General features: G+C 66.5%; 60 protein-coding genes (2 of these 60 running past the window's edge). 14 read left to right on the top strand and 46 right to left on the bottom strand.

The features are described from left to right. The 7 genes from LL236_RS07755 to rpsB all read right to left on the bottom strand — a co-directional run. Nucleotides 1-199, bottom strand: the 5' end (the start) of a protein-coding gene (locus LL236_RS07755; protein ID WP_228178167.1) for a transglycosylase SLT domain-containing protein. It extends 494 nt beyond the left edge of the window; the window shows 199 of its 693 coding nt (coding positions 1-199); it begins with the start codon at nt 197-199; its stop codon lies off the left edge, out of view. 56 nt (nt 200-255) lie between these two features. Beyond that, nucleotides 256-846: a DivIVA domain-containing protein gene (locus LL236_RS07750; RefSeq protein WP_228178166.1), complete on the bottom strand. Its 591-nt coding sequence runs from the start codon at nt 844-846 to the stop codon at nt 256-258. A gap of 37 nt (nt 847-883) precedes the next feature. Continuing rightward, a complete protein-coding gene (locus LL236_RS07745) occupies nt 884-1,891 on the bottom strand; it encodes a phosphatidate cytidylyltransferase (RefSeq protein WP_228178165.1) in 1,008 nt (335 codons plus the stop codon). A gap of 8 nt (nt 1,892-1,899) precedes the next feature. Further along, nucleotides 1,900-2,454 (bottom strand): ribosome recycling factor, encoded by a 555-nt coding sequence (gene frr, locus LL236_RS07740; RefSeq protein WP_228178164.1) that lies wholly within the window; start codon nt 2,452-2,454, stop codon nt 1,900-1,902. 47 nt (nt 2,455-2,501) lie between these two features. Further along, nucleotides 2,502-3,224 (bottom strand): UMP kinase, encoded by a 723-nt coding sequence (pyrH, locus tag LL236_RS07735; protein ID WP_228178163.1) that lies wholly within the window; start codon nt 3,222-3,224, stop codon nt 2,502-2,504. 86 nt (nt 3,225-3,310) lie between these two features. Next, nucleotides 3,311-4,138, bottom strand: a complete 828-nt coding sequence (gene tsf, locus LL236_RS07730) for a translation elongation factor Ts (protein ID WP_228178162.1) — start codon at nt 4,136-4,138, stop codon at nt 3,311-3,313. A gap of 81 nt (nt 4,139-4,219) precedes the next feature. Beyond that, entirely contained in the window at nt 4,220-5,137 is a 918-nt protein-coding gene (rpsB, locus tag LL236_RS07725) for a 30S ribosomal protein S2 (protein ID WP_228178161.1), read from the bottom strand. Nucleotides 5,138-5,466: 329 nt separating this feature from the next. Between rpsB and LL236_RS07720 the strand changes: the two genes are divergently transcribed. Then, nucleotides 5,467-6,018, top strand: coding sequence for a murein hydrolase activator EnvC family protein (locus tag LL236_RS07720; protein ID WP_228178160.1), 552 nt, complete (start codon nt 5,467-5,469; stop codon nt 6,016-6,018). 15 nt (nt 6,019-6,033) lie between these two features. Here LL236_RS07720 and LL236_RS07715 read toward each other — a convergent pair whose 3' ends face one another. The 10 genes from LL236_RS07715 to LL236_RS07670 form a co-directional block, all read right to left on the bottom strand. After that, on the bottom strand, nt 6,034-6,609 hold the full coding sequence (locus tag LL236_RS07715) for a hypothetical protein (protein ID WP_228178159.1): 576 nt from the start codon (nt 6,607-6,609) through the stop codon (nt 6,034-6,036). Between the two features lie 60 nt (nt 6,610-6,669). Next, entirely contained in the window at nt 6,670-7,569 is a 900-nt protein-coding gene (locus LL236_RS07710; RefSeq protein ID WP_228178158.1) for a tyrosine recombinase XerC, read from the bottom strand. A 118-nt stretch (nt 7,570-7,687) separates the two neighbouring features. Further along, nucleotides 7,688-8,857, bottom strand: coding sequence for a DNA-processing protein DprA (dprA, locus tag LL236_RS07705; protein WP_228178157.1), 1,170 nt, complete (start codon nt 8,855-8,857; stop codon nt 7,688-7,690). Continuing rightward, complete coding sequence (locus tag LL236_RS07700) at nt 8,854-10,374, bottom strand: YifB family Mg chelatase-like AAA ATPase (RefSeq protein WP_228178156.1); 1,521 nt, start codon at nt 10,372-10,374, stop codon at nt 8,854-8,856. The genes dprA and LL236_RS07700 overlap by 4 nt, the downstream gene beginning before the upstream one ends. Next, on the bottom strand, nt 10,371-10,733 hold the full coding sequence (locus LL236_RS07695; RefSeq protein ID WP_228178155.1) for a YraN family protein: 363 nt from the start codon (nt 10,731-10,733) through the stop codon (nt 10,371-10,373). The genes LL236_RS07700 and LL236_RS07695 overlap by 4 nt, the downstream gene beginning before the upstream one ends. Before the next feature lie 94 nt (nt 10,734-10,827). Continuing rightward, nucleotides 10,828-11,151, bottom strand: a complete 324-nt coding sequence (locus tag LL236_RS07690) for a DUF2469 family protein (protein ID WP_195691615.1) — start codon at nt 11,149-11,151, stop codon at nt 10,828-10,830. A 64-nt stretch (nt 11,152-11,215) separates the two neighbouring features. Further along, complete coding sequence (locus LL236_RS07685; protein ID WP_228178154.1) at nt 11,216-11,884, bottom strand: ribonuclease HII; 669 nt, start codon at nt 11,882-11,884, stop codon at nt 11,216-11,218. After that, nucleotides 11,881-12,648: a signal peptidase I gene (lepB, locus tag LL236_RS07680; RefSeq protein WP_228178153.1), complete on the bottom strand. Its 768-nt coding sequence runs from the start codon at nt 12,646-12,648 to the stop codon at nt 11,881-11,883. Before lepB ends, LL236_RS07685 begins: the two co-directional genes overlap by 4 nt. 145 nt (nt 12,649-12,793) lie before the next feature. After that, entirely contained in the window at nt 12,794-13,141 is a 348-nt protein-coding gene (rplS, locus tag LL236_RS07675; protein ID WP_228178152.1) for a 50S ribosomal protein L19, read from the bottom strand. A gap of 160 nt (nt 13,142-13,301) precedes the next feature. Next, a complete protein-coding gene (locus LL236_RS07670) occupies nt 13,302-13,793 on the bottom strand; it encodes an MFS transporter permease (RefSeq protein WP_228178151.1) in 492 nt (163 codons plus the stop codon). A gap of 113 nt (nt 13,794-13,906) precedes the next feature. Between LL236_RS07670 and map the strand changes: the two genes are divergently transcribed. Continuing rightward, nucleotides 13,907-14,689, top strand: coding sequence for a type I methionyl aminopeptidase (gene map, locus LL236_RS07665; protein ID WP_228178150.1), 783 nt, complete (start codon nt 13,907-13,909; stop codon nt 14,687-14,689). 19 nt (nt 14,690-14,708) lie between these two features. On the opposite strand, the gene pyk is transcribed toward map, so the two are convergent. The 5 genes from pyk to rpsP all read right to left on the bottom strand — a co-directional run bounded on the left by pyk (nt 14,709) and on the right by rpsP (nt 18,267). Beyond that, nucleotides 14,709-16,130 (bottom strand): pyruvate kinase, encoded by a 1,422-nt coding sequence (gene pyk / locus LL236_RS07660; protein ID WP_228178149.1) that lies wholly within the window; start codon nt 16,128-16,130, stop codon nt 14,709-14,711. Between the two features lie 125 nt (nt 16,131-16,255). Then, a complete protein-coding gene (gene trmD / locus LL236_RS07655; RefSeq protein ID WP_228178148.1) occupies nt 16,256-16,948 on the bottom strand; it encodes a tRNA (guanosine(37)-N1)-methyltransferase TrmD in 693 nt (230 codons plus the stop codon). A 1-nt stretch (nt 16,949) separates the two neighbouring features. Next, entirely contained in the window at nt 16,950-17,594 is a 645-nt protein-coding gene (gene rimM, locus LL236_RS07650) for a ribosome maturation factor RimM (RefSeq protein ID WP_228178147.1), read from the bottom strand. Nucleotide 17,595: 1 nt separating this feature from the next. Further along, nucleotides 17,596-17,826: an RNA-binding protein gene (locus LL236_RS07645; protein WP_228178146.1), complete on the bottom strand. Its 231-nt coding sequence runs from the start codon at nt 17,824-17,826 to the stop codon at nt 17,596-17,598. A gap of 3 nt (nt 17,827-17,829) precedes the next feature. Next, a complete protein-coding gene (rpsP, locus tag LL236_RS07640) occupies nt 17,830-18,267 on the bottom strand; it encodes a 30S ribosomal protein S16 (RefSeq protein WP_228178145.1) in 438 nt (145 codons plus the stop codon). 237 nt (nt 18,268-18,504) lie between these two features. On the opposite strand from rpsP, the gene LL236_RS07635 reads away from it, so the two are divergent. Genes LL236_RS07635 through LL236_RS07625 form a run of 3 tightly spaced genes read left to right on the top strand, consistent with a single transcriptional unit; the run spans nt 18,505 to nt 20,411 of the window. Then, nucleotides 18,505-18,873, top strand: a complete 369-nt coding sequence (locus LL236_RS07635) for a DMT family transporter (RefSeq protein ID WP_228178144.1) — start codon at nt 18,505-18,507, stop codon at nt 18,871-18,873. After that, a complete protein-coding gene (locus tag LL236_RS07630; RefSeq protein WP_267189664.1) occupies nt 18,873-19,190 on the top strand; it encodes a DMT family transporter in 318 nt (105 codons plus the stop codon). Before LL236_RS07635 ends, LL236_RS07630 begins: the two co-directional genes overlap by 1 nt. A 60-nt stretch (nt 19,191-19,250) precedes the next feature. Then, the gene (locus tag LL236_RS07625) at nt 19,251-20,411 is read left to right on the top strand and encodes a glutamate--cysteine ligase (RefSeq protein WP_228178142.1); all 1,161 of its coding nucleotides are present in this window, start codon (nt 19,251-19,253) and stop codon (nt 20,409-20,411) included. 9 nt (nt 20,412-20,420) lie between these two features. Here LL236_RS07625 and LL236_RS07620 read toward each other — a convergent pair whose 3' ends face one another. The 4 genes from LL236_RS07620 to LL236_RS07605 all read right to left on the bottom strand — a co-directional run bounded on the left by LL236_RS07620 (nt 20,421) and on the right by LL236_RS07605 (nt 25,640). Continuing rightward, nucleotides 20,421-22,193 (bottom strand): glycosyltransferase, encoded by a 1,773-nt coding sequence (locus tag LL236_RS07620; RefSeq protein ID WP_228178141.1) that lies wholly within the window; start codon nt 22,191-22,193, stop codon nt 20,421-20,423. Next, nucleotides 22,190-23,374, bottom strand: a complete 1,185-nt coding sequence (locus LL236_RS07615) for a hypothetical protein (protein WP_228178140.1) — start codon at nt 23,372-23,374, stop codon at nt 22,190-22,192. The genes LL236_RS07620 and LL236_RS07615 overlap by 4 nt, the downstream gene beginning before the upstream one ends. A gap of 101 nt (nt 23,375-23,475) precedes the next feature. Then, a complete protein-coding gene (gene ffh, locus LL236_RS07610) occupies nt 23,476-25,044 on the bottom strand; it encodes a signal recognition particle protein (RefSeq protein ID WP_228178139.1) in 1,569 nt (522 codons plus the stop codon). A 35-nt stretch (nt 25,045-25,079) separates the two neighbouring features. After that, nucleotides 25,080-25,640, bottom strand: a complete 561-nt coding sequence (locus LL236_RS07605) for a TetR/AcrR family transcriptional regulator (protein WP_228178138.1) — start codon at nt 25,638-25,640, stop codon at nt 25,080-25,082. Between the two features lie 75 nt (nt 25,641-25,715). On the opposite strand from LL236_RS07605, the gene lipB reads away from it, so the two are divergent. Both lipB and lipA read left to right on the top strand, forming a co-directional pair. Then, complete coding sequence (gene lipB / locus LL236_RS07600) at nt 25,716-26,354, top strand: lipoyl(octanoyl) transferase LipB (RefSeq protein ID WP_228178137.1); 639 nt, start codon at nt 25,716-25,718, stop codon at nt 26,352-26,354. Then, nucleotides 26,351-27,397, top strand: a complete 1,047-nt coding sequence (lipA, locus tag LL236_RS07595; RefSeq protein WP_228178136.1) for a lipoyl synthase — start codon at nt 26,351-26,353, stop codon at nt 27,395-27,397. The genes lipB and lipA overlap by 4 nt, the downstream gene beginning before the upstream one ends. 15 nt (nt 27,398-27,412) lie before the next feature. On the opposite strand, the gene LL236_RS07590 is transcribed toward lipA, so the two are convergent. Genes LL236_RS07590 through smc form a run of 3 tightly spaced genes read right to left on the bottom strand, consistent with a single transcriptional unit; the run spans nt 27,413 to nt 32,364 of the window. Then, nucleotides 27,413-27,913: a DUF2004 domain-containing protein gene (locus tag LL236_RS07590; RefSeq protein WP_228178135.1), complete on the bottom strand. Its 501-nt coding sequence runs from the start codon at nt 27,911-27,913 to the stop codon at nt 27,413-27,415. A gap of 56 nt (nt 27,914-27,969) precedes the next feature. After that, a complete protein-coding gene (ftsY, locus tag LL236_RS07585) occupies nt 27,970-28,842 on the bottom strand; it encodes a signal recognition particle-docking protein FtsY (protein WP_228178134.1) in 873 nt (290 codons plus the stop codon). Nucleotides 28,843-28,857: 15 nt separating this feature from the next. After that, on the bottom strand, nt 28,858-32,364 hold the full coding sequence (smc, locus tag LL236_RS07580; RefSeq protein ID WP_228178133.1) for a chromosome segregation protein SMC: 3,507 nt from the start codon (nt 32,362-32,364) through the stop codon (nt 28,858-28,860). A 462-nt stretch (nt 32,365-32,826) separates the two neighbouring features. Here smc and LL236_RS07575 point away from each other — a divergent pair, with 462 nt between their 5' ends. Together LL236_RS07575 and LL236_RS07570 are read left to right on the top strand one after the other, a co-directional pair. Next, nucleotides 32,827-33,069, top strand: a complete 243-nt coding sequence (locus LL236_RS07575; protein WP_228178132.1) for a hypothetical protein — start codon at nt 32,827-32,829, stop codon at nt 33,067-33,069. Between the two features lie 14 nt (nt 33,070-33,083). Next, nucleotides 33,084-34,196 (top strand): GNAT family N-acetyltransferase, encoded by a 1,113-nt coding sequence (locus tag LL236_RS07570; protein ID WP_228178131.1) that lies wholly within the window; start codon nt 33,084-33,086, stop codon nt 34,194-34,196. On the opposite strand, the gene LL236_RS07565 is transcribed toward LL236_RS07570, so the two are convergent. Both LL236_RS07565 and LL236_RS07560 read right to left on the bottom strand, forming a co-directional pair. Continuing rightward, nucleotides 34,186-34,833, bottom strand: coding sequence for a response regulator transcription factor (locus tag LL236_RS07565; protein WP_228178130.1), 648 nt, complete (start codon nt 34,831-34,833; stop codon nt 34,186-34,188). The genes LL236_RS07570 and LL236_RS07565 overlap by 11 nt on opposite strands. Continuing rightward, nucleotides 34,824-36,554: a sensor histidine kinase gene (locus LL236_RS07560; RefSeq protein ID WP_228178129.1), complete on the bottom strand. Its 1,731-nt coding sequence runs from the start codon at nt 36,552-36,554 to the stop codon at nt 34,824-34,826. The genes LL236_RS07565 and LL236_RS07560 overlap by 10 nt, the downstream gene beginning before the upstream one ends. A gap of 143 nt (nt 36,555-36,697) precedes the next feature. On the opposite strand from LL236_RS07560, the gene LL236_RS07555 reads away from it, so the two are divergent. Then, nucleotides 36,698-38,323 carry a serine hydrolase gene (locus LL236_RS07555; RefSeq protein WP_228178128.1) on the top strand — a complete coding sequence of 542 codons (1,626 nt, stop codon included), beginning with the start codon at nt 36,698-36,700 and terminating at the stop codon, nt 38,321-38,323. Here the strand turns inward: LL236_RS07555 and LL236_RS07550 are convergent. The 7 genes from LL236_RS07550 to LL236_RS07520 all read right to left on the bottom strand — a co-directional run bounded on the left by LL236_RS07550 (nt 38,309) and on the right by LL236_RS07520 (nt 44,099). Further along, nucleotides 38,309-38,869: an ATP-binding protein gene (locus tag LL236_RS07550; protein ID WP_228178127.1), complete on the bottom strand. Its 561-nt coding sequence runs from the start codon at nt 38,867-38,869 to the stop codon at nt 38,309-38,311. The two genes, LL236_RS07555 and LL236_RS07550, sit on opposite strands and share 15 nt — an antisense overlap. A gap of 10 nt (nt 38,870-38,879) precedes the next feature. Further along, complete coding sequence (gene mutM / locus LL236_RS07545) at nt 38,880-39,824, bottom strand: bifunctional DNA-formamidopyrimidine glycosylase/DNA-(apurinic or apyrimidinic site) lyase (RefSeq protein ID WP_228178126.1); 945 nt, start codon at nt 39,822-39,824, stop codon at nt 38,880-38,882. A gap of 18 nt (nt 39,825-39,842) precedes the next feature. Continuing rightward, complete coding sequence (gene rnc, locus LL236_RS07540; RefSeq protein WP_228178125.1) at nt 39,843-40,529, bottom strand: ribonuclease III; 687 nt, start codon at nt 40,527-40,529, stop codon at nt 39,843-39,845. A gap of 13 nt (nt 40,530-40,542) precedes the next feature. Further along, nucleotides 40,543-40,752 (bottom strand): 50S ribosomal protein L32, encoded by a 210-nt coding sequence (gene rpmF / locus LL236_RS07535; protein WP_195691641.1) that lies wholly within the window; start codon nt 40,750-40,752, stop codon nt 40,543-40,545. A 33-nt stretch (nt 40,753-40,785) separates the two neighbouring features. Beyond that, nucleotides 40,786-41,277, bottom strand: coding sequence for a YceD family protein (locus LL236_RS07530; RefSeq protein ID WP_228178234.1), 492 nt, complete (start codon nt 41,275-41,277; stop codon nt 40,786-40,788). Nucleotides 41,278-41,389: 112 nt separating this feature from the next. After that, complete coding sequence (gene coaD / locus LL236_RS07525; RefSeq protein ID WP_228178124.1) at nt 41,390-41,887, bottom strand: pantetheine-phosphate adenylyltransferase; 498 nt, start codon at nt 41,885-41,887, stop codon at nt 41,390-41,392. Between the two features lie 25 nt (nt 41,888-41,912). Next, nucleotides 41,913-44,099, bottom strand: a complete 2,187-nt coding sequence (locus LL236_RS07520; protein ID WP_228178123.1) for an ATP-dependent DNA helicase RecG — start codon at nt 44,097-44,099, stop codon at nt 41,913-41,915. Nucleotides 44,100-44,184: 85 nt separating this feature from the next. Between LL236_RS07520 and rsmD the strand changes: the two genes are divergently transcribed. Continuing rightward, complete coding sequence (rsmD, locus tag LL236_RS07515) at nt 44,185-44,790, top strand: 16S rRNA (guanine(966)-N(2))-methyltransferase RsmD (RefSeq protein ID WP_228178122.1); 606 nt, start codon at nt 44,185-44,187, stop codon at nt 44,788-44,790. On the opposite strand, the gene thiL is transcribed toward rsmD, so the two are convergent. Further along, on the bottom strand, nt 44,760-45,743 hold the full coding sequence (gene thiL / locus LL236_RS07510; RefSeq protein WP_228178121.1) for a thiamine-phosphate kinase: 984 nt from the start codon (nt 45,741-45,743) through the stop codon (nt 44,760-44,762). The genes rsmD and thiL overlap by 31 nt on opposite strands. Before the next feature lie 33 nt (nt 45,744-45,776). Here thiL and LL236_RS07505 point away from each other — a divergent pair, with 33 nt between their 5' ends. After that, a complete protein-coding gene (locus LL236_RS07505) occupies nt 45,777-46,280 on the top strand; it encodes a DUF3515 family protein (RefSeq protein ID WP_228178120.1) in 504 nt (167 codons plus the stop codon). 27 nt (nt 46,281-46,307) lie between these two features. On the opposite strand, the gene LL236_RS07500 is transcribed toward LL236_RS07505, so the two are convergent. The 7 genes from LL236_RS07500 to LL236_RS07470 form a co-directional block, all read right to left on the bottom strand. After that, nucleotides 46,308-47,396: a D-alanine--D-alanine ligase family protein gene (locus LL236_RS07500; RefSeq protein ID WP_228178119.1), complete on the bottom strand. Its 1,089-nt coding sequence runs from the start codon at nt 47,394-47,396 to the stop codon at nt 46,308-46,310. Next, a complete protein-coding gene (locus tag LL236_RS07495) occupies nt 47,296-48,432 on the bottom strand; it encodes an NAD(P)H-dependent glycerol-3-phosphate dehydrogenase (protein ID WP_228178118.1) in 1,137 nt (378 codons plus the stop codon). Before LL236_RS07495 ends, LL236_RS07500 begins: the two co-directional genes overlap by 101 nt. Further along, on the bottom strand, nt 48,422-49,186 hold the full coding sequence (locus tag LL236_RS07490; RefSeq protein ID WP_228178117.1) for a lysophospholipid acyltransferase family protein: 765 nt from the start codon (nt 49,184-49,186) through the stop codon (nt 48,422-48,424). The genes LL236_RS07495 and LL236_RS07490 overlap by 11 nt, the downstream gene beginning before the upstream one ends. 1 nt (nt 49,187) lies before the next feature. Continuing rightward, nucleotides 49,188-50,555, bottom strand: coding sequence for a UDP-N-acetylglucosamine 1-carboxyvinyltransferase (gene murA, locus LL236_RS07485; RefSeq protein ID WP_228178116.1), 1,368 nt, complete (start codon nt 50,553-50,555; stop codon nt 49,188-49,190). A gap of 69 nt (nt 50,556-50,624) precedes the next feature. After that, nucleotides 50,625-51,221 (bottom strand): 3-isopropylmalate dehydratase small subunit, encoded by a 597-nt coding sequence (leuD, locus tag LL236_RS07480; protein ID WP_228178115.1) that lies wholly within the window; start codon nt 51,219-51,221, stop codon nt 50,625-50,627. Nucleotide 51,222: 1 nt separating this feature from the next. Further along, complete coding sequence (gene leuC / locus LL236_RS07475) at nt 51,223-52,692, bottom strand: 3-isopropylmalate dehydratase large subunit (RefSeq protein ID WP_228178233.1); 1,470 nt, start codon at nt 52,690-52,692, stop codon at nt 51,223-51,225. 151 nt (nt 52,693-52,843) lie between these two features. Continuing rightward, on the bottom strand, nt 52,844-53,947 hold the full coding sequence (locus LL236_RS07470; protein ID WP_228178114.1) for a TerC family protein: 1,104 nt from the start codon (nt 53,945-53,947) through the stop codon (nt 52,844-52,846). A 222-nt stretch (nt 53,948-54,169) separates the two neighbouring features. Between LL236_RS07470 and LL236_RS07465 the strand changes: the two genes are divergently transcribed. Then, complete coding sequence (locus tag LL236_RS07465; RefSeq protein WP_228178113.1) at nt 54,170-54,727, top strand: RNA polymerase sigma factor; 558 nt, start codon at nt 54,170-54,172, stop codon at nt 54,725-54,727. Beyond that, nucleotides 54,724-55,304: the 5' portion of a DUF4349 domain-containing protein gene (locus tag LL236_RS07460; RefSeq protein WP_228178112.1), read on the top strand. 532 nt of this gene lie beyond the right edge of the window; only the first 581 of its 1,113 coding nucleotides appear in the window; its start codon is at nt 54,724-54,726; the stop codon falls past the right edge of the window. The genes LL236_RS07465 and LL236_RS07460 overlap by 4 nt, the downstream gene beginning before the upstream one ends.

Here is a 55,304-nt window from a genome sequence, read left to right as displayed (position 1 = left end):
AAGCCATTCCGCTCGGGCCGGCGTTAGCCGCAACAAAGCCCAGTGCCGCGAAAGCAGCGAAGACCGCGAGCACGCCGCGGCGCTTCGACCAGTGTCCGACAGGGGCTGCAGCTGCCCGGGGCGGCACGCTGGAACGCCGCGGGGCGAGCTCACTGCTCGCGCGCGCGGTTACGTCGGCGCCACGGCGTTCATCAGTCACAATGACCCGATTCTACCGAGGCGAAGCCACGGGTTCGCCTCGAGCGACGCGCGGGTTCACTCGACAGCGAGCATGATCTCGACGACAGCGTCCAGGACGGCATCAACTTGCACTTCGCGGTAGCCGCCCCGCTGCATGCGGAAGGCGACCCCACGAACCTGCTCGATGGTCGCGCCGCTCCCGGTCTCGAGATACCGAGCGAGCTTGTTCATGACGAAGTCGACCTCGTCGATCCGGTACCCGTATCGGAGAGCTCCGGTCCGCTGGAAGCGACGGCGAGAAGGTCGTTGCAGGCGGTCGAGCACCGTCTGGGCGTCTCGCCGCGTCCGCGCGATCCAGACATCCGTCCCCACCCGGGCGATGGCGGCGTCGCGTTCCCGACGAGCGAAGGCGTCCTCGATACGGGTCAGCGCGGCATCCACGCTCGTGATTTCGTATCCGCGGCGCGCGAGCGGAAAAGCAGCAGCCCGAATCTGACCCGACGTCATCGACGGGTGTCCCGGAGCCTCAAAGGCATCACGCGCGTGCGAGAGGAAGCTGTCGACCGCGGCGCGCTCATAGCCCTTCACTCGGCCACGCGTGACGGGAAACAGCGCACGAGCCGGTTCGGGGACAGCGGGCGCTGCCGATTCCGGAGAAGAAGTCATTGTCATTCGGTTGCCAGCCTCACGCTGCTACGCCACATCATGATGCCACCAACGGCGAGAACAGGTAGTACAGGGCCAGCGCCGCTGTTGCCGACGGGAGGATCGAATCGAGCCGGTCGAGGACTCCCCCGTGTCCGGGCAGCCATGAACTCATGTCTTTGATGCCGAGGTCTCGCTTCACCATCGACTCACCGAGGTCGCCGGTTGTCGCCGTACCGAGGATCACAGCACCCAGAATCGCACCAGCCCACCAGGGAATGCCCAGCATGAAGATACCGAGCAGGATGCCCGCAGCAACGGCGCCGACGACAGCGCCCGCGAAGCCCTCCCACGTCTTGTTCGGACTGATCCGCGGCGCCATCGGATGCTTCCCGAAGGTGAGTCCGGAAGCGTAGGCGGCGGTGTCAGCGACAACGGCGACCGCGATGAACGCGATGATCCACCACTCACCGGCATCCTGACGCAGCAACACCATCGCCATGCTCGCGAGGAACGGAACGTAGAACACCACGAAAGTGCCGGCGAGTACGTCGCTCGTGACGGCGGAATATCGCCGGCCGTCGGCAGCAGCCATCTGGGCGATCAATCGCCAGACGACGACGAAAGCCAACGCAGCGAACAGCGCCACCCAGTGCAGCCACAGCTCAAGGAACGCCCCCGAGAGAAGCACCACGGCTGCAGCAACGATCTGGGGCGCGAGATCGATACGGCGATCCGAGCCCGCCAGCGCACGCGAGAACTCGACAACGCCGAGAACGACGACGCCCAGAGCCAAGAAGATGAAGACCCACTTGATGAAGATCAGCGACAGGAGCGCGACAGCCCCGATACCCACGCCGATGAGGATCGCGAGGATCAGGTCCCTGCCAGTACGCTTCTTGATGCGCTCGTTGGCCTCTTCGAACTCCGCGCGCGCGTGTGCCACATGCTGCTCGAACTCGGTTCGCGCGGTGCGCATCTGCGCCTGGAGGCCGGGGCCGGCCTCCTCCGTAGCTTCCCCGGCGGATTCGCCAGGGACGCGCGCATCGGAACGGTCATCGGTCATGTCGACCGTTACACCTCGAGAAGCTCAGCTTCTTTGCGCTTGAGCGCCTCGTCGATCTGGTCGACGTGGGCGCGCGTGAGCGCATCGAGCTCTTTCTCGGCGCGAGCAAGCTCGTCTTCACCGATGTCGCTCTTGAGGGCGTCGAGGTCATCCTTGGCCTTGCGCCGGATGCCGCGCACGTGCACCTTGGCGTCCTCGGCCTTCGCGCGCACGAGCTTCACGAACTCCTTGCGGCGCTCTTCGGTGAGCTCTGGCATCGTGACACGAACGATCATGCCGTCGTTGGTCGGGTTGGCGCCGAGGTTGGGAGCATCCCGGATGGCCTGCTCGATCGCCTTGAGCGCGGACTTGTCGTAGGGGTTGATAACAAGCGTGCGCGCCTCAGGGTTGTTCAGCGAGGCAAGCTGAGCAAGCGGGGTCGGCGAACCGTAGTAGTCGACCATGATCCGCTGGAACAACTGCGGGTTGGCGCGTCCCGTGCGTACGGTCGCGAAGTCATCCTTCGCGGCCTCCACTGCACGATCCATGCGGGTTCCGGCATCGGTCAAAACATCCGCGATCACGGCGACTCCTTACTGCGTGTGACCTGCATAGTCTAGTCGGCAGGCTTTCAGCCGACCGTGACGACAGTGCCGATGGATTCGCCGAGAAGAGCGCGTGTGACGTTGCCCTCGGGCTCCATACCGAACACGCGCATGTCCATGCCGTTGTCCATGCACAGGCTGAAGGCCGTCGAATCCACGACCTTCAAGCCACGCTGCAACGCGTCGAGATACGTGATCCGGTCGATGCGGGTCGCAGTGGGATCCTTGCGCGGATCGGCAGTGTAAACGCCGTCGACGCCGTTCTTCGCGACGAGAACCTCGCTCGCGCCGATCTCGAGCGCGCGCTGAGCGGCGACGGTATCGGTCGAGAAGTAGGGAAGGCCCGCGCCCGCTCCGAAGATGACGACGCGCCCCTTCTCCATGTGCCGTTCTGCGCGACGGGGGATGTATGGCTCGGCCACCTGGGTCATCGAGATCGCCGACTGGACGCGCGTTGCGGCTCCCGCCTGCTCGAGGAAGTCCTGCAGCGCGAGTGCGTTCATGACGGTGCCGAGCATCCCCATGTAGTCCGCGCGACCTCGGTCCATTCCCCGCTGGCTGAGCTCCGCGCCGCGGAAGAAGTTACCGCCGCCAACGACGACGGCGATCTCTACCTCGTCGACCGCCGCAGCGATCTCGCGTGCCATTTGGCTGACGACATCCGGGTTGACCCCCAGCTGCCCTCCCCCGAACGCTTCCCCCGAAAGCTTGAGCAGGACGCGTCGGCGCCCCGTCGATTCATCCGCCACGTACGTCTCCTCTTGTCGCCTACAACCTACCGAAGCACATCAGAAAGGGCCCGCACTGGATGGTGCGGACCCTTTCGACATGATGCTTACGCGCCGACCTTGAACCGAGCGAAGTCGGTGAGCGTGAGGCCAGCGTCCTTCGCAACCTGGGCGACCGAGAGCTTGTTGTCTCGGGCGTAGTCCTGGTCGAGCAGAGCGACCTGCTTGAAGAAGGCGTTCACGCGGCCCTCGACGATCTTCGGAAGGGCAGCCTCGGGCTTGCCCTCGTTGCGAGAGATCTCGGTGACGATCTCGCGCTCCTTCTCGACGTCGGCCTCGGGGACATCGTCGCGGGACAGGTACGACGGGTTGGCGAAGGAGATGTGCTGCGCCAGCGCGCGAGCGGTCTCGGCGTCATCACCCGTGTAGGCCAACACAACACCCACCTGCGGCGGAAGGTCCTTGTTGGTCTTGTGCAGGTAGATTTCGAACTTCTCGCCCTCGAGCGTGCGCACCTGGCGCAGCTCGACCTTCTCTCCGATGATCGCTGCCTCGTCCGAGATGAGCTGGTCGACAGTTCCCGCGCCCGCGGATGCGGCCAGGGCCTCGTCGACCGAGTTCGCGCCGGCGGCTGCGGCAGCCTCGACGACCTTGTCGGCGAGGGCCACGAAGCGGTCGTTCTTCGCAACGAAGTCGGTCTCGCAGGCAAGCTCGATGAGGGTGACCTTGCCATCCAGTTCGCGGGCGGCGATGAGCCCCTCGCTCGTGGAACGGTCGGCACGCTTCGCGTTACCCTTCGCGCCCTTCAGGCGCAGGATCTCGACGGCCTTCTCGACGTCGCCGTCAGCCTCTTCGAGCGCCTTCTTGGTGTCGACCATTCCCGTGCCCAGCTGCTCGCGCAGCGCCTTGATGTCGGCGATCGTGAAGTTTGCCATGGGTGGCGGCTCCTTGTTCGTGGTGAGTTCTCGTGGATGCTCCGGTGGCGCGGTGGCGCCACCGGAGCGATGTCGATCGGCTTACTTGGACTCGGCGACGGCGTCAGCGTCAGTGTCAGCGGCGACGGTTTCCGCGTCACCGGCAACTGCCTCGTGCGCGGCGGCGCCGGCAGCGTCAGCCTCGGACTCGGTCGCAATGGTCTCGACCTCCGCGACGTCGGTGACGACGGGGGCGCCCTGCTCGAGAAGCTCGCGCTCCCACTCGGCGAGCGGCTCAGCAGCCTCAGCCTCGGCCTCGCCAGCGGGCTGGTGGCGCTGGATGAGACCGTCAGCGGCGGCATCCGCGATGATGCGGGTGAGCAGGCTCACCGAACGGATCGCGTCGTCGTTACCGGGAATCGGGTACTGGAACTCGTCAGGGTCGGCGTTGGTGTCGAGGATGCCGATAACGGGGATGCCGAGCTTCTTGGCCTCGTCGATTGCGAGGTGCTCGCGCTTGGCGTCGACGACCCAGATTGCCGACGGGGTCTTCTGCAGGTTGCGGATACCGCCGAGCGACTTGTGGAGCTTGTCGAGCTCGCGCTTCTTGATCAGCAGTTCCTTCTTGGTGAAGCCGCTCGCAGCCGGGTCGTCGTAGTTGAGCTCCTCGAGCTCCTTCATGCGCTGAAGTCGCTTGGAGACGGTGACGAAGTTGGTGAGGAGGCCACCGAGCCACCGCTGGTTGACGTAGGGCTGACCCACGCGGGTTGCCTGCTCGGCGATGACTTCCTGAGCCTGCTTCTTGGTGCCGACGAAGAGGATCGAGCCGCCGTGGGCGACGGTCTCCTTGACGAACTCGTAAGCCTTGTCGATGTAGGTCAGCGACTGCTGCAGGTCGATGATGTGGATGCCGCTGCGCTCAGTGAGGATGAAGCGCTTGACTTTCGGGTTCCACCGGCGGGTCTGGTGTCCGAAGTGCACGCCGCTGTCGAGCAGCTGGCGAATCGTAACGACGGCCATGGCCGTACTCCTTTGCTGACGCGAGTCCGCGTCTCTTACGGTTGATCTCGCCGGTCGGCGACCGACGATCCTGGCGCCCGACACGCTTCCGCTGTGCTCTGGTGAGCTCAGACCGATGGAAGTCGTGCCACCTGACTGATAGTCAGGCTGTGGGCACGCGAAGTCACCCCGAGATCGGGATGCCCTCCCAGTGTACCAGCGGTAGCCTGGCCCAGATACGTGAGAGGTCGGAGCGCTGGTTCCTCCCCAGGCCCGACGAACCCGGCGCCTGTCCCCGACGAGGCATCGGCCGCCCCTGGAGTGCTGAGGCGAACCGGATGCTCAATGGCATGTCAACCTTTCGTCATCTGCTGACCGCGGTTCTTGCCCTCACCGCTGCCGCTTCACTGGCAGCATCCGCACCCGCTTCCGCCGCGCCAGGGATCGCAGCGGAAGCAGCCGCGGTACGCTCAGCCGACCCTGCGCTGGTGGCGGATGACTGGGTCTGGCCCGTGTCGGGATTCCGCATCCTCACTGCCTACGTTGCACCGGCGCATCGCTACGGACCGGGTCACCGTGGCATCGACCTTGAGCTTTTCGGCGTGCGAACCATCCGTTCCCCCGCGGCCGGCTTCGTGCAGTTCAGCGGCCGCGTGGTCGATCGGGACCTCATCACGATTGACCACGGCAACGGGCTCGTGACGACACTGGAGCCCGTGACCTCTCCGCTGGTGGCAGGTGACCGCGTCGCGCGAGGCGAAGACGTCGGCATCGTGGGTGACGGCGGCCACACGCCCGCTGGCGGTGTGCACTTCGGCGTGCGATGGCATGGCGAGTACATCAACCCGATGGTGGTGCTGGGCGGCGTGCCCAGGGCAGTTCTGCTTCCCTGCTGCGCATGAGCGCGTGCGACCGGATCAGCCGAACACGTTCCTGCCGCCGTTGTCCTGAATCGTGCCGTACCCGGTCGCGCTGAAGGTGTTGTCGTTGCCGTTGACCGTGACGTCTCCGATGGCACCGTCAGCGTCGATACGCATACGGTCGCCGGCGATCTGCAGGGATCCGATCGCTCCGCTGACGAAGCTGTTGTCGTTACCTTCGATGCGCACATCACCCATGTCGCCGATCGTGACGCTGTTACCACTCCCCTGGAGTAGCACGGTGTCCGCGGACCCGGCGATCTGCGCGATGATCCGGTTGCCAGCAATCGTCACTTCGGCACAGTCTCCCGTGACAGCGAAGCTGACGTCGTTACCGGCGAGGACAGCTTTGCCGTTCACGCAGAGAGCATCCGGAGCCGGAGCTGGATCAACCGTGACTGTGGGCGCCGGCGTTGGGGCGAGCGTCTCCCACGTCGGCGAGGGCACGGGAGTCGCGGGCCCGCGGGTCGGGATCACGGTCGTGCGCGGTCCGGGTACCACGATGCATCCGGCGAGCGCGAGAGTCGTCGCGAGCGCCAGGGCGACACCGAGCGTGCGGCGCGGAGCATGCATGCGATAACCCTACGGCGAAGTGCGGATCGTCGGATACGCGGCGGTTGGTGCTCGTCGCGCCTACGCGCGGGGATGCGCGAGGCGATAGCTCGCGGTCAGTCGCTCGCTCGACACGTGGGTGTAGATCTGCGTGGTTCCGAGACTCGCGTGGCCGAGCATCTCCTGTACCGACCGCAGGTCAGCGCCACCATCGAGCAGATGCGTGGCGCCCGAGTGACGCAGCGCATGCGGGCCGATGTTGCCTCCCGTCACGACCCCGACGCGGCGTGCCACCACGTCATAGACGGTGCGGGAACCGATACGCGCACCGCGAGCTCCGAGAAAGAGCGCTCGACGAGCCGTATCGGATACGACCAGCGCAGGTCTGCCCCGCACGAGGTAGGCATCCAGTGCTCGTGCCGCGGCGCCCCCGTAGGGCACGACCCGCTCCTTGGACCCCTTACCCCACACGCGCGCAGTGTGTCGTCCGCCATCGAGATCGGTGAGATCCAGAGCGCACAGTTCCGACACCCGAAGCGCAGCGCCATAGAGGAGCTCAAGCATGGCGTGATCCCGGAGCTCGATCGGGTCGCCACCCGCGCGTGCCGACTGCCCGAGCTCATCGAGCAACTGCGCCAGGCCCTCGGCAGACGCAACCTTCGGGAGGGTCCGCCCCCGTTTTGGGGCCACAAGCCGCACTGCCGGATCCGTGCCGATGAGGTTCGCGTCCAACGCCCACGCGAAGAAGGTGCGCACCGAGGCTGCGCGCCGCGCGAGAGTGGATCGGGCGTCGCCCCGCTCGCTGGCACGCCACATCCAGTTCCGCAGCATCTCGAGATCAACGTCCTGGATTCGGGAGGGACCCACAGCGTCGGCCAGGTCGGCGAGATCCGACCGGTACGCGCGCACCGTTGCGGGAGACAGCCGGCGAACGTCGGCGACGTAGCGCAAGTACTGCTCGGCCGCCGCGGAGATCTCCATGCACACAGGATGCCTCAGCTGCTCGAACGGGACTGGAGCCCGCTGCGGTGTGGCGCGACCTACCCGCTGTCGCGCGCTCAAGATCGCGAAGCCTCAGCGCCTTTCTGCCCCGAGCATCTCACGCGAGACGCCAGCCTGCCGCGTCGCTTGTGACGGCGCCGTCCAGGTACAGCATCCCGAGATGGGACTGGACGTCGGCGATGCCCAGGCCACTGCGCCGCGCGATCTCCTGAGGCGTCCGCGCGACCCGTGCACTGAGAGCGTCGCGTACACGCGTTGCGTCGGTGGTGCGCGTCGCGGCTTCCTGATCGCCTGGACCGATGAGCTCGCCCCAACCGATCAGCTCCCGTACCTCGCCAGCCGTCGTGACGCAGGTCGCTTCGAGTTCGCGGAGCAACCGGTGACAGCCAGCTGAGGCCGCACTTGTGACGGGCCCAGGCACTGCTCCGATGAGCCGACCCAGGGCGCTCGCGTGATGGGCGGTGTTCAGGGATCCGCTGCGCCACCCGGCTTCGACCACGATTGTCGCGGCCGACAGCGCTGCGATGAGGCGGTTGCGCTGGAGGAACCTCCACTTTGTCGGAGCCGAGCCGGGCGCGACCTCCCCCACGACGGCTCCCGTCGCGGCGATGCGCTCGACGAGGTCGGTGTGAGCCTGCGGATAGGCCCGTTCCAGGCCGCCCGCCATCAGGGCGATTGTGTGACCGCCACCGGCGAGGGTCGCGCGGTGAGCTGCGGCGTCGATACCGAACGCCGCTCCAGAGACGACGGGGATGCCCGAAGCTGCCAGTTCCGCGGCGAACTCTCCCGCCACATGTTCGCCATAGGAGGTGGCGGCACGCGCTCCGACGATAGCCACACCGGTGCATGCCGTCGCAATGGATCGCGGGTCCCCACGGACCCATAACGCGACCGGCGCGTGAACTCCCAGATCATCGACGGCATCCGGCCAGACCTCGTCAGCTGGTGTTATCAATCGCAGCCGGGCGGCACGCGCTGTGCGCAGTACCCCGGACACCGTACCCGGCCGCATCCTCGGTTCCCATCGTTGCATCGCCGCCCGCGCTTCGCCGGGCTCGAGGATGCTGTCGCTGATGTCTCCGCGCCGCACGCGAGCCAGCGCTTCGAATGCCCCGAGCGAACCCGTCAGGATGCCTGCCGCCGCGTCACCCGGCTCGGTGAGACTGTTCCAGACCACGCGGGCGTATCGATCGAGGATGTCGTCGTCGGAGAGCGGGCCAGCCACGAGGGCACCGAGCTCATCGCGAGCGCGTTGCGGATCGATCATGAGATGGTTCCTCTCTTCAGGAACAGCGCTCGGCCAATGTGGTCGGGTGTCGGCATCCGTTCGCCGTCGAGGTCGGCGAGTGTCCACGCGACCCGAAGAACCCGGTCGTATCCACGCAGCGTCAGACTGCCCCGGGCCAGTGCAGCATCGAGAGGAGCGCGAACCCCGGGCGGAAGCGCCCCAGCGCCGGAGCGCAGCCACGTGCCCGGCACGTCGGCATTTCGCCGCCACGGCGTATCCGAGAGGCGGCGCGCGGCCCGGTTGCGGGCGTCGACCACGAGGGCTCGAGCCCGAGTCGAGTCCAGGGCTCCCCGCGCCTCGGGCACACGGCCGACCCGCAGCAGGGTCAACTCGATGTCGACGCGATCAAGAAGCGGGCCAGACAGCCGGTTTTGGTAGCGCCTGATCGCCTGCGACGGGCACTCGCACACGGCATCCCGAAGCCCCCGGTTTCCACACGGGCACGGGTTGGTAGCCAGCACCAGCTGAAAGCGTGCGGGAAAAGACGCCGTGTATCCGGCCCGATGAACGGTGATGCGCCCGGACTCGAGAGGTTGCCGCAGCGCATCGAGCACCGTGGTGGCGAACTCTGCAGCCTCGTCCAGGAACAGCACGCCCTCGCTGGCGCGGACGATCGCGCCCGGGCGCGGAGCCCGGGTGCCGCCGCCGACAAGGGCTGCAGCACTCGCACTGTGGTGCGGCGCTTCGAACGGCGGGATGCGGGAGAGATGGGTGACAGCGCTCCCCGAGAGCGAACGGATGGATGCCGCAGAAAGGGCAGCGTTATCATCCAACGGCGGCAGAATCCCGGGGAGCCGTCGGGCGAGCATCGTCTTGCCGGCGCCCGGCGGACCGGTCATCAGCAGATGGTGCCCACCAGCCGCCGCTACAAGGACCGCGGCAACCGCCTCGTCTTGGCCGACGACGTCGGCAAGGTCCAGCGTCTCCTCGGCCGCGTCGCCGTCAGCAGACGCGTCGACGGGATCGGCCGCGGGAATTCGTGCGTCGATCCCGTGGCGTGACAACACATCGCCGAGACTCGTCGCACCGACCACCGTGATTCCGGGCACAAGCGCTGCCTCGTCTTCACTGGCTCGCGGCACGACAACGGTCTCGAGCCCCGCGCGAGCGGCAGCCATAACCGCGGGAAGGATGCCGGGGACCGGACGCAATCTGCCGTCGAGGCCGAGTTCGCCGATATGCGCAGTGCGGATCAGCGCGTCTGCCGAAATCGGCAGTTGCGTGGCAAGGGCAGCGACAGCGATCGCGAGATCGAACCCGGAGCCGTGTTTGGGAAGGCTTGCGGGCGAGAGATTGACGGTCAGGCGCCTGCTGGGAAGCGGCACATCGCTGTTGGCGCAGGCGTTGCGTACGCGTTGAGATGACTCTCCCAGCGCCCGGTCGGCAAGTCCGATGATGCGAAAGTCAGGCAGCTGATCGGAAAGGTCGGCCTCGACCTCGACGGCGACCCCCTCGATTCCCACCAGCGAAATCGCCCACGTTCGGGCCAGGCTCACGCGAGGTCTCGCAGGTGCTCGATCCGCAGGGGCGCCGTCGGGTCGCCGGTGATGGCGAGCCCGTCGACGCGCAAGCGACGGCTGCCCGCCGAATCACGGTGGGCGGTGCGCCACTCCCGCGCCAGCTGGTGCAGACGATGGAGCTTTCGGCCATCGATCGCCTCGAACGGATGACCGAAAGCGGCAGAGCGTCGCGTCTTGACTTCGACGATGGCGACAGTGTCGGCGTCGGCAACGACGAGGTCGATCTCACCCGCCCGGCAACGCCAGTTGCGATCGAGGATCTCGAAGCCTCGTGCCCGAAAGTAGGCCTCGGCGGCCTCTTCGCCCGCTCTGCCGAGCTCGTCTTTGCGTGCCATATCTCCAGCGTCGCCGCACACGGATCGGCGAGCGCGAAGGTCGAGGCAAGAAACGAAGAAGCTGGGGAATGAACCCCCTGGGGAGGAAAGACGCTCAGCTGTCGAGCGTGAGCTCGTCGGGCAACTGGAAGTCGCCGCGCTGGAGTTCCTCGACGTTGACGTCCTTGAAGGTGAGCACGCGCACGGACTTCACGAATCGATCCGCGCGGTAAATGTCCCACACCCACACGTCGTTCATCGTGATCTCGAAGTAGAAGTCGTGCTCCGTGTCCCGGCGAACGACATTGACATCGTTGGCGAGGTAGAAGCGTCGCTCCGTCTCGATCACGTACTGGAACTGGTGTACGACGTCCCGGTACTCGCGATACAGCGCCAGTTCCAGTTCGCGGTCGTAGTCCTCGAAGACCTCGTCATCCATGGTGCTTTCATCCTAGTTCCCGGGATGCGGCAAGCGACCACGGCCAGGCTCCTCCTGGGGCACCTCAGAAGAGCGTCGGAGCTCCAGCGAAGGCCCACGACACCCGATGGTGATCGCTCACCCCGTGCTCGAGGATCGCAGCACGGTGCTCGGGACTCGCGTACCCCTTGTTGCGAACCCACTGGTAGGCGGGCAGGTCGTCGTGGAGACCGACCATGAGGTCGTCTCGGGCGACCTTCGCAATGACGGATGCCGCAGCAGCGCCCGCGCAGTCGCGATCGGCCTTGATCACGGGGCGGACCGTGAGTCGGGGCCCGGCTGCCCGCGAGATGTAGTCGTGGTTCCCGTCGAGGATCACGATCGCGCGCGACAGGTCCACGCCGTGGGCCGTGAGCTCCGCCAGCGCGCGCCTGGCCGCGAGCCCGAGCGCGGGAAGGATGCCGATCTCATCGATCTCGGCCGAGCTCGCCCACCCGACAGCACTGTCGACGACCCAACCAGCGGCGCGTCGAGCCAGCTCCGCACGGCGCGGTTCGGGAATCAGCTTCGAGTCGCGCAACCCCTCGGGAACGCGGCGGCGAGACAGCGCAGCATCTGTCACGGTAGCCCCGACAGCAACCGGCCCTGCAAGAGCGCCGCGACCGACCTCGTCGCACGAGATGACGAGGTCGTACTCGCGCAGCAGCTTCCGCTCCAGGGTGAGGCGCGGGACCGCTCGCGATGCGTTCGTCATCGAGCGTCGGCTCCCTCGCCCGAGGGAACCCCGGCGAAGACCTCACTGTGCGGGTCCAGGAGTCCCCACCGAGCAATCGGCCACGTAATCACGAATGCGCGACCGACGACGTTCTCCATCGGCACGAACCCAGAACCTGGTTGGTCCTGGTTGAATCGAGAATCCTTCGAGTGGTCACGGTTGTCGCCGAGGACCCAGAGGCTCCCGTCGGGAACGACGACATCGAACGGCACAGGATCCGGCGCGCTCTGGCCCGGGTCGAGCTTGACGTATGCCGACTCGTCGATCGGCACGTCGTTGATCGTGATCTGGCCGAGCGCGTTGCAGCACACGACGTGGTCACCGGGGACCCCGATGACCCGCTTGATGAGGTGGTCTTCGGAGTCCGAGACCGAGAGACCGACCAGCGTGAGCAGCCAATCGATGCCCTCGACGAACGGAGACTGTGCCGGGCGCACGCTCGGGGGAAGCCATCCACCCGGGTCCTGGAACACGACGATGTCACCGCGCTGGTACCCGTTCCATCGCGGCGTGAGCTCGTCGACGAGGATGCGGTCGTCGACCTGAAGCGTGTTCTCCATGGAGCTCGACGGGATGTAGAACGAACGGACCAGGAACGTCTTCACCAGAGCCGAAACGACGACGGCGATCAGGATGATGACGAGCACATCGCGCAGGAACACCCAGCCGCCGCGCCGGCCTCCCTCTCGACGCCGCTGCGACCGTGTCACGGGCTCAGCGGGTGCCTCGGCGTCGGAAGTCATGCAGCGATCCAATCCGTCCGCCGTGCTGCGGACGCTCAGATAAGGGTGTCACACGATGGGGCTCCCGGGTGGCGGGCAACACCCAGGGAAGACACGTGTGCCCCGACACCGAGGGGTACCGGGGCACACGTGGAGAGGTGCGGACTCAGTTGTCGCGCTTCTCCTTGATCTTTGCCTTCTTGCCGCGGAGCTCGCGGAGGTAGTAGAGCTTCGCTCGACGCACGTCACCGCGGGTGACGAGCTCGATCTTGTCGATGATCGGGCTGTGCACGGGGAAGGTACGCTCGACGCCCACCTGGAAGCTGATCTTGCGGACGGTGAAGGTCTCGCGCACGCCGTCGCCGGAGCGACCGAGCACGACACCCTGGAAGACCTGGACGCGCGAGCGGCTTCCTTCGACGATGTTCACGTGCACCTTGACGGTGTCGCCGGGGCCGAAAGCGGGGATGTCGCTGCGCAGGGAGGCTGCGTCGACGATATCGAGGGTCTGCATGATCGCTACTCTCTGCGGCCGCCACAGGTCGGTCGCGGGTGGATAGAAAAGGATGAGGCGTGCCGAACCGCGGTCAGGACCGGCGGTGGATTCCCCTGAGGCAGAATCCGTCAAGGCACAAACAGCTATTCTGCCACGACAGCCGCCGCGAACAAAACCGTCAGGAGCCGCGCTGCTGCTCGGTGATGACGATGACCTCGGGGTCCTCGCGGCGCGGCGGAGTCGACGGCGAGGGCGGGATGTATGACACTCCAGACGCGCTACGCAGCGTAGACAGGCCCGGACGTGCTTCGCGCCACAGCTGCCAGAGCATCAGCCAGAAGAGCGAAAGCCCGACGGCGACCGTCAGCAGGAAGACGGGGAACCACCACGCTGCGACGAAGAAGCCCAGCGCGATGGTGAGGGCGTGCCACACCGTGAATCCTGCGACATCCCACCACGACACCGCTCGCTCAGACCGGGCGGTCGGACGCGCGCGGACCAAGAGCGTGAGCACGAGCTGGCCGATGAGTACCGAGGGAATGGCCATGAGCAAGACCCACAGCAACGCCCACGCGCCGGCGTTGAATGCGATCCAGCCGACGAAGAGCCACAACGGCAGCACGAAGGCGGCGGGGATCATCCAGCCGTAATACGCGCGTCGCAGCCACATGCTTCGATGCTACGCCCGGCTCTGGGCCGCGGCATCCGGGGCGCGCGATGCGAGGCATCCTCACAGCCGATCGATAGTAGATCGGACAGAATGGATCGGTCGAGAGGAAACTGATGATCGAGTTGCGCACCCCTGCCGAGATTGAGGCGATGAAACCGGCGGGTCGCTTCGTCGCCGAAGTGCTCGCGACCCTGCGCGATGAGACCCGCGTCGGCACGAACCTCCTCGACATCGACCGCCGAGCGCACGAAATGATCCGCAAGGCGGGCGCCGAGTCGTGCTACATCGACTACCACCCGTCCTTCGGGGCGAGTCCTTTCGGCAAGGTCATCTGCACGTCGATCAATGACGCCGTGCTCCATGGACTTCCCTTCGACTACGCCATCCGAGACGGTGACCTCGTGACGCTCGATTTCGCCGTATCGGTCGACGGCTGGGTCGCCGACTCGGCGGTGTCTTTCGTGGTGGGCACGCCGCGTGACGAGGACCTCGTCCTCATCGACACGACCGAGCGCGCCTTGGACGCCGCGATCGGTGCGGCTGTCGTCGGGAACCGCATCGGCGACATCTCGGCAGCCATCGCCGCCGTCGCTCACGGCGAGGGCCTTTCGATCAACACGGATTTCGGCGGTCATGGCGTGGGGCGCGAGATGCACGGGGACCCGCACGTCCCCAACGATGGCAAACCACACCGGGGCTACCCCCTGCGCGCCGGACTTGTGCTCGCACTCGAACCCTGGTTCTTGCAGTCGACGGACCAGCTGCGAACGGATGCCGACGGCTGGACGCTACGCAGCGCGGACGGCTCGCGCGGGGCTCACTCCGAGCACACGATCGCGATCACGGAGGATGGCCCCGTCATCCTCACCGACCGGAGCTTCCTCGGCGTCAGCTGAGTAGCGACTGCACTCGCGGTCAAGACCCGTCGGAGGCACCGACGCGGTGCACCCGCACGTTGTTCGTCGACCCCGGCGTCCCCGGGGGCGCCCCTGCGGTCATGATCACGACGTCGCCGGGAACCGCCCGACCGGCCTCGATGAGCACCCGGTCGAGCAGTTCGATGAGCCCGTCGGTCGAGGTGGCCCGCGCGACCAGGAACGGCTCCACGCCCCAGCTGAGCGCCAGACGGGACCGGGTTCCCGGCAGATCGGTGAAAGCGAGGATCGGCACGCGGTGGCGAAGCCGCGCCATACGACGGGCTGAGTCGCCGGACTGACTGAACACGCACACGAATTTCGCGTCGACGAAGTCGGCGATCGTCGCGGCAGCGAGGGTCAGAGCGCCGCCCTGCGTCCGAGGCTTCGTGCCGAGCTGAGGTACGCGCTCGAGCCCGGTCTCCTCGGTTGATCTGACGATCCGCGCCATCGTCTCGACCACTGTGACGGGATGCGCACCGACGCTCGTCTCGCCCGAGAGCATCACAGCGTCAGCACCGTCGAGCACGGCGTTGGCGACATCCGAGGTTTCGGCGCGGGTCGGCACCGGATTCTCGATCATCGATTCGAGCATCTGGGTCGCAACGATCACCGGCTTCGCCCAGCGTCGTGCCAGTTCGATCGCCCGCTTCTGCACGATCGGCACGGTTTCCAGCGGCAACTCCACGCCGAGATCGCCCCGCGCGATCATGACACCGTCGAACGCGTCGATGATCTCCTGCAGGTGCTCGACGGCCTCCGGCTTCTCGATCTTCGCGATGATCGGGATGCGGCGATTCTCCTCGGCCATGATGATCCGGGCCCGCTGCGCGTCCTTGGGCGAACGCACGAACGAGAGCGCGATCATGTCGACACCGAGCGCCAGCGCCCAGCGCAGGTCGGCTTCGTCCTTCGCGCTCAGCGCGGGTGCACTGACTGCCACGGCGGGAAGATTGATTCCCTTGTTGTTCGAGACCGCTCCCCCGACGACGACCTCGGTGCGGACCCGGACGCCGTCGGTATCGAGCACTCGCAGGCGCACTTTGCCATCGTCGATGAGCAGCGTGTCGCCGGCGACGACATCCGAGGCCAGCTGCGGGAACGTGGTCCCGCAGATCTCGCGCGTCCCCTCGACGTCTTCGGTGGTGATCGTGAAGATGTCGCCTGGCTCGAGGTGGTGCGGGCCGTCTGCGAAGCGTCCGAGCCGGATCTTCGGCCCCTGCAGATCCGCGAGGATGCCGACCGCACGCCCCGTGGCGTCAGCCGCGCGGCGCACGTTGGCGTACGACCGCTCGTGAATGTCCCACTCGCCGTGGCTCATGTTCAGCCGCGCGACATCCATCCCCGCGCGAACGAGAGCCTCGATCTGGTCGTATGAGGATGTTGCTGGTCCCAGGGTGGCGACGATCTTGGCGCGGCGCATGGCAACGGTCCCTTCAGCGGGTGACGGACTCTCAGTCTGTCGCGCTGAACCGGCCGGCGGGTTTCTCGCATGTGACAAGTCGGTGACTCCCCACGCTGGCGGAGGGCCGCCTCAGCGGCGCCCTCTCACTCCGGCAGCAGATCAGGGCGGCGCGTCCGGGTGCGCTCGATCTGTTGTTCTGCGCGCCACTGCGCAATCGCACCGTGATTGCCGCTGAGCAGGATGTCGGGCACGGCGCGATCTCGCCAAACGGCGGGCTTCGTGTACGACGGATACTCCAGGAGCCCATTTTCGTGGGACTCCTCGACGATGCTCGCCGGGTTGCCGACCATCCCAGGAATGAGGCGTCCGACGGCTTCGATCATCGCCATGGCCGCCACTTCGCCCCCGTTGAGAACGTAGTCACCGAGGCTTATGAGGCGAACCGAGCCGCGCGCGGAGGCCTCCTCGAACACGCGCTCGTCGATGCCCTCGTACCGTCCGCACCCGAAGACGAGGTGCTCCTCGAGAGCGAGTTCGCGGGCGGTCGATTGGCGGAAGAGCTCTCCCGCCGGCGACGGAAACACGATCGTCGGCCGAGGTGACGCATCGACTGGAGCGAGTTCGTCCAGCGCCTCGCCCCAGGGTTCGGGCTTCATGACCATCCCGGCGCCACCCCCGTAGGGCGTGTCATCGACGGTGCGGTGACGGTCGTGCGTCCACTGACGCAGATCGTGAACGCGGACATCGAGGAGGCCACGCTCGCGAGCCTTGCCGATCAGCGAAACCTCGAGGACGTCGAAGAACGCGGGGAAGATCGTGACGACGTCGATCCGCACGTCAGTTCCCGTCGGTGTCGGCAGCCGGGTCCTCGGGGGAATCGTCGGAGGATGCGGCGGGATCGGGATCCTCGTCGACGAGCTCCTCGAACAGGCCAGCCGGCGGCGTGACGACGACATACCCCGCAGCGGGATCGACCACCGGAACGATCGCCTTGACGAAGGGCACGAGCACTTCGCTCTCGGCCTCGGTGCGCACGATCAGCAGGTCCTGCGCCGGCAGATGCTCAACGCGGATAACGCGGCCGACGGAGGCGTCACCGCGGCGGACGTCGAGGCCGACGAGCTGGTGATCGAACCAGGCATCCTCTTCCTCGGATGCCGCGTCGGCTGCCTCATCGACCCAGAGGATGGCACGCACGAGGCTCTCTGCGGCGGTCCGATCATCGACACCTTCGAAGAAGGCGACGGGGTGGGAGTTCATCCAGCGGAACTCCCGAACGGTCAACGGCTTGCCGTGCCAGGGCGAGGTGTCGGGAACCTGGAGGGTGAACGTCGCTCCCGGGACAAATCGGCCGTCGGGGTTATCGGTGTAGAGCTCAAGTTTCAGTGCACCCTTCAGCCCGTGCGCCTTCACCAGGCGTCCGACCCGAAGCTGGGTTCCTGCCGAAGGGGGCGGCGCCGGGCGCCCGTCCGAATCGACCACGTCAGTCGTCCGCGACGTCAACCCGCACGCGGCGCCCGTCGGCCAGGGCCGAGATCAGGGTGCGGATAGCTTTGGCCGTGCGACCGCCGCGCCCGATGACGCGTCCTCGGTCGTCGGGGTGCACGTGCACCTCGAGCACCTCACCACGTGAGGACTCCGACGAAAGGATACGCACGTCATCCGGGTTGTCGACGATTCCCTTGACGACGTGTTCGAGCGCGGCGGCGAGCACGGATCAGGCTTCTGCGGTCTCGGCCGACTCAGCGGCCTCGGGTGCAGCGTCGGCGTCGGCGTCGGCCGCGGGGGCCTCCTCAGCCTTCTTCTCAGCCTTGGGCTTGATGACCGACTTCTTGGCCGAGTCGGCCTCGAAGGCCTCCTTGGTCTCTGCAGTCTTCAGGGTCGAGGTGGCGTTCTTGTCGCCCTTGAAGGTTCCCCAGTCGCCGGTGATCTTGAGGATGGCACGCACCTGCTCGGTGGGCTGAGCGCCCACGCTCAGCCAGTACTGGGCGCGAGCAGAGTCGACCTCGATGAACGAGGGCTCCTCGGTCGGGTGGTACTTGCCGATCTCTTCGATGACGCGCCCGTCACGCTTGGTGCGCGAGTCTGCGACGACGATGCGGTAGTACGGGGCACGGATCTTACCGAGCCGCTTGAGGCGGATCTTGACAGCCACGATTCTCCTGTGTGGTGGATTCGAACGAACTGATCGCCTGGAGCGTGGGGTGCACACCCGGCGGAAGCTCAGGGGGTGGACGCGCTGGATAGAGGGTCGAGCGCGGTCCGACCCTCTATTCTGCCAGATCCGACCGGATGCCGAGAACCGCGCCGATTGGCGTCCGATGTCGACACACGTCGCCGGTAGCGTGTGAGCCGTGACACGACAAGAGACTGCCCCAGGCGGAGGTGCAGCGTGACGAAGTGGCTCTATCTGATCGGTGCGATCGTGCTGGAGGTGGGCGGCACTCTCTCGCTTCGCCTTTCGGTTGACTCGGCTATCTGGTTCGTCGGCGTCGGGATCGGTTACGTGGGAGCTTTTGCCTGCCTCACGCTCCTGCTGCGGGCCGGTGCGCCCATCGGCCTGACATACGGAGTGTGGGCGGCCTCCGGAGTCGCGCTGACGGCAGTGCTCGCATCGGTGCTGTTCGGTGATCCATTGACGTGGCTCATGAGCCTCGGCATCGTCGTGGTCGTCGCCGGGGTGTTTCTCGTGGAGTTCGGAGCCGGGGCTGCACGCACGGTACCGCGACGGGCGGCGAGTGATCCGGAGGACGCACAGTGATGTGGGTGTACCTCGTGGGCGCCATCGTCTTCGAAGTCACCGGCACGATGTCCCTCCGGGCATCGGAGGGCTTTCGGCGCACCGTCTGGATCGCGCCGGTCATCGCGTCATACGTCATCGCCTTCACACTGCTGTTCCTGTGTCTTGCCGAGGGGATGCCTGTCGGCGTGGCCTACGGAATCTGGTCGGCTACCGGTGTCGCGTTGACGGCGGTGTTGGCGAAGATTCTGTTCGATGAGCCGTTCACCTGGCTGATGGGCTTGGGGGTCGTGGCGATCGCCGGAGGCGTCCTGCTCATCGAGATCGGCGCTTCCTGATCGTCGATGCCCCGGGCCGCAATGGGCGCCCGGTGACACGACGCATGCGAAACTGACGCCATGACGCTCGGCTTTGCGACATCCGCTCGCTCCTCCGTCGGTCTCGAGTGGGAGATCATGCTCGCCGACCGCGGCACGGGTGACCTTGCCGGTCGCGCTCCCGAGATCCTCGACGAGCTCGCGCCAGCAATCGAGCTCGAACGCTTTTCGCTCACGAGCGAGCTGCTCACGAACACGGTCGAGGTGACCAGCGGAATCGGCGCGACAGTGGCCGCCGCCGCCGAAGACATGGTGGACGGCATCCGTGCACTCCGGACCGCGACCGAGCCGCGGGACCTCGACCTGATGTGCGCCGGATCGCACCCCTTCGCGCAGTGGTACGACCAGGAGGTCACCGACAAGACTCGGTACCAGGCACTCATCGAGCGAACCCAGTGGTGGGGCCGGAACATGATGATCTGGGGCATCCACATCCATGTGGGTGTCGAGGACGTCAACAAGGTCATGCCGCTCATCCGCGCCCTATCGACGTATCTCCCCCACCTTCAGGCGCTGTCGGCGTCGAGTCCTTTCTGGGCTGGCGACCGCACCGGCTACGCGTCGAACCGGGCGCTCGTCTTCCAGCAACTGCCCACCGCGGGACTGCCCTGGCTGCTCGATGACTGGGCAGCGTTCGAGGCCTACCTCGACGACATGGTGCGCACGGGCGTCATGGAGGATGCGACCGAGGTGCGCTGGGACATCCGGCCCGCACCACGCTGGGGCACGATCGAGGTGCGCGCGTGCGACGGGATGTCGACGCTGCCCGAGCTTGCAGCGGTCGCGGCGCTCATCCAGGTGCTGGTGGAGCACTTCTCACGGCGACTCGACGCCGGGGAAGAACTGACCGGCATCCAACCCTGGTTCCTCCGCGAGAACAAGTGGCGGGCGGCCAGGTACGGACTGGATGCCGAGATCATCGTCGACCGGGACGGAACACTCGCGCCAGTTCGTCAGCACCTCCGCGACGTTCTGGATGACCTCGCCGAGATCTCTGTCCAGCTCAAATGCGCCAAGGAATTCGCCGGCGTCGAGAAGATCCTCGCCACCGGTGCCAGCTACGAACGGCAACTGAGGGTGGCGGACGAGAACGGCGGAGACCTGCGAGCAGTCGTGCGTCACCTCGTCACCGAGTTCCGCGACGGGCCGACGCTACGCGATCACCTGAACGCTCTGCGCTAGCGGGGAGATTCACCACGACATCCGGCGTTGACGCTCCCCGGCGCTGCGCGCGTCCCGCTCCTCGGGGCTGAGGCCCGCCTCCGGATCATCGGAGGCTGGTTCCTCAGGCAGCGCGGGATCGGGATGCTCCGCGGTGTCGGCGTGCGGCGCAGCGAACCGGGAGGTTCCGTGTTCGGTCTTCTCCCAGTAGTGCGGCCTGGTGATCAGCTGCCACAGCGCCTTGTACGCCGCGATGGAGTGCAGAACCCAGAACACCGGTTTCAAGAGGGCCCAGGGCACGAGCCCGAACAATCCCCGTTTATACGGGCCCATCATGTTCATGTAGATCAGCAGGGAGTAGCCGAGCAAGAAGTTCAAGGCGCTCAACACGATCACGATCGGCGGAACCTCAACGGGAACGACATAGAACGGCAGCGCGAGGGCGAGCACGAGCAGGATCGCGAACGGGATGACGCTGAGGAACGTGAACGGCGTGCCTGCGATCAGCAGAGCGAACGCTGCGAAGCGCCGCAGGCCGATCCGACGGATCAGCGCGATGGGCTGCCTCGAGTGCACCAGAGCGGTTTGCATGTATCCCTTGATCCATCGGCTGCGCTGTTTGATGAACTGCGGGACCCGCGAGGTCGCCTCCTCCATCGTCGTGGCATCGACGACACCGACCCGATAGCCCAGTGCGCTGGCGCGGATGCCGAGGTCGGCATCCTCGGTGACGTTGTACGGGTCCCATCCCCCGAGGCGTCGAAGCGCCGTCATCCGGAAGTGATTGGACGTTCCACCGAGCGGGATCGGAAGGTCGGAGTCCTCGAGACCCATGAGCATGTAGTCGAACCACGCCCCGTACTCGAGCGTGAACAGACGCGTGAGGGCGTTCTCCCGCGCGTTGAAGTAGTTGAGCGAGGCCTGCACGACGGCTGTCGATTCATCGGTTCGCGAGAACACGATGACCGCCTTCTTCAGCTGGTCGGGCTCGGGCGCATCCTCGGCATCGAAGATCACGAGGAAGTCCCCCCGTGCCAGCTCGAGGCCGACGTTGCACGCGCGGGGCTTGGTCTGCGGCACCCCGGCCGGAACCGGAACGACGATGAAGTGCTCCGGGACTACTGACCGAGCGATCGCCGCACGGGTTGCGTCGTCGCCCTCCTCGACGAGGATCAGCACCTCGAGGCGGTCGCGCGGATAGTCCAGGCGACCGAGATTGGTCATGAGCTGCGCGACGACCTTCTCTTCGCGAAAGACCGGCACCAGCACGGTGTAGAACGGCAGCTCGTCTTCGTCGAGCATCGCCAGTTCGAACTGCGACACCTTGTTCACGAGGTCGTAGCGGGATCCCCGGAAGGCCACGACGAACTTGAACAGCACGCTGGCCAGGAAGAAGAGATTGATGGCGGCGAGGATGACGACGAGTGTCGCGCCGGTCAGCAAGAGTGCACCGAGCACGGCGACGCTCGCCGCGATCGCGAACCCGATGACCTGGCCCCGGGAGAGCACGGTGCGTGCCGAGCGCACCGGATTGGCATTTGCGAGACCATCTGCCGCCTCGGCAGCGAACTCTGCCGCGAACACCTCGATCACGGCATCGACGATGAACTGCTGGCTCACCGGAACCACCTCGATCGGTGCGCCGAGATCGTCTGCGATCGCTTCCCCCTGCGCGGGGTTCAACTCGCGAGACGCCCCGACCAGGATCGTGCCGTCCTCACCGGCCGCGAGCGGAATCCACCCTTCACGGGCGTACACCGCGCGAAAGCCGACATCCAGGAGGCTCACATCGATGTCCGTCATCCGTCGCCCCCGCCAGACGGAACCGAACCGAAACCGGTGAAGACGACCGACCACTCCTGGGCTTCGGGAAGTCGCGAGGCGACCACCCACCCGACGATGCCGACGAGAACGGAACACATCACGACGATCGCCGCATGCTGGGCTGGCGATTCGGTCGGAAGGATGGCGACCGAGATGTGCACCAGCAGATAGGCGAGCGCTGCAGCGGCAATCAGCGGGGAACCCACCAGCACACCCGCCAGAGCACCCACCGCGATCAAGAGCATCATGACGCCCGAGCGCGCGAATCCGAACACTCCCGCGGTTATCGCCACAACAAGCACGGGCGCGAGATACAGCATGAGCGGCTCGCTGAGCGGATCCGAGACCAGCGCCTCGATCGCGCGGGCGGCACTTGTCGCATCGGTGCGGAGAAAAGTGAGCGGTCCCGAGCCGATGATCACGCCGGCGAGGGCGAGCGCGACAGTGACCGCGACGGTGGGAAAGGCCACGATCACCGCGTTCGCCGCCCGGGCCTGTGGGCGGGAGTGGATGAGAAGAGTACCCACGATCGCCACGGTGAGAACGAGTGGGATGGCCCGTACGTCGGTCATCGCCGCTGCCCCGAGCAACAGCCCTGCACGAAATCCCGCCTGGGTGTTGGCGAGATTCTCAAAACGCACGATGTCGATGAGTCCGAAGCCGAAAAGGACGACGGCGCCGAACATTGTGATGTCGGTTGCCGCGAGCAGAACGAACACCGGCGAGATCAGCAGCGAGACCAGGACGACGAGACGGATGATGCCATGCAGCCCGCGGCGGAACATCGCCTGGTCAAGACCCTGGAGGAAGAAACCTCCCAGCAGCGCTCCGCCGAGCGCGAGGAGTAACTCCGACGGGAGGACCAGGGCCGGCAGCGCGCCCAGCGGCGGCGAGAACGTCGTCAAGAGCTGGCTGAAATCCGAGGCTCCTGCTCCGTCGCGAACGCGCGACAGCAGCGCCTGATTGGCCGTGTCGTGCCACGGTTCGGGAGCCAGCAGCGCGTAGCGCACGACGACGACGATCAGCGGGAGAGCGAGCACTCCCCGCATCGCCCAGCGCAGCCATGTGCGCCGAGGGTAGGGCGGGAGCACGCCCGCGGGGCTCTCGAGAAAGCGCGGCACATCACGGTCGAACAGGTGCTGACCGCTGAGCACGGACATTCTCGGTTCCGCTCGCCGGGGAAGACAGATGACGTGCGGATTGTAGCGAACGCCCCGGTCCCGCGGCGAGAGTGCAGCTGCGCAATGTCAGCGCGCGGGCGTCAGTTCTTTCCGAGCATTTTCTGGAGTTCAGCAAGGTCGGCCTCGGTCGGAGCTTGCTGCCCGCCGCCCAGGCCGAAGCCCGAACCGGTGGGTGTCGCGTTCTGCGTCGCGAGACCGGCGTTTTCGGCAGCGCGCTTCGCGGGGTTGCCCGATCGGGAACCCTGGCGTGCTTTCTGCGCCTTGGACTGCTTGCCGCGCTTGGCTGACGCACCGGGCCGACCGCCGCCGGGAACCGGACCCATGCCGGGGATGTTGGGAACACCGCCGCGCGCGACGGTCTTCATCATCTTGGCCGCCTGATCGAACCGCTGCACGAGCTGATTGACATCGGTGACCGTCATCCCCGCACCGCGCGCGATACGCAGGCGCCGCGATCCGTTGAGGATCTTCGGGTTGCGCCGCTCGCCGGGCGTCATCGACCGGATGATGGCCTCGGTGCGGTCGATCTCGCGCTCGTCGAAGTCGTCGAGCTGCTGCTTCATCTGGCCCATGCCCGGAAGCATCCCGAGCATCTTCTTCATCGAGCCCATCTTCTTGAGCTGCTGCATCTGCTCGAGGAAGTCCTCGAGCGTGAACTGCTCAGTCGCGAGCTTCTCGGCCATCTTGGCCGCTTCGGCCTCATCGAAGGCGCTCTGCGCCTGTTCGATGAGGGTGAGGATGTCACCGAGATCGAGGATCCGGCTCGCCATCCGGTCGGGGTGGAAAGGCTCGACGTCGTCCAGCCCTTCGCCCGTGGACGCGAAAATGATGGGGCGACCGGTGACCGATGCCACAGACAGGGCGGCGCCACCGCGTGCGTCGCCATCGAGTTTGGAGAGGACAACTCCCGTGAAGTCGACGCCCTCCTGGAAAGCCTTCGCGGTGTTGACGGCGTCCTGGCCGATCATCGCGTCGATGACGAACAGCACCTCGTCGGGGTCAGTCGCCTTCCGGATGTCGGCAGCCTGCTTCATCAGCTCGGCATCCACACCCAGCCGACCTGCGGTGTCGATGATGACGATGTCGTGCTGCTTCTGCTTCGCGTACTCGACGCCATCCTTGGCGACTTTCACGGGGTTTCCGACGCCGTTGCCGGGCTCGGGCGCGTAGATCGCGGCTCCGGCCCGCTCGGCGACGACCTGGAGCTGGTTCACGGCATTGGGGCGCTGCAGGTCACAGGCCACAAGAAGCGGTGTATGACCGTCCTTCTCGAGCATCTTCGCGAGCTTGCCCGCGAAGGTCGTCTTTCCCGACCCCTGCAGGCCCGCCAGCATGATGACAGTCGGAGCCGTTTTGGCGAATTGCAGTCGCCGCTGCTGCCCGCCGAGGATGCCGATCAGCTCCTCGTTGACGATCTGGACGACCTGCTGGGCCGGGTTGAGGGCACGGTTGACCTCGTCGCCGAGCGCGCGCTCTCGCACCTTCGCGGTGAACTCCTTGACGACAGGGAGCGCGACGTCGGCATCCAGAAGTGCGCGCCGGATTTCGCGGACGGTCCCATCGACGTCCGCGGGCGTGAGCTTGCCCTTGGTGCGGAGGTTGCGGAAGGTTTCGGTAAGGCGATCCGATAGCGTGCCGAAGGTTGCCATGATCGTCCGATTCTACGTGAGCGTGCCCCCGGGGATCAGCGAAGCACTCCCAGGGCGCGACGAAGCAGATCGTCAAGGCTCTCGCGCCCCGCACCAGCCAGCGCCCAGGCCCGCAGCGCAGCGACGACAGCCCCCGCGTAGGCTGCGGCGTGCACTTCGGCGGCGAGCGCTTCCTCTCCCGTTCGACGCAGGTAGGGGCTGATGGACGCAGCGATACGCCACTGCCGCGTCGCCATCTCCTGGGTCAACTCGGGAACGACTCCCATCGCTTCAGAGTTCACGAGCGCAAGCGCCAGCGCATCGGGGGTGAACCGCGAGAAGGCCTCACGCACAGCATCCGCCACGACCTCTGCCGGCCGCGAAGACGGGCACGCCGCAGCGAGGAATCCGTCGAGAAACTCGATCCGCTCATCCAGGCCCGACCAGAACACTTCGGACTTCGACTCGAAGTAGTTGAAGAAGCTCGACCTGCTCACTCCGACACGGCGAGCGATATGCGCGACAGTCGTGCGCTCGTAGCCCTGTTCGAGGAAGAGCTCGCATGCCGCTTCAGCGATTGAATCCCGCGATACCGCATGTGGCCTGCCTCCGGACATGGAGGAAGGGTACACGTCGGCGTTTCCAGGATTCAGCGTATTGTTGGACGCAGTCCAGAAACTGCGGAGGCTTGCGTGCTCGATGTGGTGGTGGCGGGCCTGTCTCCCGCGACAGTTCCCTATCTCGACGCCTGGGAGATGCAGCGCCGCATCCACCGCGAGGTCGTCGCAGGTTCCCGCCCCGACACGCTCGTCCTGCTCGAACACGACGCGGTCTATACGGCTGGCAAGCGGACGGAGCCGCACGAGCGTCCCGCCGACGGGACACCGGTGATCGACGTCGATCGCGGCGGGAAGATCACGTGGCACGGTCCCGGGCAGCTCGTCGGTTATCCGATCGTGCGGCTTCCCGATCCGATCGATGTCGTGGCCCACGTCCGTCGCCTCGAGCGGCTGCTCATCTCCGCCCTCTCGCAGCACGGCGTCGAGGGGTACCAGGTCGAGGGTCGCAGCGGCGTCTGGGTTCGCCGCCCCCTGTCCGAAGACAAGGTGGCGGCCATCGGGGTGCGCGTGGAAAAGGGTGTGACGATGCACGGTTTCGCTGTCAACTGCGACAACACGCTCGCCGGTTTCCGCGGGATCATCCCCTGCGGGATCACGGATGCCGGCGTCACGACGGTCAGCGAGGTGGTCGGCGCGCCCGTCGCACCAGCAGACATCCTGGCCACCGTCGTCGAACAGTTCGAGCGAGAGTACGCGGAGGTCACAGCATGAGTGCATGCGGGACAGGATCGACAGGCGGCGCTTCCGCCACCGGAGCGCAGACTGCCCCCGAGGGCAGAAAACTCCTGCGGCTCGAAGTCCGCAATGCGCAGACTCCCATCGAGCGCAAGCCAGAGTGGATCCGCACGAAAGCCAAGATGGGGCCGGAGTACACCCAGCTGCAGCACCTGGTGAAAGATGAGGGTCTTCACACGGTGTGCCAAGAGGCCGGATGCCCCAACATCTACGAGTGCTGGGAAGACCGCGAGGCAACCTTCCTCATCGGCGGATCTCAGTGCACCCGACGCTGCGACTTCTGCCAAATCGACACGGGAAAGCCCGCCGCCTACGACACCGACGAGCCGCGGCGGGTCGCCGAGAGTGTCCAGCGGATGCAGCTGAGGTACGCCACCGTCACGTGCGTCGCCCGCGACGACCTGCCCGACGGGGGCGCATGGTTGAACGCAGAAACGGTGCGGCAGATTCACGCCGTGAATCCCGGCACCGGTGTCGAGTTGCTCGCTACCGACTTCAACGGCGAGCCTGCCCTTCTTGATGACGTGTTCGCGGCGCGCCCGGAGGTCTTCGCCCACAACGTCGAGACCGTCCCGAGGATCTTCAAGCGCATCCGCCCCGCGTTCCGTTACGAGCGCTCGCTCGACGTTCTCACCCAGGCTCGGCAGGCAGGGTTGATCACCAAGTCCAACCTCATCCTCGGAATGGGCGAGGAGCCCGAGGAAGTGGTTCAGGCTCTGCGCGACCTCCACGAAGCCGGCACCGACATCATCACCATCACGCAGTACCTGCGGCCCTCACCGCGTCACCTGCCTGTCGCGCGCTGGGTCAAACCCGACGAGTTCGTCGCCTTCAAAGAGGAGGCCGAGCGGATCGGATTCCTCGGCGTGCTGGCGGGGCCCCTCGTCCGTTCGTCGTACCGCGCCGGGCGGCTGTGGGCACAGTCGATGCTGTCGAAGGGACGACAGATCCCCGACAACCTGTCGCACCTCGCCGACGACATCGCGCGCGAAGGCCTGAGCTTCGCTCAAGCCGTGTGAGCGAGCTGGGCGCGGTCAATCAGCGCTGGTGACCGAGAGCACCGTGCCGTCCGAGGCGATGTTCACCAGGAGCACGTCGTCGGTGGCATCCGGGTCGAGGGCGTACTCGAGCACGGCGAACGGGTCGGATCCGCCGTGTTCGTCGGCCAGGATCGTCATGCTCATCAGTTGCAGGGCACGGATGACGTCGATGTGCGTGTCTCCGGAAATGTCGACGAGGAACGACTCCAACTCCTCGCCCAGCATTTCCTGCTGTTGCAGGATGTACTCGGTTACCTCGCTGGTGCGCTCGCTCAGCTGCGACACCATCGCCTCGCGCGCGATCCGATCAATCGTCTCGAGAGACGAGATGAGGCTCGCGGCTACATCGAGCGCGTCCGGAGAGACATCGTCTTGATCGGGCGCGGTCAGATCGACGGTGACCGACTGGTCTGCGAACTCGACGTTCTCAGACCAGAAGATCGAACCGTCCGGACCAGATTCCAGCAGGCCGAAGAAGTCGTGCTCGATCGCCATGACCCCATGAAACCAGCCCCGGGGGCCGACCGATAGTCCCCGCGCCCGGCGCGGCGTCAATCGACGAGGGCGGCAGCGAAAACGTGCGGGGTGAAGCCGGTGAGATCGCCGATTCCTTCGCCCTGCCCGAGCAGCTTGACAGGGATGCCGGTGCGCTCCTGAACAGCGAGGACGAACCCGCCCTTCGCTGAGCCGTCGAGCTTGGTGAGAACGAGGCCGGTGACGCCGGCGTGCTCCAGGAACGCCTCGGCCTGCATGACGCCGTTCTGCCCCGTTGTTGCGTCCAGGACGAGGAGGACCTCACTGATCGGCGCCTGCTTCTCGATGACCCGGCGGATCTTGCCGAGCTCATCCATGAGGCCGCCCTTGGTGTGCAGGCGCCCTGCCGTGTCGACGAGCACGATCTCGGTTCCGGTGTTCTTCGCGTACTCGATCGTCTGAAAGGCCACGGATGCCGGGTCTTGCCCCTCATGCTGCGGCCGGACGATATGCGCGCCTCCACGCTCAGCCCAGGTCGCGAGCTGGTCGACGGCAGCGGCGCGGAAGGTGTCGGCGGCGCCGACGACGACGCTGCGCTGGTAGCGGCGCAAGAAGTTCGCGAACTTGCCGATGGTCGTGGTCTTTCCCACCCCGTTGACCCCGACCACGAGCACGACGGCGGGGCGCTCGGTGAGCTTGAGCGTGGTGTCGAATCTCGCGAAGTGTTCTTCGAGCGTTTCTTTGAGCATCCGCTGCAGGTCACGCGGATCAGTGGTCCGATACCGGTCGACCTTCTCGCGCAGCTCATCCACGATGCGCTCGGTGATGTCAGGGCCGAAGTCGGCTGTCAGGAGCGCCGTCTCAAGGTCCTCCCACGTCGTCTCATCGATCGTGGGTTTGACGAACATGCCGCGAAGCGCTCGTCCGAGCGACCAGGATGATTCGGCCATAGCTCCAGCCTACGGTCAGCTGGCCGCGCGATCGGCGATCCGCTGGCCAACGACAGCCGAGACGCCGTCCTGTCGCATCGAGACACCGTAGAGTGCGTCGGCGATCTCCATCGTCCGCTTCTGATGGGTGATCACGATGAGCTGACTACTGGCGCGCAGCTGCTCGAACACACCCAGGAGTCGCCCGAGGTTGGCGTCGTCGAGCGCCGCCTCCACCTCGTCGAGGATGTAGAACGGGCTCGGACGGGCCTTGAAAATCGCCGTCAGCAGCGCGACCGCCGCGAGGGATCTCTCGCCGCCAGACAGCAGCGAGAGCCGCTCGATCTTCTTTCCGACCGGCCGCACCGCAACTTCGATTCCGGTAGTCAGCGGGTTGTCCGGATCGGTCAGGCTCAGGCTCCCCGAGCCCCCGGGGAACAGGATCGGAAAGACCTCGTCGAACGCGGTCCGGGTGTCGTCGAACGCGGCGAGGAAGATCGTCTGCATCCGCTCATCGAGGTCCTCGATGATCGTGACGAGGTCCTTTCGCGTGCTGGTGAGGTCGGCGAGCTGCTCCGTGAGGAACGCGTGTCGCTGTTCGAGCGCGGCAAATTCCTCGAGCGCGAGCGGATTCACCCGACCGAGTTGCGCTAGCTTGCGTTCGGCATCCTGGAGCCGCTTCCGCTGACTCGCGCGGTCGAAAGCCACCGGCTCTTCGCCGTCGTCAGCAGGAATCGGCTGATCGGGCCCATATTCGGAAACGAGAATGTCTTCCTCAAGACTCAGTTCCGATCGCGCCCGGTCAAGGATGCTCGTCACGTGAAGTCGCTTCTCGTGCATCTGCAGCTCGAGCCCGTGAACGCTTTCGGTGAGTCCTGCCAGACGTTCCCGAACCGCGGCTTCGTCGGCCCGAACTGCCGACAGCTCTGACGTGACGGCGGAGCGGGCCGACTCGGCTTCAGCGAGCTCGAGACGCGCCGCCGAGACCGATCGGTCGACCGAATCCAGGACGGCCGGCAGGGTCGCTGCGACATCGGCGGCAACCTGACGTTGGCGTCGACGAATGACAGCGCGTCGCGCCGCTTCGGCGGCAGCCGCGGCCTCGCGCTCGCGCTGGCGTTCCAGCTGCTGCACACGCGCCTGTCCGGCGCGAACCCGCTCACGGAGCGTTTCGACCTCGAGCCGCGCCCGCATCTCGTGCTCCCGCGCACCCTCGAGTGCCTCGAGAAGCCCGTCGCGAGCCGATGCGTCAAGAATGGGACGCGGCGCCTCCAGGGCATGCTGCAATTGCGCCTGAGCCGACGCTGCGGCTGCCGCAGCATCATCCCGGGCAGCCTGCGCCTGCGCGAGTCCTGCCTCAAGCCGTTCACACTCCGCGCTGGCAGCCTCGACTTGCACGGTGGCGCGGTTGACCTGTTCCGCGTGCGCAGCCACCGCTGCGTCGTGCTCACGCAGCCGGGTCAGCGCCGCGCTCGTGTGGCGTTTGGCCTCCTCGGCCTCGGCGCGCGCATCGGCGAGCGCCTCCCGCAGGGAGTCGGCCACCACGACGAGTTCATCGCGACGGTCGGCGGCAGCGTCTCGTTCGGCCAGGAGCTCAAGTCGGGATCGAGAGGCTCCCGCGCCTGCTCGCAGCGACGAGCCTGTGAACACCTCACCCGCCCGGGTGACGACGGTGATCGTGCGCGGGTCGGCGACCACCTGCGGCGCGCTCTTCCGAACTGCGTCGAGGTCGTCCGCGATGACGACACGCGCCAGAAGCGCCCGCACACCGGCGGGACCGGTGACAACATCTGGGGCGGGCCGCAGCGAACCGAATCCAGAAAGATCCTCAACCGCTTCCGCGACCTCGCCGATGACAAAATCGACCACCCCGCGATCGGCGTCACGCACTCGCTCGGCCAGCGCAAAGCCATCCTCGAGGCTGTCCACCAGCACACCTTCGGCGCGGGGACCGAGCACGGCGGCGATCGCGGCCTCATACCCGGGCGTGATCTGAATGGCGTCACCGACCAGGCCCCGAACCCCGGGAGCTTCCTCAGCAATCAGGTCAGCTGAGGCGTTCTTGACGCCCAGCGCGCGCGTCAGCGCCGTGGTCTGGGCGGTGAGCGCTTCGATCTCGCGTTCGGTCTCGTGAAGGCGGTCCCGGAGCTCCGAGACGCGGGTCTCGGCATCCGTCGCCCGGCGGCCAGCCTCGTCGTACTCGGCTGCGTACTGCGCCGAGCTGCCCTCGGGAACGAGCTCGGGATCGACCCCGGCAAGCTCCGCCGCCGCCGACTCGCGACGAGCCGTCGCGGCATCCAATGCGCGTTGCTGCCGTGCCAGCGCATCGTCGATGGCCGCCAGCGCTGACGCTGCGGCGTCCGCCGACCCCCGCAGAGCGGTGAGCTTCATCTCATGCTGCGAAACCAGCGCGCTCTGCTCGGCGATGTCGACATCCAGGGCGTCGAGTTCGGCTCGAGCTCGCATGACGTCACGGGCAGCCTCGGATGCCGCATCCTCGGCATCCACGAGACCTGCAGAAACCTCGTCGATCTCAGCCCGCGCGTCATCGATCATTGCGCTCGTGACGGTTCGGACTGCCGCACCGTCGTCATCGGACGACTCCCCGAGAAGCGTCAACCGCTGGCCGGCGAGCGAGTACAGCCCGCGCAGGCGCTCCTGCACGCGTTCGAGCGAGAACAGCACCCGCCGCGCACCATCGACAGCCTCGGACCGCTGCTCAGCCTCGAGCTGCGCGATCCGTACCCGCAGCTGATCGGATCGATCCTGCAACACAAGCCGCTCGGCGTGGCGCTCATGCTCGGCCCGCATGTGATCTGCCAGCTCCGCACGCAAGCCGACGAGTTCGTCGGCTATCAAGCGAGCCTTCGCGTCGCGCACGACAGCGGCGATCGTGGCAGCTTCCCGGGCGATCTCGGCTTGGCGGCCCAGAGGCTTGAGCTGTCGGCGCAGCTCACCGGCCAGATCGCTCAGGCGCGTGAGGTTCGCTTCCATCGCCTCGAGCTTGCGAAGCGTCTTCTCTTTGCGGCGCCGGTGCTTGAGGATTCCCGCGGCTTCTTCGATGAACCCGCGTCGGTCTTCGGGAGAGGCCTGCAGCACTGTGTCGAGCCGACCCTGCCCGACGATGACGTGCATCTCGCGCCCGAGTCCCGAGTCGCTCAGGAGCTCCTGTACGTCAAGCAGACGGCATCCTTCGCCGTTGATCGCGTACTCGCTCGCTCCGTTGCGAAACAGCGTCCGGCTGATCGTGACCTCGGAGTACTCGATCGGCAGAGCTCCGTCGCTGTTGTCGATCGTGAGTTGCACTTCGGCGCGACCCAGCGGCCCGCGAGTCGAGGTACCGGCGAAAATGACGTCTTCCATCTTGCCGCCGCGCAGGGTCTTGGCGCCCTGCTCCCCCATGACCCAGGCCAGCGCATCGACGACGTTGGACTTGCCCGAGCCGTTGGGTCCGACGATCGCGGTCACCCCCGGTTCGAAGGCGAAGGTGGTCGGCTGGGCGAATGACTTGAACCCCTTGAGCGTGACGCTCTTCAGGTGCATGCGCGTTCCTTCCCGACGTGTGGCGTATCGACCCCCACCACCGACCGTCGACCTACGCTACCCTGCTAGGCCACTTCACCGAGGGAGCCAGGCCCAGGACTGGCGACACGCCCGGAGGTCCTCGAATTCTGGGAGCTTGCTTGACGAACGCTGCTTCGACCCGCTAACGTTCCAGATCGCGACACGTCACGAGAGGAGGACAGCCATGATGATTCGCAATGCAGTGTTCGGACACACCCCGCTGCGCGCTCCCATGGGACTGACCTTCCTGGGACTGCTCGCCGCTCCCACCGCCGCGTAACGCGCGCTGGTTGAGCCACCGGACCTCGTCGGTTCCGGCCCCACGGACTACCTGTCCGTTCACTTCTCCGCATCTGCACTGACCCGCTGGCCAGCGCACGGATGCCTCCCCGCTGCATGCCGGAAGAACACCGGCATTCGCAGCCGACCAAAAGGTCTCTCATGTACACCACGCTCGAGCCCGTCGAGGCTCTCACCACCCACCCCCACGTCCGTCGACATCTGACGCTCGCCGAGCGCGCAAGCCTTCGGGTAGCCGTCTGGGTACTCACGCAGCACCTCCGTCGTGCTGCTTCCCGGGAACAGCGCGAAGTCGCACGCCTCCGGTACGACCAGGAGCGTGCGCGCGAAGAGCGCGCAGCTCAGGCCGTCCGCCTGGCCGCCTGGCATCTGAACGCCCGCTGATCGAAGGATCCGACGTGACAACCGCAACACCCGACATCCGGCCCCTCACCATCCCGAGCAGTCTCCACGCCCCCGAGGCGGCAGACTTCCTCGAGATGGTGAGGGTCCGCAACATCGTCTATGACGAGATCAGCGGCAACCGAGACGAGGAACTCGATCCCGCCGTGCTTCTCCCCCACTATCGGCCATCTCCGTTCGCGCAGCGACTCATCTGGGGGGTGTGGTCCGGCGGTGAGTTCGTGGGACGCGCGGGGCTTGATCTCCCTCACGACGAGGACGCCACGGCTGCCTACGCGCAGATCGAACTTCGCCGCCACGCGTGGAGTCATGGCGTCGGAACGGCGGCACTCGGCATCCTCGAGGCGGCTGCCGCCGAGAACGAGCGTCGCGTCATCGAGTCATGGATCGAACACCCGACCGCAGACGGTGAGCAACTTGCTCCGCCGACCGGTTTCGGGCGGATTCCGCTCGATCACGCTGCGCGATTCGCACTTCGCCACGGCTACGCGCTGGAACAGGTCGAACGCAAGAGCATCCTCGACCTTTCGGCCACCAGTGTCGATCTGGTGAGCGAGCTCCATCAGCAGGCGTCCGTGGCGTCAGCCGGGTACGAGCTCGTCTCGTGGCGTCCGCCGACTCCCCCGGAGTTCGTGGCCGACTACGCCTGGATGAAGTCGCGAATGAGTGTGGACGCACCGAGCGCGGGCATGGAGATCGCCGAGGAAAGCTGGGATGCGGCCCGGATACTCGAACACGACACCCATTGGATCGAGGGCGGGCGCGACGTGCTCGTTGTCGCGGCGCGCGATCGCGCGTCGGGTCGACTGGTTGCCTTCACCGAGCTGGCGTCGAGCCCTGGGCACCCCGTGACGCACCAGGAGGACACACTGGTGCTTCGCGAGCACCGCGGTCACCGACTCGGGATGCTGATCAAGACCGCTGCGCTGCTTCGCTGGCGCGAACTGGCGCCACACACGCAGCGGATTCTCACCTACAACGCCGAGGAGAACCGGCCCATGCTGGCCGTGAATGAAGAGATCGGGTTCCGCCCGGTCGCCTACATCGGCGCGTGGAAGAAGACGCTCGCGCCCGCATCCGACGCCAGCACCGACGCCGTCAGCGGGTGAGATAGCGAAGCACGGCAAGCACGCGACGATGGTCGTCCGCATCGACCGCGAGACCGAGGGCGTCGTAGATCTTCGACGTGTGCTGGACGACAGCTTTCTCGGAGAACCCGATGGCGCCCGCAATCCAACTGTTGCTGCGCCCTTCGGCCATGTAGCCGAGCACCTCGCGTTGACGAGGCGTCAGTCGCTCGACACCACCGCCGAGCACCTGGGCACGTGAGAGGAGAATCTCGACCACGTCGGGGTCCAGCGCCGTCCCCCCGCGAACGACGCGTCGCAAGTCTTGCGTGAAGGTACGAACATCCGCGATGCGCTGCTTGAGCAGGTAGCCGACCTTGCCCTGACCCGTGCCGACGAGTTCGATCGCGTAGCGGCGCTGTACGTGCTGGGACAGAACGACGATTGCTACATCGGGCGACGATGCGCGAATGCGGTGCGCGGCCACGAGTCCCTCGTCCGTGAACGTCGGCGGCATCCGGATGTCTGTAATCACCAGTTGGGGCTGATGTTCACCAACGGCGTCCTCGAGCTCGGCGGCGGTTCCCACCGCGCTGACGACCTCGAACCCGTCCTGTTCGAGAACCAGGGCAAGTCCCTGCCGCAACAACGCTTCGTCTTCAGCGATCACTACCCGCACGGGATCTCCATCCTCAGATTCGTACCCGCCCCCACCACCGAGGTCACGGTCAGCGAGCCGCCGACAGCCTCAACGCGGTCGACGAGACCGCCCAGTCCTCGCCCCTCGACGTGCGCTCCACCGACACCGGTATCGGTCACCGACACGCGAAGCACGTCATCGACTCGGGCGACGGTCACCGTGACGCGGTCGGCGTGAGCATGCTTCACGGCATTGGTAAGCGCCTCGGCAACCACGAAGTATGCCGTGGTCGCCGCCGCCGTGGGAATCTCCTCAAGCGATGTCATCTCCAACGCCGTGGGAATCGGCATCCGGTCAACGAGATCCTCGATGGCGTTGCCGAGTCCGCGACCGACCAGGGGCAACGGCAGAACATCGTGCACGAGCCGGCGCAAGTCACTCGCGGCAGCATCGATGTTCACGCGGAGCACTCGCGAGCGGGCACTGGTCGCCTCGCCTTCCTCAGCAGCGTTCGCGATCTGCTGCGCTTCGAGCGCGAGGAGCACCAGCTGCATCTGCAGCCCATCGTGAAGGTCCTGGGCAATCCGCAGCCGCTCCCGGTCGGCGGCGTCGACCAACCTCGCCCGGGATGCCATCAGTTCGCGCCGGCTGCGCAGCAGTTCGACCGACAAGCGTGCGCGATCGATCGCGACGGCAATGACCTGACCGACTCGGCGGACGTAGTCCCCATCGACCGTGAGCCGCGGATCGTATTCGATCGATGCAACGGTGCGGCCCTCCACCATGACGGGGATGAGCGCGCGCTGACCGCCGACCGGCGGCGGATCGATGATCTGGCCGCGCTCGTCGATCCACGCACCGTCCTCGCCCGTGAACACGAGGCGCAAGGTCTCGTCTCCGAGCGTGCGAGCAAGCGCATCCCGCAGGGGCGTTTTGCCCTCCCTGACCACCGCGAGGGCCTCACTCAACTCTTCCCACCCGCCGCTGCGCGGAAAACCGCCACGCAGGATGACCGCGACAAAAGCGACGGGAACGCCCGCGAGGATGATGAGCTGTATCGTCGCGAGCGCCACAGAGCCCTGGGCGCCGAGGACGTCGAAGAGCGCCGCGCTTGCCGGCACAGCCAGCACCGCGAAAATGCCGTACCCGTACAGCGGCAGAAGGAGCCGCCGGAAGACGGCGTCGGCTGCCAGGACCGTACGCGCGAGAAGCCCAGCTGTCACCACCATGACGGCGAGCCCGCCCAGGCGCTGCGTCAGCACGAAGACGTCCTGAGCCTGCGGATCTCCCGGGGCGATGAGAGCACCGACTCCAGGGAGCACCGCAACCGCGTACGCAGCAGAAACCACCACGCGCGACACTGTGCCGCGCAGCCGTCCGGAGGGAAAAGCCAACAGCAGCTGCACGATCGCCGCGAACACGACAGTCGCGAAAACGTCACCGACCAGCGCGAGAACTACAACCGAAGCGTTGCCGAGGTTTCCGGCATACACCGCGAGACTGGCCGCAATCAGCAGAGGTCCCATTCCGTTGGACGGTCGCCGCATCCAGGCCAGAACTCCCGCCCCGATGTACACGACGAAGACAGCGGTGTACACGATGAGGACGGCTGTGACGGGCTGCTGCGATCCCGGCAGGATCACGGCAAGTTGCATTCCCGCGAGCAGGATGCCCAGGCTCGCGACGAGCGCCACCAGAAACGCACCCGGCGCATGGGACGGATTCGGCTGGGCACGGATGCCGGGCGGACTCGAGCTCATGAGCCTCGAGCCTGACACATCGACCACGCAGACAACTATCGCGCCCCAACCCGCGGGTTCCCATGGACCTACGTCTATGGAGGCGGCGCGGACAACACAAAAGACTTGATGAAGCCCCCGCGCACCCCGTCAAGGAGCACCCGATGTCCAGACTTTCGGCACGCTGCACCGTTCTCGCACTGTCAGCGAGCGTTCTCGTCGCCCTGACCGGCTGCACGGATACCTCGCCACCGGCGACGATCCCGGTGCAGACCCAACCCAACCCGGGAGAAGATGCCATCGCCCTCCCGGCTGAGTCGGTCTCAGCGGCGGTGACGAAGGCCGTTGATGCCTTGCCGGGCCTCATCGACGCAGCGCTTGAGCAAAGCGGGGTCCCGGGGCTCGCCGTTGCGGTGGTCCACGATGGCGAGATCGTCTACAGCGATGGTTTCGGCGTCAAGACGGCGGGCACCGATGACACGGTCGACGCGCAGACCGTGTTCCAAATCGCCTCGGTATCGAAGTCCCTGTCTGCGACCGCCGTCGCCAAGGCCATCACGGAGGGCGCCGTGACCTGGGACACTCCCGTGGTCGAGGAACTGCCAGGATTCGCGCTCTCTGATGCGTACGTGACCCGCAACGCCACAATCGGCGACTACTTCTCGCACCGGACGGGACTTGCCACCGGAGCCGGCGACGATCTCGAGGACCTCGGTTACGACCGCGACTACATCATGGAACATCTGTACCTGCAGCCGCTGTCAGCGTTCCGGTCGACCTACAACTACTCGAACTTCGGGATCACCGTCGGTGCCGAAGCGGCAGCCGCCGCTCTCGACAAGCCGTGGGAGGATGCCATCGACGAGCTGCTCTTCGAGCCGATAGGTATGACGTCCTCGAGCGCCCGGTACGCCGACTTTCTCGCGCAGTCGAACCGCGCAACGATCCACGTCCTCGTTGATGGCGAGTTCGTCCCGCTCTCCGAGCGAGATCCTGATCCCCAGTCCCCCGCGGGAGGGGTCTCGTCCACCGTGCTCGATCTCGCCGCCTGGATGAATGTCGTGCTTTCGGACGGGAAGATCGCCGGGGCCGAGTACATCGATCCGGCAGCGCTGACAGCTGCCACCACGGGCGAAATGATCAGCGGGCATCCGGTATCGAACACGGCGCGCACGAGCATGTACGGCTTCGGATTCAACACGGGCACGGAGCTGAGTGGCCGAACCTCGATCAGTCACTCGGGCGCCTTCATCCTGGGCGCGGCAACGAGCTATCGGCTGGTCCCGAGTCTTGATCTGGGCATCGTGACCCTGACCAACGGTGGACCCCAGGGCGTACCGGAGGCCATCAACGCGGAGTTCCTGGATCTGGTGCAATACGGCTATGTCACCCGGGACTGGGTGACAGACTTCAACGCGGCGATCGGGTCCTATTACGCCCCGACCGGTGACCTCGTCGAACAAACGCCACCTGCGGATGCGTCGCCTCCTGCACCGGCATCCGATTACGTCGGGACATACACGAACCCGTACTACGGCGAACTGGCGGTGAGCGAAGAAGCAGGCGAACTGCGCGCAGCTCTCGGGCCGGATGGCGCGTACGTCGTGACGCTTGATCCGTGGGATGCCGACACGTTTGCCTTCACTCCGACGGGCGAGAATGCGCCCCCGGGCTCGAGATCGTCCGCGACCTTTTCCCGCACAGGCGGCGCCGTGACGGCACTGACGATGGAGTTCTTCAACCGGCAGGGGTTGGGAACCTGGACGCTGGCTGGCTCAGGAAGCAACTGACGCGTCGCGGTGTTCTCGGACAGCTCGTTCGAGCAAGAGCAGCCGTCGATCACGATCACCCGCGATCTCCGTCACCGTTGCGTTCCCGATGAGATCCGAATCATCGGCGTACTCCAGCAGAGCGATATCCATCGCATCGCGAAGCTCGAGGTCTTCGCTCTCGCCGATGGATATCGCATCCCGTCGGTTCAGGGGCAGAATCACCAGAAGGTCCACCGAGTGCATCGCCGCCGCTGTCAGCTCATATCCGCGCTCGATCAGCTCGGAGTCAACGATCGCTCTGCCCAGGGACTGCATCGCCGAGAGGTAGGCAAGAAAGTCCAGGGGCCCCCGCTCGGCGAGCACCGGCCCTGGAGCCGGCTCGAGCAGTCGAGATGCCGCGATGCCGAGTTGATGCGCGAACAACAGTGCCCCGGGTTCGTCTGCTGCGGCATCGATGTCTTCGTAGGGGTCGGGCAGAACGTGCCACTCGGGGTGGGAAGCCACGAAGTCGCCGAGCAGCGTGCTCTTGCCACTGCCGTGGGTTCCCGAGATGACGACGCGCATGGAGGCTCCGTTAGGGAAGGCCCGCGGAAGCCGAGGCCTTCGTGCGGGGCGGACGTTGGCAGTGCGGACAGAAGTGGGAGGAGCGGTTCGTGAACGATACCTTCACGATGGGGGCACCACACCGTGCGCACGGCTGGCCGGTGCGTCCGTACGCATTCAGGGAGTGCGCGAAGTATCCGGCCTGCCCGTTCACGTTGACGTACTGGGCGTCAAAGCTCGTTCCGCCGTCGGCGAGAGCCTTCTCGAGCACGGCCTGCACCTCGGCGATGAGGCGATGGACGGCCCGCGTGGTCAGGTGCGAGGCTGAAGTATCGGGGTGGATCCGCGCCGCCCACAGCGACTCGTCGGCGTAGATGTTCCCGATGCCCGACACCACGGTTTGGTCCAGAAGCACGCGCTTGATGGCAGACGCCTTGTGCTCCAGAGTGCGGCGAAAGGCCCGAACGTCGAATCCTGGATCCAGGGGATCGCGCGCAATGTGCGCGACCTGAGCCGGGACGAGGGCGTCGTCAGTGCCGTATCCGCCAGCGAGTCCATCTCGCGTGCCCTGAAGTGGGTCGATCGCGAGCGAGCCGAACGTGCGCTGATCGGCGAAGACGACGGCAAGGTCGCCGTGATTCGGATGCCGAATGTCGAGCCGCACGCGCTCGTGCCGCTCCGGAGGCGCCCCGGAAGGGCGCAGCAGCATCTGTCCGCTCATACCGAGGTGAGCGACAAGGGCCTCCGTCGGCGGTGCGCCGGGATCACGGGGCGCCAGCGGAATCCACAGGAACTTCCCCCGTCTCGCCGGACCCTCCAGGGTGCGGCCGAGGAGACGTGTCTCGAAGTCTGACGCTCCCGGGGGATGCCGCGTCAGTGCGCGATCATCGGAGACGGTTGCCGCCTCGATCACGGCACCCGTGACAGCCGGCGCGAGACCAGCGCGGACAACCTCGACCTCGGGAAGCTCAGGCACCGTGCTCAGGCCCCGATGTCAGCTACGCGAGGTGAGGTCGCGCCAGGCCCGGAGGGCAGCGGCCATTTCGGCGTGCTTCTTGCTGGTGCCGACACCCTCGGCTCGGTGGTCGCCGACGACCACGACAGCGGTGAAGCGGCGGTCATGATCGGGCCCGGTCGATGAGACCTCGTACGCCGGCGGAGCGACGCTGCGACGGGCGGCAAGCTCTTGCAATGCGGTCTTCGGGTCGACTGCGGCGCCGTACCGGTCGGGGTCGGAAAGCAGTGGCTCAATGAGCCGTAGAACCAGGTCGGATGCCGCATCCGGCCCCGCCGACAGATAGGTGGCCCCGAACACTGCTTCCATGGTGTCGGCCAGGATCGAGTCCTTCTCCCGGCCTCCGGTCTGTTCCTCGCCGCGCCCGAGCTTGACATAGGCGCCGAGATCGATGCCCCGGGCAACCTCTGCCAGCGCGACGGTCGACACGACGGCAGCGCGGCGCTTGGCAAGCGCACCCTCGTCGAGCTCGGGATGCGCGCGGAACAGCCGCACCGTAACTGCCTGGCCGAGTACTGAGTCACCGAGGAACTCAAGTCGCTCGTTGTGAGGAACTCCGCCGTTCTCGTACGCCCAGGACCTGTGGGTCAGTGCCAGCGCGAGAAGCTCGGGGTCAATGTCGACCCCGAGCTTCTGCGCGAGTTCAGCGGACTCGCGAGTCGTCACGTCGCTACGACGCTCAGACGTCGGCGACCTTGCGGCCCTTGTACTCCAGGAACAGCTCGGTGCCCTGCGAGTCGGTGACGACCTTCGCCTGGTGCGGGCGGCTGTAGACGGTCTTACCGTTCTCAACGGTCTTGACGAGGGTGGGCGCGTCGGCCTTCCACTGCGCACGGCGCGAGCGGGTGTTCGAACGCGAGACCTTGCGCTTCGGGGGGTTACCAGCCATTGTTCAGCTCATCTCTTTCTTCTCGGCAGCCACTCACGCGCGTGCGTCGTGGTCGCCGTGGTCTGTGGTGTCGTCCTGGGTGCTGTAGCCCTGGAGCGCCGCCCACCGGGGATCGATGGGTTCGCTCGCGGGCGAACCGGTGCTCTCGGTCAGTCGCTCACCCGTGACCGGATCAAGGCCGGGGCAATCCGGCTGACACACCGGCTGAAATGGAAGCGACAGGACTACCGCATCCCTGACCAGAGTTTCAAGATCCACGTGGTCGTCTTGAACCTCGAAGTCAGTTTCTTCCTGCCCAGGATACGCGAAAAGCTCCTGGAACGCGACGCGGACGCTCTCGGCGACCTCCCCCAGACACCGTCCACACACCCCGGTGTACTCGGTGTCGACCTCGCCGGTGGCGAGAATCCCCTCGTGGACGCTCTCCACACGCACGTCCAGAACGAGCGGCTCGCCCTCCGCGACGGAGACCAACCCTTCGCCCCACTTCTGCGGGGCCGGTATCTCCAGAGAGAACTCCCGCATTTCGCCGGGACGGTGCGTGATGTCGCGGACGGGGACGACGAACGGTCCGGAGTGCTGCCTACTCACGGGGGTCCATGCTACCCGCGTGGGAGAGAGCAGTCTCGGTGCCGGGTCAGAGGTCGTGGCCGCCGGTGTGCAGGAATCGAGCTACCGCGGGCGGGACATAGGCCGATACGTCGCCGCCGAGGGCTGCCACCTGCCGCACCAGTGAGCTCGACACCATCGCGTGCGAGGGATCGGGCAGCAAGAAGACGGTCTCCACGTCCGCGAGGTCACGGTTGACGACCGCCATGGGTACTTCGTAGACGACATCCGCCTGCGAACGGATGCCCTTGACGAGCACGCCGGCGTTGACATCGCGCGCGTAGTCGACGAGCAGGCCGACGCTCCAGGAGGCAACGACAACGCTGCCCTCGATGTCTGCCTCAGCGATGGACTGCTCCAGCAGAGACAGCCGCTGCGCAATCGGAAGCATCGCTTCTTTGCCGGGGTTGTGTACGACGACCACGTGCAACTGGTCGTACAGTCTCGCCGCGCGACGGATGACGTCGAGGTGACCCCGCGTCGGCGGATCGAAGGAACCCGGAACCACGGCGATCCGACTGTTCATGCCTTCAGCCTATCGGGGGTCAGCATCAGTTCTTGGCGAGAGCCGCCCGCTCCTGTTGGCCGACCCGCCGCTCGATCTCATCCGAGAGCGGTCGGTGAGACAGCAGCGCCGGATCGCTGGCCAGGATGTCTTCAGCTGCTGACCGAGCGCGGGCGATGAGATCGGCATCCGTCACGACGCGCAGCAGGCGCAGCGACGATCTGGCGCCGGACTGCGCTGCACCCAGCACGTCACCCTCGCCGCGCAGTTCGAGATCGACTTCGGCGAGGGCGAATCCATCGAGGGTCGCCGCCACGGCCTCCACGCGCTCACGCCCCGACGTGCCTACCTCGCTCTCGGTCACGAGCAGACACAGCCCCGGCACGGAACCGCGGCCGACGCGGCCACGCAGCTGATGCAGCTGAGACACGCCGAATCGGTCGGCCTCGAGAATCACCATCGTCGAGGCGTTCGGAACGTCCACGCCCACCTCGACGACAGTTGTTGCCACGAGCACATCGATACTCCCCGCCGCGAAGGCCTGCATGACGGCATCCTTCTGCTCTGCGGGCATCTTGCCGTGGAGGATCTCAACCGAGAGCTTGTCGAATGCCGGATGCCGCGACAGCAGTTCGGCGACCTGCACCACGCCCCAGCGCGTCTTACGCGAGGACTCCTCTGCCGCGGCTGTGGCAGACTCGGCTGCCGGAACCTCGGCTACCTCGTCTGCTGCCGGCTTGCCGGATGCGGCGGCATCGATCGACGGGCACACGACGAAGGCCTGGCGCCCCTGGGCCACCTCCTCGGCCACGCGCTCCCACACGCGCGCGAACCACGCGGGGCGGTCGGCGACCGGCGCAACGAACGATTCGATACCGGCTCGTCCCGCGGGCATCGACCGAATCGTGGAGACGTCGAGGTCACCGAAGACGGTCATCGCAACCGTTCGAGGAATCGGCGTGGCGGTGAGCACGAGAGCGTGCGGGGTGGTCCCCTTTGCCCGCAACGCCTCACGCTGGTCCACACCGAACCGGTGCTGCTCGTCAACGACGACCAGCCCGAGGTCGGCAAAGGTCGTCGCGTCGCTCAGGAGCGCGTGCGTGCCCACGACGATGCGCGACTGCCCGGATGCCACGCGCAGCGCCGCACGACGCCGCTCGGCCGCCGTCAACTGACCGGTCAGCAGTGTCGGCATGAGCTCGACCGCCAGGTCGGGGCCGAGCATCCGAGCGATCGAGCGCAGATGCTGAGAAGCGAGCACCTCGGTCGGAGCGATGAGCGCGGACTGGCCGCCGCTCTGGGCCACCTGCAGCATCGCGCGCAGCGCCACGAGCGTCTTGCCCGACCCGACCTCACCCTGAACGAGCCGATTCATCGGCCACTCGCCGACCAGATCCCGGGCGATCTGGTCACCGACAGTGATCTGATCCGGAGTTCGATTGAAGGGCAACGAGGCGTCGAACCGATCGAGGAGTGCGCCGGGCTCACGCGGGGTCGCCGACATCGCGCGCACGAACTGTCGCTGCTGCAGCAGGGCCGTCTGCAGCACCAGCGCCTCATGCCAGCGCAAGGTCTGCCGCGCGGGCTCAACCTGGTCGGGAAAGTCCGGGCGATGGATGCGCTCGAACGCCATGCGATACGACAGCAGACCATGCGCCCGCCGCAGATCCTCGGGCAGCGGCTCCGGCAGATCGTCGAGGCCGTCGAGGACCATCCCGACGAACTTCGCGATCTGCCAGCTGGCCAGCGACGCGGTGGCCGGGTAGATCGGCACGGGAAGGTTAGCGGTGGCTTCTGCCGTCGCCCTCGCTCGGTCTTCGTCGTCGAACAGCTCATAGTCCGGGTGCGCGAGCTGCAACGAACGGCGGTACTCGCCCACCTTGCCGGCGAACACCCCGCGCCTGCCGGGGACCAGCTCTCTCATCCGCCACGCCTGGTTGAAGAACGTCAGGGTGAGTTCCCCGTTGCCGTCGCTGATCACCACCTCGAGCAGAGAACCCCGGCGATTCTGCATCCGTCGCTCGGACGCCCTGCGGACTTCGGCGACGATCGCGACCGGTTCGCCGATCGGCAGAGACGCGATGGGTGTGAGCTCTCCGCGGCGCGCGTAACGGCGTGGGTAGTGCTCGAGCAGGTCACCCACCGTGCGCATCGCAAACGCACGCTCGAGTGCCTTGGCCGTTTTGCCGCCGAGCGCGCCGTCCAGTCGCGACGACAGCGTGAGAGCGACCATGCACCTGAGTTTAGGCAGAGCCTCCGACGCGCGAAGACCGGGTGAGCGCCCGCGGCGGCGCTGTACCGGTTTGTACAGTGGACGCGTGACACGGATCATCGCCGGGGCCGCCGGCTCCCTGAGCCTCGAGGTTCCGGAAAGCGGCACGCGACCGACCAGCGACCGGGTCCGCGAATCGGTCTTCGGCTCGCTCGACGCGTCAGGGGCCATCGCCGGCGCCCGGGTACTCGACCTCTACGCCGGGTCGGGGGCGCTGGGGCTGGAAGCGCTCAGCCGCGGCGCGGCATCCGTCGACCTCGTCGAGAAGTCGCCGCGGGCAGCGAGCGTCATCGAACGCAACGCGGGGCGCGTGCGGCACGCTGTCGGCGGCGCGTACCGCGTGCATCGAACCGCAGCGGATGCCTACCTCGCCGCCCCGCACGAACCGTACGAGCTCGTCTTCATCGATCCCCCGTACGACCTCGGTGAGGACGACCTCGCCCAAACCCTGCGGCTTCTCGTCCCCTCGCTCGCGCCGGATGCGATCGTCGTGGCCGAGCGTGCCGCACGATCGCCCGAACCCGCTCTTCCGGCCGGACTCACGCTCGCGCGTCACCGCCGGTACGGTGACACCGCGATCTGGTGGCTCCGGTGCGCACCCAGCGTCGCTGACGCCGACGATCAGCCGCGCGACGAATCCCAGTCACGATAGGGATCCCACCCACCGCTGCCCTCGAAGGGTGCCCCGTCGACCAGGACCGGCGTCTCTCCGTGCTCGCGGACCACCCCGATGATTTGGAAGGCGTCGGGCACAGCATCCGTCGCCGGGAACGTCGCGAGCAGGCCGTGGTCCTCACCGCCGGAGAGCGCGTCGTCGGGGTGAGGCCCGAGCGCGTCGCGACGCAGATCGAGGGTGACACCGGATGCCGCGGCCATGCGCCCGGCGTCGAGGACGAGGCCGTCCGACAGATCCATCATTGCCGTGGCGCCGGCGAGGGCTGCCCGCACCCCGTCGGTGATGCCCGGCGCGGGCCGCAGTTGCGCGTCGAGTTCCCGAGCCTCGTCGGCTGTCAGATCCGCCCGGTCCACGGGGACCGGGTTGCCGGCGGCATCCCGGAAGCGGTCGAAAAGCAGGCGCAAGCCGCGAGCGGCATCCCCGAGACGCCCCGTGGCAGCGACGACGTCTCCAGGCCGAGCCCCTGACCGGCGCACCGCGGGGCGACCTTCGAGGGTGCCCAGCGCGGTCACCGCGACGGTGAGGATATCCGATACCGTCAGGTCGCCGCCCTCCACGACGCAACCGGGTGCGAGGGCTTCACACCCGGCACGAAGCCCGCGGGCAAGGTCGACGACAAAGGAGAGGCGGGTGGCATCGGGCATTGCGAGGGCGACGAGGAGCGATGTCGGGCGCGCACCCATCGCGGCGATATCGGCGAGGTTGACGGCTGCCGCTTTCCATCCGAGGTCGAACCCACTCGACCAGGCGAGGCGGAAGTCCGGACCATGCACGAGAGTGTCGACCGTCGCGACCACGCGACCATCGGATGCCGTCAGCACTGCCGCGTCATCACCCGGCCCCACCTCGGCCGCCGAAGGCCCCAGCTCCCGCAGGATTGCTGACAGTATCTCGCCCTCGGAGAGCTCACCAACCCAGGGATCCTGCATCGTCCCACGCTACCGCGGCGGTAGATTGGACCAATGCCTCTTGCCCGTCGCACCATCGCCGTGATGGTGATGTGCGCGACGAGCATGGTCGCCCTCGCGGCGTGCAGCACGACGGTCTCGCTGCAACCGGCGCCCGACGCGAACAACCCGCGCTGTGCTGAGGTGACGGTACGGTTCCCGCAGACCCTCGACGGTTTCGAGCGTCGCTGGACGGATGCCCAGGCGACTGGCGCGTGGGGAGAGCAGGGCGGCGGCAGCAACATCATCGTCGCCTGCGGCGTTGATGTTCCCGGTCCGACGACCCTTCCGTGCTCGACCCTCAGCGGTGTCGACTGGATCGTCGACGACACCGACGCGCCCTACTACCGGATCACCTCGTTCGGCACCGATCCCGCGGTGCAGGTCTACCTCGACAGCGACACAGTCTCGAGCGCCGAGGTCCTCGACACACTCGGGAACATCATCGTCGACACGCTCCCCGTGAACGGTCTGCAGTGCACTGACCAGGTCAGCGGCTCCTCATCCGCCGAGGGCTGACTCCGCGCCGGCTTCGATGCGTGGCGGTCAGGTGCGCGCGAGGGCGGTGTCCAGAAGGTCGCTGATCAACTCGGTGTAGGTCATCCCCGAGGCGATCCAACACTTCGGGAACATCGAGATCGGCGTGAAGCCGGGCATCGTGTTCAGCTCGTTGACGTAGATCCCCGCGGGAGTGAGGAAGAAGTCCACGCGCGCGAGTCCTCGCCCGCCAACGGCTTCGAAGGCACGGACTGCCGCCGCCTGCAGCGCCGCAACCTCGTCTTCTGTAAGCGCGGCGGGGCACACGACCTCGGCACCGTCGCCGCCGAGGTACTTGCCTTCGAAGTCATAGAACTCGCGCGTTGTCAGCACGATCTCGCCCGGCAACGATGCACGTGCAGGTGCCGCCCCCGGCGACTCAAGCACGGCGACCTCGATCTCGCGCCCGACGATGGCGGTCTCCACGAGCGCTTTGTCATCTTCGGCGAGCGCGAGCTCGACAGCGGCGTCGAACTCATCCCAATCGTGCACCTTCGAGACACCGACGCTGGATCCGGCCCGAGAGGGCTTGACGAAGTTCGGAACGCCGAGAGCGCGCGCAGCCGCTCGCGCAGCATCCGGATCCGCCGCCCAAGAATCGCGTGTGATCGTCACCCAGGGCGCGACGGTCACCCCGGATGCCTGCAGCACGATCTTCATGAAGTGCTTGTCCATGCATAGCGCCGAATCCAACACACCGCCTCCCGCGTACGGGATGCCGAGGGTGTCGAGAAAACCTTGAACGGTGCCGTCCTCGCCGTGGACTCCGTGGAGGATCGGCAGCACAACCTCGAGTGAACCGAGCGTGTCGACGCTCCCGTCAGCGTGGCGTACGCGGAGCACGCGGTCGGCACCGCCTTCGGGCCAGAGCACGCGCGTGCCGTTGTCGCTCACCTCGGGAAGGTGCGCAGCGTCGAGCGCGAACTTGTCGGGGTCGTCCTCTTCGAGGACGAAGATGCCGTCGCGGGTGATGCCGACCGGAATGACCCGGAAACGCTCACGGTCGAGTGCCCGCAGCACCCCTCCCGCCGTGACGGAGCTGATCGAGTGCTCGCTGGAGCGACCGCCAAACAGCACCGCCACCGTCGCCTGTGCCATTCTGCGTCCTCTCGCCCTGGGGTTCGTCGTCATCCGTTGTGAGGTGCGGCGCGATATCGCGGGGATTCATCGTGCCGTCCAGAACCATCTTCACCTGCTCAACGATCGGCATGTCGATGCCGGCCTCGGCGGCAAGCGCCAAGACGGGGGCAACAGACGCAAGACCTTCGGCGGTCTGCTCCATCTGCTTCACCACATCCTGGAAGCTGTAGCCCTGGCCGAGAAGACGGCCGGCTGTGTTGTTTCGGCTGAGCGGTGACTGGCACGTCGCGATCAGGTCACCAAGCCCCGCGAGTCCCTGCAGGGTAGCGGGGTGGGCGCCCTGTGCGACAGCGAAGTCTGTCATTTCGACAAGGCCGCGCGTGATGATCGACGCCTTCGTGTTCTCGCCGTAACCGACGCCGTCGACGATGCCGATCGCGACGGCGATCAGGTTCTTGAGCACGCCGCCGAATTCTGTACCGACGACGTCAGTGTTCACGAACGTCCGGAAATACGAGTTGCGGGCTCGCCGGGCGACGGCATCCGCTGTCTCCTGGCTGCTGGATGCGATGACCGCCGCGGTCGGCTGTTCTTTCGCGATCTCCAGGGCCAGGTTAGGCCCGGATGCGACAGCGATGAGGTCAGGATCGCACCGCAGCTCCTGCTCGATCACCTGACTCATCCGCAGACCGGTCTTGCGCTCGACGCCCTTCATCAGCGACACGACCGGAACACCGGCATCGGCGATGAGCGGACGGATCGTCTTCAGGTTCTGCCGAAGGGCCTGGCTCGGCACTGACAGGTAGATCTGCTCGGCCCCCGCCAGAGCCTCCTCCAGACGGGAGGTCGCGGTCATGTGCCGAGGAAGGTTTATGCCCGGCAGGTAGTGGCTGTTGCGCTTGGCTTCGGTGATTTCAGCGGCAAGCTCGGGGCGCCGAGCCCACATCGTCACACGGGCACCACCGTCGGCGAGCACCTTGCCGAAGGTCGTGCCCCAACTGCCGGCACCGACCACGGTCACCCGGGGACGGGCGGCATCCTCTTTACGACTCAAGACGCCCGGTCTCCTTCTGCCCGTGGGATGCCGGATCCCAGCGTTCCGCTGGAGGGGTCTCGCCGCGCAGCACGCCCTCGAGACGTGCGATCTCGGCCATCAGCAGATCGGTGGCCGCGACAAGGGCGGATGCCTCGCGCGTCCGCCCCGCGAAAGCCGAGAGATCCAGCGGGTCGCCCACCAGCACGCGTACACGCTTGCGCAGCGGCCACAGGCTGAGCTTGCCGTAGCGCGGCAGGATGCGCTGCACACCCCAGTGCGCCACAGGGACCAGCGGGATGCCGCCCTCGAGCGCCAGGCGCACGGCTCCGGTCTTTCCCCGCATGGGCCACAGGTCCGGGTCGCGCGTGAGGCTGCCCTCGGGGTAGACGATCACGCCGCGACCTGCCTCCACCAAATGCTCCGCCTGCGCCATGGTCTGCTTGGCAGAGCCGGCAGACGATGCGCGCGCTACCGGGATCATGCCTGTGGCACGAAGGATCGCGCCCAGGACAGGGACCCGGAACAGGCTCTCCTTGGCCATGAAGCGAGGCGCCCGTCCCATCCCCCACACGGCGCGCGCAACGATGATCGGATCGAACTCGCTCATGTGGTTGGGCGCGAGCACGAATGCTCCTTCGCGGGGCAGCTTGTGGCCATCGGTGATGTCGACACGCGCCAGGATTCCCAGCAGCGGCACGACAATGGCTGCCAACGGCCAGAAGAGGCTGGGCCGCGTCTTCTCCGAGGAGGCTCGCGGTTTGGGGTCGCCCATGTCAGCCGACGATATCGAAATCTGCGCCGAGCGCCGAAAGCTTCGTGAAGAGCTTCTCGTAGCCGCGGCTCAGAATCCCGACGCCACGGACGGTGGATTCCCCGTCGGCGGTGAGCGCCGCAATCAGGTGGCTGTACCCGCCGCGCAGGTCGGGCACGACGACGTCAGCCCCGTGCAGCGGCGTAGGACCGGTCACGACGGCTGCCTGCTCGAGAGCGCGCCGCGGAACGCGACGGTACGGCGCGTCCAGGCCATCGCGGTGCACGGCGATGCTGGCTCCCATCTTGTTCAGGGCGTCAGTGAAACCGAACCGGTTCTCGTAAACCGTCTCGTGCACGACTGACTCGCCTTCGGCCTGCGTGAGCGCGACGATGAGCGGCTGCTGCCAATCGGTCATGAACCCGGGGTGCACGTCGGTCTCGACGATGACCGGCTTGAGGGGTCCGCCGCGGCGGAACTGGATGCCGTCCTCGCGCACGTCGAACCAGCCACCGGCCTTGCGGTAGATGTTCAAGAAGGTGAGCATCTCCTGCTGCTTCGCGCCCTCGACGAAGATGTCACCATCGGTCGCCAGTGCGGCGGACGCCCACGACGCGGCTTCGTTGCGGTCGAAGATGCAGCGGTGGTCGTACCCTGTGAGCTCGTCGACGCCCTCGATGAGGATGACGCGGTTGGGCTCGTAAGAGATGATCGCGCCCATCTTCTGCAGCACAGCGATCAGATCCATGATCTCGGGCTCGATAGCCGCGCCCCGAAGCTCGGTCACACCGGCGGCACGCACGGCGGTCAGCAGCACCTGCTCGGTGGCTCCGACGCTCGGGTAGGGCAGTTCGATGTTCGCGCCGTGGAGCCCCTCGGGCGCCGAGAGCCGGATGCCGGTCGGCAGCTTCTCGACGACCGCTCCGAACTGACGAAGTGCATCCAGGTGGAAGTTGATCGGGCGGTCGCCGATTCGGCACCCGCCGAGGTCGGGGATGAACGCTTCACCGAGCAGGTGCAGGAGCGGACCGCAGAAGAGGATCGGAATGCGGGAAGCACCGGCGTGGGCGTCGATCTCTTCCATGTGGGCCGACACGGCATCCGTCGGATCGAGCACGAGCGAGCCCGGTTCTGCTCCGTCGCTGACCTTGACCCCGTGAACTTCGAGCAGCGAACGGACGACCCGGACATCGCTGATCTGCGGCACATCGCGCAGGGTGCTGGGAGAGTCGCCGAGCAGCGATGCCACCATCGCCTTGGTCGCGAGATTCTTCGCGCCAGTGACGGTGACCCGTCCCCGGAGCGGACGTCCGCCGCGCACCAGCAGCACCTCGCCGGTCGGTTCGGTAGCTGCCGCCTGCGCGGCGTCGTCGCTCAGAAGCGTCTTCATCCGGGGTGAACCTCACTTGTATCTCGGCATCGCTGGACCGATCGGGTCTGCTGATGCCTCGGTAGTCGGCTACGGAACGGGGAGGGTTCGCGGCCGCCAGGATGCGCGGCGCGACTCGAACTGGGTGATCGCTTCTTCGTTTCGCAGTGTGAGCCCGATGTCGTCGAGCCCCTCCAGGAGCCGCCATCTAGTGTAATCGTCGATCTCGAAAGCGACCTGAAGGTCGCCGATCGTCGCGCTGCGCGCCTCGAGGTCCACCGTCATCTGGACACCGGGCTCGGCATCGATCGCGGCCCAGATCGCCTCGAGGTCGCTCTCGCTGACGACACCGGTGAGCAGGCCCTGCTTGCCCGAATTGCCGCGGAAGATGTCGGCGAATTTGGGGCTGAGGACAACCCGGAAACCGAAGTCGCGGAGCGCCCAGACCGCGTGCTCACGACTGGATCCCGTACCGAAGTCGGGACCGGCGACAAGGATCGAAGCGTTCGCGAAGGTCGGCTGGTTCAGGATGAATTCGGGATCCTGACGCCAGTTTGCGAACAACGCGTCCTCGAAGCCGGTCTTCGTGACGCGCTTCAGGTAGACGGCGGGGATGATCTGGTCGGTGTCGACTGCCGAGCGCTTCAGGGGCGCAACGACACCGGTGTGAGTTGTGAACTTGTCCATGTCAGGCCTCCGCTCCGCTGGCAGTAACCGTTTCGCTGACCGCGAGCGGCTCGAGATCGCTCGGGCTCGACAGCGTGCCTCGCACAGCGGTGGCTGCGGCTACGAGGGGCGAGACCAGGTGAGTGCGCCCACCCTTGCCCTGGCGGCCCTCGAAGTTTCGGTTGGAGGTCGACGCGCACCGCTCACCGGGTGCCAGCTGGTCGGGGTTCATGCCCAGGCACATCGAGCACCCCGCGAAGCGCCACTCGGCGCCGAAGTCGGTGAAGACCTTGTCGAGACCCTCAGCCTCGGCCTCGAGCCGTACCCGAGCCGATCCCGGAACGACCATGACCCTGACGTTCTCGGCCTTTGTGCGCCCCTGGATGATCGATGCGAAGGCGCGAAGGTCTTCGATGCGGCTGTTGGTGCACGAACCCATGAACACGGCATCCACCGGGACCTCCTTCAGAGGCGTCCCGGGGACCAGGTCCATGTATTCGATGGCACGCTCGGCCGCGGCACGCTCGTTGGGGTCGGTGAACGACTCGGGCGAGGGTACGCGGTCACTGAGCGACACGCCCTGACCGGGGTTGGTCCCCCAGGTGACGAAGGGCTCGAGCTCGTTAGCGTCGATGAAGACCTCGGCGTCGTAGACGGCGCCCTCGTCGCTGGGCAGCGTTCGCCAGTACGCGACGGCATCCTCCCAGTCCTGGCCCTTCGGCGCGTGGGGACGCCCCTCGAGGTAGGCGAAGGTGGTCTCATCCGGGGCGACCATGCCCGCGCGGGCACCGGCCTCGATCGACATGTTGCAGATCGTCATCCGTCCCTCCATGGAGAGGGACCGAATCGCAGAGCCGCGGTACTCGAGGACGTACCCCTGACCCCCGTTGGTGCCGATCTTCGCGATGACCGCCAGGATGATGTCCTTGGCCGTCACACCGGGCTTGAGCTCCCCCTCGACGGTGATCGCCATCGTCTTGAAGGGCTTCAGAGGCAGCGTCTGCGTAGCGAGAACGTGCTCGACCTCGCTCGTGCCGATGCCGAACGCCATCGCGCCGAACGCGCCATGGGTCGAGGTGTGCGAGTCGCCGCAGACGACGGTGATGCCGGGCATCGTCAGGCCGAGCTGAGGGCCGACAACATGGACGATGCCCTGCTCTTTGTCGCCAAGCGAGTGCAGGCGAACGCCGAACTCCTCGGCGTTGCGGCGCAGCGTCTCGATCTGGGTCCGACTGGTGAGATCCGCGATCGGCTTGTCGATATCGAGCGTCGGGGTGTTGTGGTCTTCGGTGGCGATCGTCAGGTCGAGGCGTCGCACCGGGCGACCCTCGGCGCGAAGCCCGTCGAAGGCCTGCGGGCTCGTCACCTCGTGGACCAGGTGCAGGTCGATGTAGATGAGGTCGGGTTGACCGTTTTCGCCCTTCACGACCAGGTGGTCGTCCCAGACCTTCTCAGCCAGGGTTCGGGGGTGATCGGGAATGCCGACATCCATGGTGGATTCGCTCATGAGCTCTTTCGTTCCAGGAAAAGGTGGTTCAAGCCCGCGACGAAACTCCGCGACGGGGATGGCCTGAGAACTAGGACCCGTCGCGGCCGCTAAGAAGGAGGCGAGCGATCCGCATTCGGTCAGAATACCACCGGTGTCAGGGACGCTCGTCGGAGCGCTCGCTCGGCGTGGGCGGCTCCACCGTCGAGGGCGTGCCCTTCTCGTCGGCGACGACGGATGCCGCATCCGCCGGGTCCGCGGGTTCCGCTTGACCTGCCGCTCGGCGCTCGCGCGACGAGGCGACGAGGCTTGCGACAGTGGCGACAACCATCGAAATCACGATGACGCCGAGCGACATGAGCGTGGAGATCTCAGGCGCCCACTCGATCGGCTCTCCCCCGTTGATGAACGGCAGCTCGTTGACGTGCATCGCATGCAAGAACAGCTTCACGCCGATGAAGGCGAGGATGAAGGCGATGCCGTAGTGCAGGTAGCGGAGTCGGTCGAGCAGGTCGCCGAGCAAGAAGTAGAGCTGGCGCAGCCCCATGAGGGCGAAGATGTTCGCGGTGAACACGATGAAGGCGCTCTGAGTGATGCCGAAGATCGCGGGGATCGAGTCGATCGCGAAGATGAGGTCGGTGACGCCGATGGCGACGAACACGATGATCATTGGCGTGAACATCTTCTTGCCATCGACCACGGTGCGTATCTTCGCTCCGTCGTAGTGGTCGCTGATGTCGACGGTGCGCCGCACGAGACGAACGACGAAGTTCTCCTTCTTGACGTCCTCGTCGTGATCGTCGCCGGGGAAGGCTTGTCGGTAGGCGGTCCAGACGAGGAACGCGCCGAAGATGTAGAAGACCCAGCTGAAGTTCTCGATGATCGCGGCGCCGGCGAGGATGAACAGTCCCCGCAGGACGAGGGCGATGATGATGCCCACCATCAGCACTTCCTGCTGGTAGCGCCGTGGCACCGCGAACTGGCTCATGATGAGCACGAAAACGAACAGGTTGTCGATCGACAGGCTGTACTCGGTGAGCCATCCGGCGACGAATTGGCCCGCGTACTCACCACCGGCGATCAACCACATCAGCCCGGCGAAGATCAGCGCGAGCGTCACGTAGAAGACAACCCACAGCGTCGACTCCCGGGTCGAGGGAATGTGGGGGCGCTTGAGGATGATGAGCAAGTCGGCGATGAGGATGAGAGTCAGCGCGACGAGCGAACCGATCTCGAACCAGAGCGGGAGGGTGAGATCCACGAGGGCCTTTCACGGCAGGCGGGCAGGTGTGGGCACCGAAAGTCTCTCCCCCGCCAGGTGGCGGTGCGCGCCCGGGGCCTTCGGCCCGTGATGACGAACGCGCAAGAACGGGATACTCCCTCTCGCCGCTCCAGACTACGTGAGACGAATCGCCGGATGCCGACACTGACGGGGTGAGAGACAATGAGGCGCGCCGATCCGCGACGCGATACAGGGGAACCGATGACCGATTCAGTGACCACGGGCGATGCCGAACTCGTCGCCCGAGCCGCCGGCGGCAGCGAACAGGCCTTCCGGCTGCTGTATCGCGCCTACGTTCGGCCGCTGTACTGGATCGCGCACCGGCTCCTGGGTGACTCCTCGGATGCCGAGGATGTCGTGCAGGAGACGTTCGTCGTCGCCTGGCGGAAGCTGCCCGAGCTCGACCTGGCGTCTGACTCGCTGCTGCCGTGGCTGGCAACCATCTGCCGCTTCCAGGCAGCGAACCGGATGCGAGCTCAGCGGAGAGATAGAGAGAACACCGCGGCGGTGGCAGATGACACGCTTCCCGCGGCGGTGGATGTCGAACAGCAGATGATCGACGAGGAGTACCTTCGCCTCATCGCTGCTGAGATCGCGACGCTCTCCGACACCGATCGGGAGATCCTGCGGCTGTGCGCCGCCGAAGGCTATGCCTACAGCGCCGCGGCCGAGCATCTCGGCATCCCCCACGGCGCTGTCCGCAACCGTCTCTCCCGCATCCGCACGCGTCTGCGGACCGTTGCCAAGGAGAGCACATGAACACCGAAAACCCGCAGCCTTCCGGCGCGGACCGACTCCCGGAAACCGAGACGCGCCCCGCCCTTCCGCCGCTTGACGATGACCGCGTCGCAGTGATGGAAGACCATGTTTTCACGGCCATCGAAGGTGAGCGTGCGGCATCCGTTCGCCGTTCCGTGCGGCGCGGCCGGGTATGGATGACGGGAGCAGCAGCTGCGGCGGTTGTCGCACTCGCGGCCATCATCTCGCCTGCCGTGCTCAGCGGACTGAGTGCGAACGAGAGCGCGGACAGCGGCATGATGTCAGCCGACATGTCCATGGATGGCGGCATGTCGGGCGGCGAGATCGCGCTCACGGACGGAGCGGTCGTCGACAGTTCGGGCGGCGCCAAAAGCGCGGAATCGGCAGTCGACGACTCCGGCCGCTCGATCATCGCCTCCTCATCTGCAACAGTCGTCGTCGACGACGTGCGCGCCGCCGCAGACCAGATCGCGGCTGGAGCTGGCGCGCGCGGCGGGTACGTCGAGTCGATGAGCATCGGATCGGGATACACCGGAATGCCCGTCGACCTGGCAGACCCCACCGTCGCGGTGACCAA

Origin of the sequence: Microbacterium schleiferi (assembly GCF_020781975.1) — a bacterium.
GTDB lineage: Bacteria > Actinomycetota > Actinomycetes > Actinomycetales > Microbacteriaceae > Microbacterium.
The sequence above is the reverse complement of the archived record's forward strand: the minus strand, read 5'-3'. Positions and strand labels throughout refer to the sequence as shown.

Bases quoted from the DNA above. Each gene is read 5' to 3' on its own strand.
- LL236_RS07555 (WP_228178128.1), top strand. From the start codon at position 36,698: ATGTCCAGACTTTCGGCACGCTGCACCGTTCTCGCACTGTCAGCGAGC.
- LL236_RS07465 (WP_228178113.1), top strand. From the start codon at position 54,170: ATGACCGATTCAGTGACCACGGGCGATGCCGAACTCGTCGCCCGAGCC.
- LL236_RS07520 (WP_228178123.1), bottom strand. From the start codon at position 44,099: ATGGTCGCTCTCACGCTGTCGTCGCGACTGGACGGCGCGCTCGGCGGC.
- rpmF (WP_195691641.1), bottom strand. From the start codon at position 40,752: ATGGCTGGTAACCCCCCGAAGCGCAAGGTCTCGCGTTCGAACACCCGC.
- smc (WP_228178133.1), bottom strand. From the start codon at position 32,364: ATGCACCTGAAGAGCGTCACGCTCAAGGGGTTCAAGTCATTCGCCCAG.
- tsf (WP_228178162.1), bottom strand. From the start codon at position 4,138: ATGGCAAACTTCACGATCGCCGACATCAAGGCGCTGCGCGAGCAGCTG.
- LL236_RS07590 (WP_228178135.1), bottom strand. From the start codon at position 27,913: ATGGCGATCGAGCACGACTTCTTCGGCCTGCTGGAATCTGGTCCGGAC.
- dprA (WP_228178157.1), bottom strand. From the start codon at position 8,857: ATGATCGATCCGCAACGCGCTCGCGATGAGCTCGGTGCCCTCGTGGCT.
- LL236_RS07575 (WP_228178132.1), top strand. From the start codon at position 32,827: ATGTACACCACGCTCGAGCCCGTCGAGGCTCTCACCACCCACCCCCAC.
- rpsB (WP_228178161.1), bottom strand. From the start codon at position 5,137: ATGGCCGTCGTTACGATTCGCCAGCTGCTCGACAGCGGCGTGCACTTC.
- map (WP_228178150.1), top strand. From the start codon at position 13,907: ATGATCGAGTTGCGCACCCCTGCCGAGATTGAGGCGATGAAACCGGCG.
- LL236_RS07630 (WP_267189664.1), top strand. From the start codon at position 18,873: ATGTGGGTGTACCTCGTGGGCGCCATCGTCTTCGAAGTCACCGGCACG.
- lepB (WP_228178153.1), bottom strand. From the start codon at position 12,648: ATGACTTCCGACGCCGAGGCACCCGCTGAGCCCGTGACACGGTCGCAG.
- LL236_RS07560 (WP_228178129.1), bottom strand. From the start codon at position 36,554: ATGAGCTCGAGTCCGCCCGGCATCCGTGCCCAGCCGAATCCGTCCCAT.
- leuD (WP_228178115.1), bottom strand. From the start codon at position 51,221: ATGGACAAGTTCACAACTCACACCGGTGTCGTTGCGCCCCTGAAGCGC.
- LL236_RS07745 (WP_228178165.1), bottom strand. From the start codon at position 1,891: ATGACCGATGACCGTTCCGATGCGCGCGTCCCTGGCGAATCCGCCGGG.
- LL236_RS07670 (WP_228178151.1), bottom strand. From the start codon at position 13,793: ATGTGGCTGCGACGCGCGTATTACGGCTGGATGATCCCCGCCGCCTTC.
- coaD (WP_228178124.1), bottom strand. From the start codon at position 41,887: ATGAACAGTCGGATCGCCGTGGTTCCGGGTTCCTTCGATCCGCCGACG.
- LL236_RS07550 (WP_228178127.1), bottom strand. From the start codon at position 38,869: ATGCGCGTCGTCATCTCGGGAACCCACGGCAGTGGCAAGAGCACGCTG.
- LL236_RS07690 (WP_195691615.1), bottom strand. From the start codon at position 11,151: ATGGATGACGAGGTCTTCGAGGACTACGACCGCGAACTGGAACTGGCG.
- LL236_RS07715 (WP_228178159.1), bottom strand. From the start codon at position 6,609: ATGCATGCTCCGCGCCGCACGCTCGGTGTCGCCCTGGCGCTCGCGACG.
- ffh (WP_228178139.1), bottom strand. From the start codon at position 25,044: ATGGCAACCTTCGGCACGCTATCGGATCGCCTTACCGAAACCTTCCGC.
- LL236_RS07625 (WP_228178142.1), top strand. From the start codon at position 19,251: ATGACGCTCGGCTTTGCGACATCCGCTCGCTCCTCCGTCGGTCTCGAG.
- LL236_RS07530 (WP_228178234.1), bottom strand. From the start codon at position 41,277: ATGCGGGAGTTCTCTCTGGAGATACCGGCCCCGCAGAAGTGGGGCGAA.
- lipA (WP_228178136.1), top strand. From the start codon at position 26,351: ATGAGTGCATGCGGGACAGGATCGACAGGCGGCGCTTCCGCCACCGGA.
- LL236_RS07695 (WP_228178155.1), bottom strand. From the start codon at position 10,733: ATGGCACGCAAAGACGAGCTCGGCAGAGCGGGCGAAGAGGCCGCCGAG.
- LL236_RS07490 (WP_228178117.1), bottom strand. From the start codon at position 49,186: ATGGGCGACCCCAAACCGCGAGCCTCCTCGGAGAAGACGCGGCCCAGC.
- thiL (WP_228178121.1), bottom strand. From the start codon at position 45,743: ATGCAGGATCCCTGGGTTGGTGAGCTCTCCGAGGGCGAGATACTGTCA.
- LL236_RS07615 (WP_228178140.1), bottom strand. From the start codon at position 23,374: ATGTCCGTGCTCAGCGGTCAGCACCTGTTCGACCGTGATGTGCCGCGC.
- LL236_RS07605 (WP_228178138.1), bottom strand. From the start codon at position 25,640: ATGTCCGGAGGCAGGCCACATGCGGTATCGCGGGATTCAATCGCTGAA.
- LL236_RS07750 (WP_228178166.1), bottom strand. From the start codon at position 846: ATGACTTCTTCTCCGGAATCGGCAGCGCCCGCTGTCCCCGAACCGGCT.
- murA (WP_228178116.1), bottom strand. From the start codon at position 50,555: ATGAAGACGCTTCTGAGCGACGACGCCGCGCAGGCGGCAGCTACCGAA.
- LL236_RS07685 (WP_228178154.1), bottom strand. From the start codon at position 11,884: ATGACGAACGCATCGCGAGCGGTCCCGCGCCTCACCCTGGAGCGGAAG.
- LL236_RS07505 (WP_228178120.1), top strand. From the start codon at position 45,777: ATGCCTCTTGCCCGTCGCACCATCGCCGTGATGGTGATGTGCGCGACG.
- LL236_RS07500 (WP_228178119.1), bottom strand. From the start codon at position 47,396: ATGGCACAGGCGACGGTGGCGGTGCTGTTTGGCGGTCGCTCCAGCGAG.
- rplS (WP_228178152.1), bottom strand. From the start codon at position 13,141: ATGCAGACCCTCGATATCGTCGACGCAGCCTCCCTGCGCAGCGACATC.
- leuC (WP_228178233.1), bottom strand. From the start codon at position 52,692: ATGGATGTCGGCATTCCCGATCACCCCCGAACCCTGGCTGAGAAGGTC.
- ftsY (WP_228178134.1), bottom strand. From the start codon at position 28,842: ATGGCCGAATCATCCTGGTCGCTCGGACGAGCGCTTCGCGGCATGTTC.
- LL236_RS07710 (WP_228178158.1), bottom strand. From the start codon at position 7,569: ATGGAGATCTCCGCGGCGGCCGAGCAGTACTTGCGCTACGTCGCCGAC.
- LL236_RS07620 (WP_228178141.1), bottom strand. From the start codon at position 22,193: ATGACGGACATCGATGTGAGCCTCCTGGATGTCGGCTTTCGCGCGGTG.
- pyk (WP_228178149.1), bottom strand. From the start codon at position 16,130: ATGCGCCGCGCCAAGATCGTCGCCACCCTGGGACCAGCAACATCCTCA.
- LL236_RS07720 (WP_228178160.1), top strand. From the start codon at position 5,467: ATGTCAACCTTTCGTCATCTGCTGACCGCGGTTCTTGCCCTCACCGCT.